The 57,671-nt window shown below is 60.5% G+C and carries 45 protein-coding genes (1 of these 45 running past the window's edge); 24 read left to right on the forward strand and 21 right to left on the reverse strand.

Annotated features, from left to right (window positions below):
* Nucleotides 1-603: 603 nt before the first annotated feature.
* On the reverse strand, nucleotides 604-1,410 hold the full coding sequence (locus HNQ50_RS11600) for a class I SAM-dependent methyltransferase (protein WP_184100837.1): 807 nt from the start codon (nucleotides 1,408-1,410) through the stop codon (nucleotides 604-606).
* A 16-nt stretch (nucleotides 1,411-1,426) separates the two neighbouring features.
* Nucleotides 1,427-2,230 carry an NADPH-dependent oxidoreductase gene (locus HNQ50_RS11605; RefSeq protein ID WP_221303140.1) on the reverse strand — a complete coding sequence of 268 codons (804 nt, stop codon included), beginning with the start codon at nucleotides 2,228-2,230 and terminating at the stop codon, nucleotides 1,427-1,429.
* A gap of 402 nt (nucleotides 2,231-2,632) precedes the next feature.
* On the opposite strand from HNQ50_RS11605, the gene HNQ50_RS11610 reads away from it, so the two are divergent.
* From HNQ50_RS11610 to HNQ50_RS11650, 9 genes are all read left to right on the forward strand, one after another.
* Nucleotides 2,633-4,126 (forward strand): putative porin, encoded by a 1,494-nt coding sequence (locus HNQ50_RS11610; RefSeq protein WP_184100841.1) that lies wholly within the window; start codon nucleotides 2,633-2,635, stop codon nucleotides 4,124-4,126.
* 43 nt (nucleotides 4,127-4,169) lie between these two features.
* A complete protein-coding gene (locus tag HNQ50_RS11615; RefSeq protein WP_184100843.1) occupies nucleotides 4,170-5,234 on the forward strand; it encodes an ABC transporter substrate-binding protein in 1,065 nt (354 codons plus the stop codon).
* Nucleotides 5,235-5,296: 62 nt separating this feature from the next.
* Entirely contained in the window at nucleotides 5,297-6,139 is an 843-nt protein-coding gene (locus HNQ50_RS11620) for an ABC transporter permease (protein WP_184100845.1), read from the forward strand.
* Nucleotides 6,140-6,149: 10 nt separating this feature from the next.
* On the forward strand, nucleotides 6,150-6,932 hold the full coding sequence (locus HNQ50_RS11625; RefSeq protein WP_184100847.1) for an ABC transporter permease: 783 nt from the start codon (nucleotides 6,150-6,152) through the stop codon (nucleotides 6,930-6,932).
* 36 nt (nucleotides 6,933-6,968) lie between these two features.
* On the forward strand, nucleotides 6,969-8,054 hold the full coding sequence (locus HNQ50_RS11630; RefSeq protein WP_184100849.1) for an ABC transporter substrate-binding protein: 1,086 nt from the start codon (nucleotides 6,969-6,971) through the stop codon (nucleotides 8,052-8,054).
* Nucleotides 8,055-8,071: 17 nt separating this feature from the next.
* Nucleotides 8,072-8,917 carry an ABC transporter permease gene (locus HNQ50_RS11635; RefSeq protein ID WP_184100851.1) on the forward strand — a complete coding sequence of 282 codons (846 nt, stop codon included), beginning with the start codon at nucleotides 8,072-8,074 and terminating at the stop codon, nucleotides 8,915-8,917.
* 11 nt (nucleotides 8,918-8,928) lie between these two features.
* Nucleotides 8,929-9,714 (forward strand): ABC transporter permease, encoded by a 786-nt coding sequence (locus HNQ50_RS11640; RefSeq protein ID WP_184100853.1) that lies wholly within the window; start codon nucleotides 8,929-8,931, stop codon nucleotides 9,712-9,714.
* Between the two features lie 34 nt (nucleotides 9,715-9,748).
* The gene (locus HNQ50_RS11645; protein ID WP_184100855.1) at nucleotides 9,749-10,573 is read left to right on the forward strand and encodes an ABC transporter ATP-binding protein; all 825 of its coding nucleotides are present in this window, start codon (nucleotides 9,749-9,751) and stop codon (nucleotides 10,571-10,573) included.
* A 1,479-nt stretch (nucleotides 10,574-12,052) separates the two neighbouring features.
* Nucleotides 12,053-13,165 carry a sigma-54 interaction domain-containing protein gene (locus HNQ50_RS11650; protein WP_184100857.1) on the forward strand — a complete coding sequence of 371 codons (1,113 nt, stop codon included), beginning with the start codon at nucleotides 12,053-12,055 and terminating at the stop codon, nucleotides 13,163-13,165.
* Between the two features lie 63 nt (nucleotides 13,166-13,228).
* Here HNQ50_RS11650 and HNQ50_RS11655 read toward each other — a convergent pair whose 3' ends face one another.
* The 3 genes from HNQ50_RS11655 to HNQ50_RS11665 form a co-directional block, all read right to left on the reverse strand.
* The gene (locus HNQ50_RS11655; RefSeq protein WP_184100860.1) at nucleotides 13,229-14,578 is read right to left on the reverse strand and encodes an LLM class flavin-dependent oxidoreductase; all 1,350 of its coding nucleotides are present in this window, start codon (nucleotides 14,576-14,578) and stop codon (nucleotides 13,229-13,231) included.
* Between the two features lie 18 nt (nucleotides 14,579-14,596).
* The gene (locus tag HNQ50_RS11660) at nucleotides 14,597-15,526 is read right to left on the reverse strand and encodes a TauD/TfdA dioxygenase family protein (RefSeq protein ID WP_184100862.1); all 930 of its coding nucleotides are present in this window, start codon (nucleotides 15,524-15,526) and stop codon (nucleotides 14,597-14,599) included.
* Between the two features lie 861 nt (nucleotides 15,527-16,387).
* A complete protein-coding gene (locus HNQ50_RS11665) occupies nucleotides 16,388-16,960 on the reverse strand; it encodes a flavodoxin family protein (RefSeq protein WP_184100864.1) in 573 nt (190 codons plus the stop codon).
* Between the two features lie 173 nt (nucleotides 16,961-17,133).
* Between HNQ50_RS11665 and HNQ50_RS11670 the strand changes: the two genes are divergently transcribed.
* On the forward strand, nucleotides 17,134-17,520 hold the full coding sequence (locus HNQ50_RS11670) for a tautomerase family protein (protein ID WP_184100866.1): 387 nt from the start codon (nucleotides 17,134-17,136) through the stop codon (nucleotides 17,518-17,520).
* Here the strand turns inward: HNQ50_RS11670 and HNQ50_RS11675 are convergent.
* Nucleotides 17,515-18,420: a LysR family transcriptional regulator gene (locus HNQ50_RS11675; protein ID WP_184100868.1), complete on the reverse strand. Its 906-nt coding sequence runs from the start codon at nucleotides 18,418-18,420 to the stop codon at nucleotides 17,515-17,517. The two genes, HNQ50_RS11670 and HNQ50_RS11675, sit on opposite strands and share 6 nt — an antisense overlap.
* 116 nt (nucleotides 18,421-18,536) lie before the next feature.
* On the opposite strand from HNQ50_RS11675, the gene HNQ50_RS11680 reads away from it, so the two are divergent.
* Complete coding sequence (locus HNQ50_RS11680; RefSeq protein WP_184100870.1) at nucleotides 18,537-19,958, forward strand: aldehyde dehydrogenase family protein; 1,422 nt, start codon at nucleotides 18,537-18,539, stop codon at nucleotides 19,956-19,958.
* A gap of 638 nt (nucleotides 19,959-20,596) precedes the next feature.
* Here HNQ50_RS11680 and HNQ50_RS11685 read toward each other — a convergent pair.
* On the reverse strand, nucleotides 20,597-21,574 hold the full coding sequence (locus tag HNQ50_RS11685; protein WP_184100872.1) for a LysR family transcriptional regulator: 978 nt from the start codon (nucleotides 21,572-21,574) through the stop codon (nucleotides 20,597-20,599).
* A gap of 852 nt (nucleotides 21,575-22,426) precedes the next feature.
* Here HNQ50_RS11685 and HNQ50_RS11690 point away from each other — a divergent pair.
* From HNQ50_RS11690 to HNQ50_RS11705, 4 genes are all read left to right on the forward strand, one after another.
* Nucleotides 22,427-23,440 (forward strand): zinc-dependent alcohol dehydrogenase family protein, encoded by a 1,014-nt coding sequence (locus HNQ50_RS11690; RefSeq protein WP_184100874.1) that lies wholly within the window; start codon nucleotides 22,427-22,429, stop codon nucleotides 23,438-23,440.
* A 90-nt stretch (nucleotides 23,441-23,530) separates the two neighbouring features.
* Nucleotides 23,531-24,727 (forward strand): efflux RND transporter periplasmic adaptor subunit, encoded by a 1,197-nt coding sequence (locus tag HNQ50_RS11695; protein ID WP_184100876.1) that lies wholly within the window; start codon nucleotides 23,531-23,533, stop codon nucleotides 24,725-24,727.
* Between the two features lie 529 nt (nucleotides 24,728-25,256).
* Nucleotides 25,257-28,454 carry an efflux RND transporter permease subunit gene (locus HNQ50_RS11700; RefSeq protein WP_184100878.1) on the forward strand — a complete coding sequence of 1,066 codons (3,198 nt, stop codon included), beginning with the start codon at nucleotides 25,257-25,259 and terminating at the stop codon, nucleotides 28,452-28,454.
* Between the two features lie 3 nt (nucleotides 28,455-28,457).
* Entirely contained in the window at nucleotides 28,458-29,888 is a 1,431-nt protein-coding gene (locus HNQ50_RS11705; protein ID WP_184100880.1) for an efflux transporter outer membrane subunit, read from the forward strand.
* A gap of 745 nt (nucleotides 29,889-30,633) precedes the next feature.
* Here the strand turns inward: HNQ50_RS11705 and HNQ50_RS11710 are convergent.
* Nucleotides 30,634-30,990 (reverse strand): antibiotic biosynthesis monooxygenase, encoded by a 357-nt coding sequence (locus HNQ50_RS11710; protein WP_184100882.1) that lies wholly within the window; start codon nucleotides 30,988-30,990, stop codon nucleotides 30,634-30,636.
* Nucleotides 30,991-31,075: 85 nt separating this feature from the next.
* Between HNQ50_RS11710 and soxR the strand changes: the two genes are divergently transcribed.
* Together soxR and HNQ50_RS11720 are read left to right on the forward strand one after the other, a co-directional pair.
* The gene (gene soxR, locus HNQ50_RS11715; protein ID WP_184100884.1) at nucleotides 31,076-31,537 is read left to right on the forward strand and encodes a redox-sensitive transcriptional activator SoxR; all 462 of its coding nucleotides are present in this window, start codon (nucleotides 31,076-31,078) and stop codon (nucleotides 31,535-31,537) included.
* Between the two features lie 126 nt (nucleotides 31,538-31,663).
* Nucleotides 31,664-33,277, forward strand: coding sequence for a methyl-accepting chemotaxis protein (locus HNQ50_RS11720; RefSeq protein ID WP_184100886.1), 1,614 nt, complete (start codon nucleotides 31,664-31,666; stop codon nucleotides 33,275-33,277).
* A 628-nt stretch (nucleotides 33,278-33,905) separates the two neighbouring features.
* Here HNQ50_RS11720 and HNQ50_RS11725 read toward each other — a convergent pair.
* The 6 genes from HNQ50_RS11725 to HNQ50_RS11750 all read right to left on the reverse strand — a co-directional run bounded on the left by HNQ50_RS11725 (nucleotide 33,906) and on the right by HNQ50_RS11750 (nucleotide 40,675).
* The gene (locus HNQ50_RS11725; protein ID WP_184100888.1) at nucleotides 33,906-34,163 is read right to left on the reverse strand and encodes a hypothetical protein; all 258 of its coding nucleotides are present in this window, start codon (nucleotides 34,161-34,163) and stop codon (nucleotides 33,906-33,908) included.
* A 144-nt stretch (nucleotides 34,164-34,307) separates the two neighbouring features.
* Entirely contained in the window at nucleotides 34,308-35,969 is a 1,662-nt protein-coding gene (locus HNQ50_RS11730) for an alkaline phosphatase family protein (RefSeq protein WP_184100897.1), read from the reverse strand.
* Between the two features lie 118 nt (nucleotides 35,970-36,087).
* Nucleotides 36,088-37,446 carry a sensor histidine kinase gene (locus HNQ50_RS11735; RefSeq protein ID WP_184100899.1) on the reverse strand — a complete coding sequence of 453 codons (1,359 nt, stop codon included), beginning with the start codon at nucleotides 37,444-37,446 and terminating at the stop codon, nucleotides 36,088-36,090.
* Nucleotides 37,422-38,087: a response regulator gene (locus HNQ50_RS11740; RefSeq protein WP_184100901.1), complete on the reverse strand. Its 666-nt coding sequence runs from the start codon at nucleotides 38,085-38,087 to the stop codon at nucleotides 37,422-37,424. Before HNQ50_RS11740 ends, HNQ50_RS11735 begins: the two co-directional genes overlap by 25 nt.
* A gap of 72 nt (nucleotides 38,088-38,159) precedes the next feature.
* A complete protein-coding gene (locus HNQ50_RS11745; RefSeq protein ID WP_221303141.1) occupies nucleotides 38,160-38,774 on the reverse strand; it encodes an undecaprenyl-diphosphatase in 615 nt (204 codons plus the stop codon).
* Nucleotides 38,775-38,959: 185 nt separating this feature from the next.
* Nucleotides 38,960-40,675 (reverse strand): hypothetical protein, encoded by a 1,716-nt coding sequence (locus HNQ50_RS11750; protein WP_184100903.1) that lies wholly within the window; start codon nucleotides 40,673-40,675, stop codon nucleotides 38,960-38,962.
* 107 nt (nucleotides 40,676-40,782) lie between these two features.
* On the opposite strand from HNQ50_RS11750, the gene HNQ50_RS11755 reads away from it, so the two are divergent.
* Entirely contained in the window at nucleotides 40,783-40,923 is a 141-nt protein-coding gene (locus HNQ50_RS11755; RefSeq protein ID WP_184100905.1) for a hypothetical protein, read from the forward strand.
* A gap of 69 nt (nucleotides 40,924-40,992) precedes the next feature.
* Here HNQ50_RS11755 and HNQ50_RS11760 read toward each other — a convergent pair whose 3' ends face one another.
* Nucleotides 40,993-41,367, reverse strand: coding sequence for a hypothetical protein (locus HNQ50_RS11760; RefSeq protein WP_184100907.1), 375 nt, complete (start codon nucleotides 41,365-41,367; stop codon nucleotides 40,993-40,995).
* 403 nt (nucleotides 41,368-41,770) lie between these two features.
* Here HNQ50_RS11760 and HNQ50_RS11765 point away from each other — a divergent pair, with 403 nt between their 5' ends.
* Both HNQ50_RS11765 and HNQ50_RS11770 read left to right on the forward strand, forming a co-directional pair.
* Nucleotides 41,771-43,390, forward strand: a complete 1,620-nt coding sequence (locus HNQ50_RS11765; protein WP_184100909.1) for a methyl-accepting chemotaxis protein — start codon at nucleotides 41,771-41,773, stop codon at nucleotides 43,388-43,390.
* A gap of 249 nt (nucleotides 43,391-43,639) precedes the next feature.
* Nucleotides 43,640-46,351, forward strand: a complete 2,712-nt coding sequence (locus tag HNQ50_RS11770; RefSeq protein ID WP_184100911.1) for a bifunctional diguanylate cyclase/phosphodiesterase — start codon at nucleotides 43,640-43,642, stop codon at nucleotides 46,349-46,351.
* Between the two features lie 1,545 nt (nucleotides 46,352-47,896).
* Here HNQ50_RS11770 and HNQ50_RS11775 read toward each other — a convergent pair.
* The 3 genes from HNQ50_RS11775 to HNQ50_RS11785 form a co-directional block, all read right to left on the reverse strand.
* The gene (locus HNQ50_RS11775; protein ID WP_184100912.1) at nucleotides 47,897-49,015 is read right to left on the reverse strand and encodes an ABC transporter substrate-binding protein; all 1,119 of its coding nucleotides are present in this window, start codon (nucleotides 49,013-49,015) and stop codon (nucleotides 47,897-47,899) included.
* Between the two features lie 81 nt (nucleotides 49,016-49,096).
* Entirely contained in the window at nucleotides 49,097-49,540 is a 444-nt protein-coding gene (locus tag HNQ50_RS11780) for a hypothetical protein (RefSeq protein ID WP_184100913.1), read from the reverse strand.
* Between the two features lie 671 nt (nucleotides 49,541-50,211).
* A complete protein-coding gene (locus HNQ50_RS11785) occupies nucleotides 50,212-51,189 on the reverse strand; it encodes a hypothetical protein (protein ID WP_184100914.1) in 978 nt (325 codons plus the stop codon).
* 210 nt (nucleotides 51,190-51,399) lie between these two features.
* On the opposite strand from HNQ50_RS11785, the gene HNQ50_RS11790 reads away from it, so the two are divergent.
* The gene (locus tag HNQ50_RS11790) at nucleotides 51,400-52,464 is read left to right on the forward strand and encodes a Gfo/Idh/MocA family oxidoreductase (RefSeq protein WP_184100915.1); all 1,065 of its coding nucleotides are present in this window, start codon (nucleotides 51,400-51,402) and stop codon (nucleotides 52,462-52,464) included.
* Between the two features lie 87 nt (nucleotides 52,465-52,551).
* Nucleotides 52,552-53,349 (forward strand): alpha/beta fold hydrolase, encoded by a 798-nt coding sequence (locus HNQ50_RS11795; protein ID WP_184100916.1) that lies wholly within the window; start codon nucleotides 52,552-52,554, stop codon nucleotides 53,347-53,349.
* Nucleotides 53,350-53,373: 24 nt separating this feature from the next.
* Here HNQ50_RS11795 and HNQ50_RS11800 read toward each other — a convergent pair whose 3' ends face one another.
* Nucleotides 53,374-53,802, reverse strand: coding sequence for a TOBE domain-containing protein (locus HNQ50_RS11800; RefSeq protein WP_184100917.1), 429 nt, complete (start codon nucleotides 53,800-53,802; stop codon nucleotides 53,374-53,376).
* Nucleotides 53,803-53,860: 58 nt separating this feature from the next.
* Nucleotides 53,861-54,499: a PEP-CTERM sorting domain-containing protein gene (locus HNQ50_RS11805; protein ID WP_184100918.1), complete on the reverse strand. Its 639-nt coding sequence runs from the start codon at nucleotides 54,497-54,499 to the stop codon at nucleotides 53,861-53,863.
* A 561-nt stretch (nucleotides 54,500-55,060) separates the two neighbouring features.
* Here HNQ50_RS11805 and HNQ50_RS11810 point away from each other — a divergent pair.
* Together HNQ50_RS11810 and HNQ50_RS11815 are read left to right on the forward strand one after the other, a co-directional pair.
* Nucleotides 55,061-55,579 carry a hypothetical protein gene (locus HNQ50_RS11810; protein ID WP_184100919.1) on the forward strand — a complete coding sequence of 173 codons (519 nt, stop codon included), beginning with the start codon at nucleotides 55,061-55,063 and terminating at the stop codon, nucleotides 55,577-55,579.
* A gap of 186 nt (nucleotides 55,580-55,765) precedes the next feature.
* Nucleotides 55,766-56,095: a hypothetical protein gene (locus HNQ50_RS11815; protein WP_184100921.1), complete on the forward strand. Its 330-nt coding sequence runs from the start codon at nucleotides 55,766-55,768 to the stop codon at nucleotides 56,093-56,095.
* Between the two features lie 79 nt (nucleotides 56,096-56,174).
* Here the strand turns inward: HNQ50_RS11815 and HNQ50_RS11820 are convergent, their stop codons facing one another.
* A protein-coding gene (locus HNQ50_RS11820) for a purple acid phosphatase family protein (RefSeq protein ID WP_184100923.1) crosses the window boundary here: on the reverse strand, nucleotides 56,175-57,671 show its 3' portion. It continues 204 nt past the right edge of the window; only the last 1,497 of its 1,701 coding nucleotides appear in the window; its start codon lies off the right edge, out of view; it ends in the stop codon at nucleotides 56,175-56,177.

The following is a 57,671-nucleotide window of genomic DNA, read 5'->3' on the forward strand; positions in this document are numbered from 1 at the left end:
CCATGCTGGCTGTTGCGGTTTGACCTCTAGGGAATGAGTCTGGAGGTAGCCCGGATGAAGCCGAAGGCGGGAATCCGGGGCGACCCTGCGTGCATGAACGTTATTCTTTTTATGCATTGCAACCCCGGATTCCCGGCCCTTGGCCTTCATCCGGGCTACGTGCCGGAACCTGCCGGCAAAGGCCACCTGCGGTGGCCGCGCTGGATTCCCGCCTTCGCGGGGGCCCGCCGAGGGGAATGACGAGGTGGAGATGCATGCCACCTGTGCCGTTGACGTTGCCTTTGACGTTGAGGTTGCTTTTGACTTGCCCTCCCCGTAAAAGCCCAGCGCCGAAGGAGTGGAGGGAGACCCAAGGCTCCCGATCAACTGAGGGAAGCCCGGAGGGCCGCCCGGCTGGGGTCGCCTTTCTTTGGTTCCTTTCTTTGGCGAAGCAAAGAAAGGGACGTGCTCCGGCCACCGCCGGTATCAAATGCTTTTCAAACCCGCGCCGCAAGGCGCTAACAACCTCGCAACAATATGAACCAGGCCCGCCACCCCGGATTCCCGGCCTACAGCCTCCATCCGGGCTACGAAGCTACGCTCCGAATCCACCCTGCATCCCCGTCAGATCCGCGCTTTACTCCCCACCGCAAACAACAAATTGCGATACAGCAACAACGTCCCGTCTGCCTGCCGATATTGCGCCAGCGCAGCGTGAATATCGGTCAGCAACTGGCTGCGCACTGCCGGCAAAAACTCGTTCAGAAAGTTGCCAAACGAGCTGGCGGCAGAAAAATCCAGCACGGCCTGGGTATTGGGAAAACGGTCGGCAAAGCGGCGAATACGGATTTCATCCACCAGAAAACCCGCGTGTTCCAATTGCGTTGCCAGTTCGGCCAGGCTCACTTTGTACGGCGTGCTGCCAATGGCGTGGCCGCGTCCCAGGCCGGTTTGCCCAAGAATCTGGCTGATGATGCGCTGAATGTCGTGCGGCCGTTCCCGCGCCGCGCTGCTGATGGCAATGCGCCCGCCAGGCTTGAGCACGCGGAACGCCTCGGCCAGCACGCGCGCCTTGTCGGGTAGCCAGTGATACACGCTGTTGAGCACCACCGCATCAAACTGACCATCTTGATAACGGCCCAGGTCTTCGCCCTGCCCCACTTCGGCAGTGTGGTTGGCAGAGGCGCGCTGCCGGGCAATGTCTACCCGCAGTGCCAGCGGCTCCAGGCCGGTCACGTGGCCTTGGGGGCCGACATAATGCCGGGCGGCCAGTTCGCTCAGGCGGCCGGTGCCGGCGCCAATATCCAGCAAGGTGTCACCGGGTTTGAGCGCCAGCGCTTGCAGCAGAAACTGGCCGTGTTCGTATTGCGGATCGCTGATCTCATCGTACTGTTGCGCCAGTTCCGGCGTATCCAGGGTCAGGCTGGTCATGCGGTTCTCCTTGTGTTCAGACGAGGCCAAAACCCAGGGTTTTGGCGGCCTCAGCGAGGCGGTCGCGGCCATTGAGGGCGGCAGCATCTTTTACGCGGGCCAGCACGTGTTGCGACCACGGCACGGGCGGCAGGCCCTGACTGGCATAGAACGCTTTGAGGATTTCGTCATAGCTGGCAATCCCGGCGGCCTCCGCTGCGCTTTCGTACTGTTCGTGATGCAGCACCACGCTTTGCGGCAGGCGTGGCTTGACCGCGGCCGGTCGGGCCGGGTCAGGCGTCCCCACCACCAGGCCAAACACCGGGAACACCTGGGCGGGCAGATTCAGTTCGGCCGACACGGCTTCAGGCTGGTTGCGGATAGCGCCAATGTAGACGGTGCCCAGTCCCAGCGACTCGGCGGCGGCCACCACGTTTTGCGCTGCCAGCGCGGCGTCGATCGCCGCCAGCAAAAAGGACTCCAGATACTGCAAGCCGCCCACGGCTTGTTGCTGGCGTTCTGCCGTGCGTTCGAGGCGGGATAAATCCGCCAGGAAGACCAGCAATAACGGTGCTTCCTTGATATGCGCCTGATTGGCGGCCAGCGCGGCCAGCCGTTGCTTGCGCGCCGGGTCACGCACGGCCACCACACTCCAGGCTTGCAGGTTTGAAGAGGTTGCGGCCGACTGGGCCGCCCCCACCAGCACGCTCAAGGTTTCCTCGGTCACCGCAGCGGGCAAAAAAGCCCGCACAGAGCGGTGGGACAACAGTGTTTGCAACGTGGCATTCAGGGGTTCGGTGGCGGTCTGTGCGCTGCCATAGCGCGCTTGAATCAGGCTCATGAATACTCCAGCGGGTAAGGGTCGGTCCTTCTCAGCAATGACCATTCCAGCCCGCCAGGGCGCCCATTGCGCCTTTCGCCCAGCGGATTTGCCGCCGTGCTGTGGGGAAGGCTGCACCGATCGCCACAAACTGTTTGATTCGCCACATCCCCGATGGCTGGGTCAGCACCGACTGTGCGTCTTATTCCATATTTTTCTAACAAATCCACTCTGGCACGAACTCTGCTTATAAGGCTTCCACCCGCCCGAGCGGTGCCTATCCGGAGAAGGCCATGCAGTTATTGATCGCCCACTGTAGTCCGCTGTTTGCCTGGTGTGATCGCCAGCCAGGCCAGCCGCACACAACACCAACATTACGCGGCCAGCACCGCCGCACTGACTTGATCAAGGGATACGCTGAGCATGCAATTATCAAAAAAACACCGGAAAAAACTGGTGGTGGGCGCCAGCTTGCTGGCCCTGGCCGGCACCAGCCACGCCGCCGCACCCAGCACTGAAGAGCTGGAAAAAAAGATCGAGGCGCTACAAGCCGCAGTAGACAGTCTCAAGCAGCAGTTGCAAGCGCAAAAAACCGCCACGGCACCGACGCCCGCGCCCGCTGTCGTCGCCACAGCACCGGCGGCCAGTGCCGAGGGGGATGTCGATCCGGCCAGCCAGACCGCCACCCGCCAGGATATTGATGGCCTGCGTGCTGACCTGGAAAACTACAAGTATCAGCAGCAACACGATCACGACACCGCGCAAGCGCTCACGCTGCGTAACACCAATATCAACGGCACCATCCAGACCCGCTATGCCGTGGACACCCCGGCCGTGAGCGGTGGTGCGGCATCCCCATCCAGCCCGCGCAATTCCGGTTTCAGTATTCCACTGGCGCTGGTGTCGTTCTCCGGCAGTCTGTACAAGGATTACAAAGAAGGCCGCAATCTGGATTACCGCTTGCAACTGGGTTATGCCCAAAGCAGCCCGCCTTCGGCCAATGCGTATTTCAATGTGCAGGATGCTTATCTGCGCTACAGCCCCGTTCCCAGCGGTGGCGATCTGGAAAACCCCATTTTCAACCTGACCCTGGGTCAGCAATTGCTGCCATTCGGGCTGGAAATCCAGACGGATGAATCCTTGCGTCCGGTCATTAACAACGCCCAGTTCCTCAACGGCACGGGTCTGGGTTTCCGCCAGATCGGGCTCGTCGCCCGTGGCGATTTCTCGCCCAACGTCGATTACTCGTCCAATTACCGCGCGCCGTTGTTTGAGTACGCCATCGGCGTGGTGAACGGCAGCGGCCCCAACGTGCAGGACAACAATAACAACAAGGGTTTCGTGGCCCGCGCCACCTACACCCTGCCGGTGGATTACACCAGCTGGCTGCGCGAGTTGAAGATTGGCGCCTCTTATTACCAGGGTGGTCTGAGCCTGTTGAACGGCACGACCGCCGTTAACCCATTGGGATACGACCACTTCTACGGCGTGGACGTGTACTACAACCACTTCCCGTTTGGCGCGACGTATGAATATGTGCAGGCCCGCAACAAAGACGCCATCAGCGGCGTGGGCACGCCGGGCGTGAAGGGCACCAGCCAGACGCTGACTGCGTTCTATACGTGGGGCGAGCAGTTCCTCAACAGCTCCAAGAGTCAGGCCAAGTATGACGATTACTGGCCCAAGTCTTACCAGGCCTTTGCCCGCTGGGATCAGTGGAACCCGAACGTCGATCTGTCTGCTGCCAAGAGCGCCAAATCAACCATCGCCACGGTGGGGCTGAATGTGTTCTTTGCCCAGACCACCAAGTTCCAGCTCAACTTGAACCGCTACCTGTACGAGAACGCGGCCGTCGCCAACCCGGCGACCAAGTCCGATATCTCCGAGCTGTTGGCGCAGTTCCAGTTCGGCTTCTAAGCGCCCGCCGGATAACAAAAAACCGCAAACCACAGGACACATCATGAAACAGCATTTCTTGCGTACCCTGGCCACTTTTGCCCTGGCCGCACTGACCCTGGCCACACCGGCGCATGCCGAAGACAAACCCACCGTGATCCGCATTGCCTACCCGGGCGCCGGCACTGGCGGGCGCCCGTTGGGAGATACCAACTTTATTGCTTCGGCCAACTATCTGTCGGCGCTGGAAAAAGAGTTCAAGGCCGATGGCATCAAGGTGCAGTGGACGTTCTTCCCCGGCGCCGGCCCGGCCGTGAATGAACAGGCCGCCAATGGTCTGGTGGACTTCGCCTTTCATGGCGACTTGCCGCTGATTGTGGGCCGTTCTACCGGTATTTCTCATCACATCATCCTGGGCGTGAGCCGCTTTGGCCCGACCTACGTGGTGGCCCCGGTGGATAGCCAGGCCAAAAACATCCAGGACCTGAAGGGCAAGACGCTCTCCACCTTCAAGGGTACGGCCAACCAGCTGGTGCTGGATCGTGTACTGGAAGCCAATGGCCTGACTGAAAAAGACTTCACCATCCTGACCCAGAACGCCGACAACCAGAAGGCGTCGCTGGCGACCAAAACCATTGATGGCACGATTATTTCGCCATGGGATCTGGAAGCACGCGGTATTGCCAAGCGTGTACTGACCATTCCGCGTGATCCCAAAATCTCTTCAGTCAGCACCTTCTGGGTGAGTACGGACTTTGAGAAAAAGTATCCGCAGATCGTGCAGCGCGTCGTGAACGCCCTGGTGAAAACCGCGCAGTGGAGTGCGGATGAAGCTAACCGCGACAAGTTGTTCCACCAATGGGCGCAGTCTGGCAATACCGGCTATGGCGACTTTGTGAAGAACTATCAGAACTATCAGCTCAAGGAAATCAACAACCCGCTGCTGGATGACTACTACCGCGCCACGCTGCAAAAATCGGTGAACGAAGCCAAGCGTTACAAGCTGATCCGCCACGACGTCAGCCTGGATGGCTGGATTGAGCCCAAATACCTGGAAACAGCGCTCAAAGAACAGCATCTTGAGCACTACTGGGACGAATACGACGCCAACGGCAATATCAAGAAATAGAAACAACCAGTACCTGGCCCGCCACCGGGTTCTGGTGGCGGGCGTTGACCGGAGTTGCGTTCATGTCTGCTGATAGTTCTACCGCCGTTATCCTGCCGGCGCCTGCCGCCGCAACGCCGCGTACTGCGCCGCTGGCCGGCGTGCTGGTCAAAACCGGTCACGTGCTGGTCGGCGCCATTGTGCCGTTGCTGCTGCTGGCCTTATGGCAGCACGCCGCCAGCGCGCACTGGCTGCCGGTGCAATTGTTGCCCTCGCCTGCGCTGGTGTATGCCTCGTTCATTGACCTGTGGCAAAGCGGCGATCTGACCAGCAACCTTGCCATCAGCCTCAAGCGCGTGGGCTGGAGTTTGTTGCTGGGCGGGGGCGCCGGACTGGTGCTGGGCGTACTGTTCGGTTTTTCCCGCCGCGCCCGTGCTTATCTGTACCCGACGTTCGAGGTGGTGGCGCAGTTTCCGGTGATTGGCTGGATTCCGCTGTTGATCATCTTTGTCGGCATTGGCGAGCCCCTCAAGGTGCTGGCGATCTCGCTAGCCGTGATCGTGCCGGTGACGGTGCAAACCACCAAAGGCATCGCCCAGGTGCCGCGCCCCTTGCTGGATGTCGCCCGCGTTTACCGTTTCAGCCTCGCACAAACCATCACCCGCGTGGTACTGCCCAGCGCCCTGCCTACCCTCTTCAATGGCTTGCGCCAGGCCGTCATGCAAGCGTGGCTGGCCCTGGTGTTTGTGGAGTTGCTGGCCGCCGGGGAAGGCGTGGGTTATCTGATGGTTTGGGGGCGGCAGTTGCTGCAACTGGATCTGGTGGTGGTCGCCATGATCCTGATCGGCCTGGTTGGGGTGGTGTTGGACCGGCTACTGGCCGTGCTTGAGCACCGGCTGCAACGCTGGCGTCGTAACGCATTTTAAGGAGAACGCCATGTCTGCTTCCCATTCCCGTCGGCAACACGACTGGCGCGGTGTTGTCGCCCCGCTGTTGTTTGTAGCGCTGTGGCAAGTGGCCGCCAGCGCTGGCTGGGTGAATACCAAATTGATCGTCAGTCCGCTGGCCGTGTTGCAAGCCGGTTGGCAAGAAATCACCGCCAACGGCTTTGCTCATGCCCTGGCTGCCAGCCTGGCCCGTGATTTGGCCGGCTTTGTGCTGGGCAGCCTGGCCGGCATTGCGTTTGGCGTTTTGCTGGGTTTGTCCCGCTGGGCCGATCGTTTGTTGGGCCCCACCTTTCATACGCTGCGGCAGATCAGCCTGTTTGCGTGGATTCCGCTGATCTCCATCTGGCTGGGTTACACCGACCAGGCGCGCGTGCTGTTCATCGCCGTGGCCGCGTTTTACCCGGTGGTGCTGTCCACGCATGAGGGCATTCGCAGCGTCAACAAGGCGCAGTTTGAAGTCGCCCAGGTCTATGGCTTTAGCCGCTGGCAACGGCTGGTGCGGCTGGTGTTGCCGGCGGCTTCACCGCAAATCCTCACGGGTCTGAATCTGGCGCTGATTTACGCCTGGCTGGCGACCATTGGCGCGGAATTCCTGCTGCCCAGCTTTGATGCCACTGGCGTTGGCGCCACCGTCATTCGCGGTCGGGCGGCGTTCCGCGTCGATGTGATCATCGTCGGCATGCTGGTGATTGGCCTGACGGGCTACGCGCTCAACCGCCTGGCGCAGCGGCTGGAAGACCGGTTGCTGATCTGGCGCGGCCCCGCCCATTAACTGACTCATCCCCTTACCTATTCTGAGGACTTGCCCATGTTCAGCCTGAAAACCCTGCGCGGCCCGCTGGCACGCCTCGCTCTGGCGCTGACTGCGTTCAGCGTGACCGTCGGCGCGTATGCCGAAACCCCTCCCACCGTGATCCGCGTGGGCGTCGCTACGCCCAAAACCGGCAACCCGCCGGCGTTTACCGTCGGCCCGGTCGGTGTGGCCTACACCCGGGGCTTGATTGAAGAAGAATTCAAAAAAGACAACGTGAAGATCGACTGGGTGTTTTTTCGCGGTGCGGGCCCGGCGGTGAACGAGGCACTTACCAACAAGCAGCTTGATTTTGCCTTCCAGGGAGATTTGCCTTCACTGGTAGGCAAGGCTGGCGGGCTCAATACCCGCCTGATTGCGCTGGCTGGCACCCGCCAGCACGTGTATCTGGCCGTACCACCGGATTCGCCGATCAAAAGCGTGAAAGACCTCAAAGGCAAACGCGTCGGGTTCTCGATCGGCACCAATATCCAGACGCCCATCAACCGCATTCTGGCCGCCAATGGCCTGACCGAGCGCGATATCCGCGTGGTGAATCTGTCCGTAGAAGGCATTGCCCCCGCGCTGACCAGCAAGTCGATTGATGCGGTGTTTTCCTGGGTGCAGATCTTGCCGCTCAAAGACAAGGGCCTGGCGCGCATTGTGTTCAGCGACCATGAAAACGCCGCTTATGCATGCAACTCCGGCGTGCTGGTGACGGACGAGTTTGCCAGAAAATATCCGCAAACCACCACGCGCCTCCTGAAAGCCCTGCTGCCGGCCAACCGCTGGCTGGCTGATCCGGCCAATACCAACGCCTATATCAGCCTTGTCGCGCAAATGGGCTTCCCGGAAAAAACCCTGCATGAAGATCAGGATGGCGAAGACGCACTGTTGCAATCGAGCCCCTTGCTGACGGACTACGCCCTCAGCCTGTATCAGGGCGTGGCCGATGATGCGTTCCGCCTGAAACTGGCCCGCACGCGGGTGGACGTCAAACAGTGGGCAGATCGCTCGTTCCTGACCGCCGCGCTGCAACAGGCGCAGTTGACGGGCTTCTGGCCGACGCTGGACAACAACGGTCGCAAGCTGGCGGCCAAATGAGACTGCAGGGAGAGCCCATGCTGACCCAACAACCCTTGCTGCCGCTGCCGACCGCGCCAGAACCCGTCGCAGCACGGCCCGCCCGGCGCTGGCAGTGGCGCTGGCCGGTTGGCGAACGCGTGCTGATTGCGCTGGTTTTTCCGCTGGGTTTGCTGCTGCTGTGGGCGTTGGCCGCCCGTAATGAGTGGGTGGCGCCGCAAATTCTGCCCAGCCCGGCCACCGTACTGGCCGCGCTGTCAGAACTGGCGCAAAGCGGCGATCTGACCCGCAATGCGCTGGTGAGCTTCTGGCGGGTGATTGATGGCTTTGCGCTGGGCGCAGTGCTGGGTTTGCTGCTGGGCATCGGCTTCGGGCTCTCCAGTTTGTTCCGGGATTACGTCTACCCGCTGTTCAAGGCCATTGCCCAGGTGCCAGTGCTGGGCTGGCTGCCGTTTCTGATCTTGCTGCTGGGCATGGAAGAAGCGCTGAAAGTGGTGCTGGTGGCCAAAGCGGTCATGGTGCCGGTCGCCATCAACACCGATCAGGGCATTCGCAGCGTGCCGGCGCAGTACCTGGAAGTGGCGCGCATTTATGGCTTTAGCCGCTGGCAATTGCTGACCCGCGTGATCCTGCCCGGCGCGCTGCCCGGCATCTGGAACGGCGTCCGCTACGGCCTCACCAATGCCTGGCTGGCTCTGGTGGCGGTGGAACTCTTGGCCTCCAGCGAAGGCCTGGGCTTTTTGATTGTCTATGGGCGCCAGTTGTACCAACTGGACGTGGTGCTGGCGGCCGTGGTCATCATTGGCGGCGTGGGCTTTGTGCTGGACAAACTGTTATCGCTCATCGAACAGCGCCTGCTGCGCTGGCGTCGTGACGCATTTTAAGGAGGATCACCATGACGACGCCGCCCCGTTATCTGCACCCCGCCGCCATCCCGCCGGCCCTGCGTGGCTGGGTCTTGCCCGTACTGATTGTGTTTTTGTGGTGGGCCGGCTACGCCAGCGGCCGTATCACCAGCCCTTTGTTTGTCTCCCCCGGCAAGGTGGTCGATTCCGCCCTGGAATTGATCCGCACCGGCACGCTGTGGCAGCAACTGGGCGCCAGCCTGGCGCGGGATCTGGCCGGTTTTGCCGCCGGCGCGCTGGCCGGGCTAACGCTGGGCGTCTTGCTGGGGTTATCCCGGCTGGCCGAGAACATCTTCAACCCGACGCTGAACGCCTTCAAACAGGTGTCGATCTTTGCGTGGGTGCCGCTGATCTCGCTGTGGTTTGGTCTGGGTGATCTGGCCAAGGTGGCCTTTATTGGCCTGGCTGCCTTCTGGCCGGCCTTCATCAACACCCTCTCTGGCGTGCGCGGCGTACCCAAAGAACTGGTGGAAGTCGCCCGCGTGCTGGGTTTTGGCCGCCTGCAACTGGTGCGCCGCGTGATCCTGCCTGCCGCCTTGCCCGCCATTTTCAGCGGTATTTACCTGGCACTGATCTACGCCTGGCTGGCCACCCTGGGTTCGGAATACCTGCTGACCGCTGGCGTGGGCATTGGCAATCTGCTCACCGACGGCCAGGAACAGTTCCGCATGGACAACGTGTTGCTGGGCGTGATCCTCGTCGGCCTGATTGGTTTTGGCTTTACCGCACTGGCTGGCGGCCTTGAGCGCTACCTCACGCGCTGGCAACGCCGCTGACCGGCTCTACCCAACATTCAAAAAGGAAACAACCATGGCACATGCAGCCACTCTGGATATCCGTAATCTGGGCAAGCTTTACCCGGTTTCTGGCGAACCCAAACCGGTACTGGAAAACATCTCGCTCTCCATCAAACCGGGTGAATTTGTCAGCATTGTCGGCGCCAGCGGTTGCGGTAAATCCACGCTGCTGCGGCTGATCATCGGTCTGGAGCAAGACTATCAGGGCGAAATTGTGCTGGATGGTCAGCGCATTATCGGCACCAGCCTGAACCGCGGCATTGTGTTCCAGGAGCACCGTTTGTTCCCGTGGCTGACCGTGGAACAGAACGTGGGCCTGGGTTTGCTCAACAGCGATCAAAGCCCCGCCCAACGCAAGAAAGCCATCCAGGAACACATTGATCTGGTGGGCCTGAAAGGGTTTGAAACCGCTTACCCGTACCAGCTTTCTGGTGGCATGGGCCAGCGCGTCGCCATCGCCCGCGCGCTGGTCAACCGGCCGGAAGTCTTGCTGCTGGACGAGCCCTTTGGCGCGCTGGACGCCCTGACCCGCAATTACCTGCAGCAAGAACTGCAACGTATCTGGGAACAAGAAGGCATCACCATGATTCTGGTGACGCATGACGTTGAAGAGGCGGTGTATCTGGGCGACCGCATTGTGGTGATGCAACCACGCCCTGGCCGCATCAAGCGCATTGTCGATGTCCCGCTGGCCCGCCCACGTGATCGGGGCAGTTACGAATTTGCGGCAATCAAGGAGGATGTGTTGCAGGAGTTTGGCGACGGGAAGCTGGCAGCGGATTTGAGCGTGCGGCGGCCAGACCCGGTGAGCGCGGGGGAGTGGCATTTTGCCTGGTGACAGGACGTTTTGAGGGTTGTGCGAGCCCCGCTGTTGACGGGGTTTTGGTCTGTGGGTTGCCTCGGGTGGTCTTTGCTGGCAGAGGCCACTTCGTAGCCCGGATGGAGCCGGAGGCGGGAATCCGGGGTGGCGGGCCTGGTTCAGGTTGGTGCTTTGCGGGGCGTAGGGTGGATTTGGAGCGGTAGCGACAATCCACCGTGGTTGCCCTTGAATGCGTTGTTAGCGCCTGACGGCGCGGGTCTTTTAAAAGCATTTGATACCCGGGGTGCCGGGCCCACGTCCCTTTCTTTGCTTCGCCACCTCGGCGGCCCCAAAGAAAGGAACCAAAGAAAGGCGACCCCAGCCGGGCGGCCCTCCGGGCTTCCCTCAGTCGGTCGGGAGCCTTAGGTCTCCCTCCCTCCTTCGGCGCTTGGCTTTGACGAGGGAGGAAAGTCAAAAGCAACTTCAACACCAACGGCAAAAGCAACGACAACGGCAACGGCAACGACAACGGCAACGGCAACGGCAACGGCAAAAACAACGGCAAAGGCAATGGCCACAGCCACAGCCACAGCCACAGCCACAGCCAAAATTCAACGCGCACCCCACTGACTCGTCATTCCGGCCTTGAGCCGGAATCCAGTTCTAAATACTTGCGCCGCAGGCGCTGATACCGGTTTGTAGTCGTGAGGTGAATCCGGAGCGTGCTCGTACCCCACAGTGACACTTGCTTACCAGATGGAAGTTGCAGCGGGGTAGCGACCATAAGCAGCCCGTTGGGCTGCGGACTGGATTCCCGCCTTCGCGGGAATGACGAAGTGGTGGGCTTGGTGAACCGTTCTTGCGAGCAGACGGTTTGCGGGGTTGGGGGCTTTGGCTTTGGCTTTGGCTTTGGCTTTGGCTTTGGCTCTTGATGTTGCCGTTGCTTTTGACTTGCCTCCCCTCCGGCAGCGCCAAGCATCGCAGTGAGGGCCGGGGTTTCGGCGTAAGGGTGTTTGAGCCCGCAGGGCGAGTTCCTGCCCCTTGGTGGGTACCCCCACAAAGACACAGGCGCACCAGATGGTCGTTGCAGCGGGGCTGGAGCCAGCCGGACTTTGCGAGAAGCGCAGGGAACCCCGAAGGGGCGCTGTCGCAGGGGTCGCCTTTCTTTGGTTACTTTCTTTGGGGCCGCCGAGGTGGCGAAGCAAAGAAAGTAACGTGCTCCGGCCACCGCCGGTATCAAAACCACCGCGCCGTCAGGTGCTAACAACATCACAATGGTGGATTGTCGCTCCGCTCCGAATCCACCCTACGACCTTTCTTCGGGGCCGCCGGTATCAACACACCGCGCCGCCAGGCGCTAACAACCCGGTTCTCGCCAGAGAACGGCCCCCTTGCACAATCAACCATTTTAGGTATAACAACAAATCTACAAATTATTTTTAGTTATTACAAATCCACTATAGAGTCAATCCAGTTCCATGACCCCACCTGGAAAAACCTCACCTGCCAGGAGCTGCCATGCTGTCGAATACCCCGATCTACACCCTGCCCTCAGACCCCGCCAAAGCCGAGCGTGCCAAAGCGGTGGTGTTTTCTGACCCGGCCAGCCGTGCCTTGTTTTCCCGGCTGGAGAAAGTGGCCCCCAGCGAAGCCCCGATCCTGATCATGGGCGAGACCGGCACGGGTAAGGAAATCCTGGCCCGCCGGCTGCATGAAAGCAGCGGACGCAGCGGTCCCTTTGTGGCGGTCAATTGCGGTGCCATCAACGAGACCCTGGCAGAGAGCGAGTTCTTTGGCCACGAAGCCGGCGCGTTTACCGGCGCACTGCGCCAGCGCGAGGGTTACTTTGAAGCGGCACGCGGTGGCACGTTGTTTCTGGATGAAATTGGCGAGTTACCGCTGATTTTGCAAACCCGCTTGCTGCGCGTGCTGCAGGAAAAAGAAGTGGTGCGGGTGGGTGCGCGCAAACCGGTGCCGATTGATGTGCGCGTGGTGGCCGCGACCAACGTGGATTTACAGGCCGCCGTGCAAGCGGGGCAGTTCAGGCGTGATCTGTACTACCGCATCAACCTGATCACTTTGCCGGTGGCCCCGCTACGGGAACGCACCGGGGATATCCTGCCGCTGGCCGAGCACTTTCTGGAACGCTATGCCCTGCGCCAGGGACAGCCCACACCAGAGCTGGGCCCGGATATTCGCCAGGCGCTGCTGCGCCACCCGTGGCCGGGCAATATCCGGGAGCTGGAAAACGTCATGCATGCCGCGCTGTTGCTGGCACATCAAGGCGATATCCGTCCGGAGCACCTGCTGCTGGACCCAGATCTGACTCCGATTTCTCACAGCGTCCCCACGCCAGCGGTGGAAGCCGGCATGGTGGAACCGGACGAACTGATCAACCATGCGCTGACCCGGCTGTTGGCCGAGGCCACGCCAGATCTCTTCTCCCGACTGGAGCGGCAAATTGTACGCACCGCGCTGACCACCCACCGCTTTAACCAGGTGCGCACTGCCCAGGCACTGGGGATTTCCCGCCACGCCTTGCGCACCCTGATGAAACGGCATGGCTGGCTGGATGGCGCTCAGTCTACCCACACCGGCTTGCCACTGGCACATCTGGCCCGCGCAGTCTGACCACGCTCGACCACATCAGAAAAAGGCACTGACCCAGACCGGATCAGTGCCTTTTATTTTGCTTTAAGCCGGCACCGCTTTGGCCGTATGCCGGTTAGCCGGGCGCGCCAGACCCAGGCTTTCCCGCAGGGTGTGGCCCTCGTACTCGGTCCGGAATAGCCCGCGTTTGCGCAGTTCTGGCAGGACCAGTTCGATAAAGTCATCCAGCCCGCCGGGCAACGTCGGCGGCATGACGTTAAAGCCATCGGCCGCACCGTTTTCAAACCACTCCTGCAACTGATCTGCCACTTCCAGCGCCGACCCCACCAGTGTCAGATGGCCGCGTGCACCGGCAATGCGCAAATAGAGTTCGCGGATAGAAAGGTTGTCGCGCCGCGCCAGTTCTACCAGCAAATGCTGGCGACTCTTGCCACCGTTGCTTTCCGGCAGGTCTGGCAACGGGCCATCCAGCGGGTAGGCGGACAAATCGGCCCCGCCCAGCATGCCAGAGAGCAGCGCCAGCCCCACGGTCGGGTGGATCAGGTCTTGCAGCGCCTGGTATTTCTCCAGCGCTTCTTCACGGGTGCGGCCGACCACCGGGAACACGCCCGGCAGGATCTTCAGTTGATCCGGAGTACGGCCATAACGTGCCAGCCGGCCTTTAACGTCACGGTAAAACGCCTGCGCGTCGGCCAGGGTTTGCTGGGCGGTAAAGATCACCTCGGCGGTGCGTGCAGCCAGCTCCTTGCCTGGCTCGGATGAACCGGCCTGGACGATCACCGGGTAGCCCTGCACCGGGCGCGCCACATTCAGTGGCCCGCGCACGGCAAAATGTTTGCCCTGATGATCCAGCCGGTGCACGGCGTCCGGCTTGAAGAAGCGGCCGGATTGTTTGTCGCGCACAAACGCGTCGTCGTCCCAGCTATCCCACAAGCCGGTCACCACATCGATGAATTCTTCGGCGCGGTTGTAGCGATCCGCGTGGGCCAGGTGCGCATCCCGGCTGAAGTTGAACGCCTCGGCGGCGTTGGCGGAGGTCACCAGATTCCAGCCCGCGCGCCCGCCGGACAAATGATCCAGCGAGGCAAACTTGCGGGCCAGGTGATACGGCTCGTTGTAGGTGGTGGTGACGGTGGCGATCAGACCAATGTGCTCCGTCACCGCAGACAGCGCCGAGAGCAGCGTGATCGGCTCAAAATGATCGGCCTGGGCGCTGCGGCTTTGCGCCTCTTGTTCAGCGCCCGCGCCCCAAACGGCGGCACTGTCGGCGAAGAATACCGCGTCAAATTTGGCGCGTTCGGCGGTCTGGGCAATCTGCTTGAAGTGTTCAAACTGAATGCCGCCATCCGCGCGTGCCTGCGGGTGCCGCCAGGCCGCCACGTGGTGGCCGGCCGTCATCAGGAATGCATTGAGTTTCAGTTGGCGTTGGCTCATGGGATTCTCCTTGATGCCTTAGAAAGGGCGGCTGCCAGCCAGGCTCACACGCTTGAGCACGCGGCGTTCTTCCGCCGGGAAGGCGGTGCGCGAATGCAGCGTGGCCTGGTTATCCCAGTACACAATGTCGCCCACTTGCCAGTCGTGTTCGTAGCGGTAGTCCGGGTTTTGCAGGTGGTCGCGCAGGCGGGCAATCAGCGCTTGCGCGTACTCCGGATCAACCCCCGGTACTTCGACCTCAGTATGCGTAGACAGGAACAACACCTTCTTGCCGCTGGAAGGATGCGTGCGCACCAGCGGATGCGGGAACGCCGCGCTGGTGGGGGTCTGATCCGGCAGGCGATACAGCCGGCGCGGCTGGCCATGCGGATGCGTGAACGGGTTGTAGGTGATCAGCTGCAACGGGTCGATCCCGGCGCGGGTCGCTTCGTCCAGGTCTTCATATGCCTGGGCAATGTTGTACCAACTGGTCAACCCGCCCGATGCCGGCACTTCCAGCGCGTAGAGCAAAGAGCCGGCGGAGGGCAACGGTGTCCATTGGTGGTCGATATGCGGGGTGAGTTCGCCACTGCCGGTATAGCCGCCCGCCTGGTTGGACACGGGCACCACGTCTGGCGGCGTGCCATCGGCCTCTGAGGCCAGCACAGGGACATCTTCCGGCGGGCGGAAGACAGAACCAAAGTAGGTGGTGAACGCCAGGAAGCGGTCATCGCTCAGTTGCTGGTTCCGGAAAATCAGAATGTGGTGGTCATCCAACGCCTTTTTCAGGCGCAGTACCAGATCTGACGACAGCGGGCGGTTGGCATCCAGCCCGGTGATGATGGCCCCCAGCGCACCGCCGGTGGGGGTAATGGTGACGTCATCCGGCGTCTGGATGGCCGGGCGGTCCAGCGCCAGCGCGTTGAGCGCGCGCGAGACGGGCGTGGTCAGGGCAAAAGCTGCGGTCATGGCAAATCCTTATCGTTTCTGGTTTTTGTCGAGCATCGATGGATGGTCTGGGGGTGTAACTGCAGAAACCGTGCCAGGCGTGCGGCCTTGATTTGAGGAGGTTTTGCGGGGAAATGGTGGTGTGTGTTGTGTTGCTGGCGGCAGGGGATGCGACAAAATGTGCGGTTTGGGACAGCGGTGAAGCCGCTCCGCTCTCGAGCGAGAACCGGCTTTGTGGCCCGGATGAAGGCCAAAGGCCGGGAATCCGGGGTGGCGATTCAGGATAAATTCAGGATAAGAACCCCGCCCTGACACACATAGCCACCCCGGATTCCCGCCTGCGGCTCCATCCGGGCTACGCGTGCTGACTCGTCATTCCGGCCTTGAGCCGGAATCCAGCCAGGATGCATGCACGCTCTTGAGGGTAAATCCGGAGTGGTGAAGATCATCCACGGCAGGCGGCCCACCGGGCTGCGGACTGGATTCCTGCCTCCGCAGGAATGACGAAGTGGTATGCAAATCCATCATTCTTGCGCACAGACGGTTGCGAGGTTGAAGTTGCTTTTAACGTCCCCACCCTTCGGCGGCGCCGAGCATCGCAGCAAAGTACGGGGGGGCCGCCACGGTGGATTGTCGCTAACGCTTCGAATCCGCCCTACTCGCCAAAAAAAAGCGGCCATCCCTAGCCCCCTCGCCAGGCTCGTAGCCCGGATGAAGGCCAAAGGCCGGGAATCCGGGGTGGCGATTCAGGATAAGGACCCCGCCCGGACACTCAGAGCCCCCCTAAAAACCAAAAACGGCCATCACCAGCCCCCGCCAGCAATGACCGCTCCCTCATCTGCCGCGCCAGACTCTCATCCCGTCTGGCAACGACAAATAGAATTACTTAGCCAGCTTCGCCGCAAACTCCACCACGCGTTTGCCCAGCAAACGTGCGGTTTCCAGATCGCCACTGCGCGGGGCTTCTTCTGGTGAGGCATCTGACGGCGAAATGGCCAGCGCACCGGCAAACCCGGCGGTCCAGTTCACGTCGTTCGGGCCGTGGGCCTTGGTGTTGGCGGGCATCAGGCCGGTACCTACCCACACCTGGCCGTGCTGTTGCGATAGCGTCCAGAAATACGCAATGGTGGAAAACTTGTCGCCATTGGTCGAGGCCGAATTGGTAAAGCCGGCAGCCACCTTGTTCTTCCACGCTTGCATGAACCACGGCTTGGATGAGGCATCGGCAAACTTCTTGAACTGCCAGGCCGGGCCGCCCATATAAGTCGGGCTGCCGTAGATGACCGCGTCCGCGGCACTGATCGCATCGAACGCGCCATCCGGCAGGTTGCCTTCCCCGTCAATGCGGTACAGCGTGGCCTCGGCCCCGGCGGCGACTGCGCCCTGGTGTACCGCCTCGGCCTGTTTGGCAGTGTGGCCGTAGCCGCTGAAATAGACAATCGCAATTTTGCTCATGAGTAACCATCCTTCTGATCAAGGTTGAAGCATCGGCAAGAAAAAACGGCGCGTTTCGGCAGGAACTATAGTCTGCCGTCAGAACAAGGTGAAGCCGCCGATCAGCGTACAAGGATCGCATCCCTGAATGTCCGCTCTATGATGCGGTCATGCCCTTGAGCAGGAGCCGCACCATGCCGCTAGTCCGCATCGACATCCGTAAACACAAAGACCCCACTTTTGCCAAACGCGCCGGTTTGCAAGTGTTTGCCGCCTTGCAGGCGACCATGAATGTGCCGGATCACGATCTTTTCCAGGTCCTGGCCGAGCACGATGCGGAGCATATGATCTATGACCCGCAGTACTTTGGCATCCCTCGTTCGGACGGGATCATCTTCGTTCAGATTACCTTGAACGAAGGCCGCACGGTGGAGCAGAAAAAAGCGCTTTACCAGACGCTGGCGGCCGGGCTGGAGCGGGAACTGCATGTGCGCCAGGAAGACGTGTTTATCAACCTGGTGGAAGTCAAAAAAGAGAACTGGTCGTTTGGCAACGGCCTTGCCCAGTACGCCACGTCATAGCCCGGCCAGCGGGATTTCACTGTTGCGGATGAGGTCGATCAGCGCGCGCAGACCGGCGGAGATATGTTTGCGGCTGGGGTAGTACAAACACAAGCCGGGGAAGGAGGGTGTCCAGTCTTGCAGCACGCGGATCAGCGTGCCGTCGGCCAGGTCTTGCGCCACCGAACCATCGCTCAGGTAGGTCAGCCCCTGGCCTGCGCGGGCGGCAGCCAGCATCAGGGAGGATTCATCCAGCGTGATCTTGCCCTGCACATCGATCACCATGGCTTCACCGTGGCGGAAAAACTCCCAGCGATAGATGCCGCCGCTGGGCAAACGAGAGCGTATGCATTCGTGCCGCAGCAAGTCTCCCGGCGTTTGCGGCGGCGGGTTGCGGGCAAAGTAGTCCGGGCTGCCGACCACCGCAAACGACAACGGCCCGCCCATAGGCACGGCAATCATGTCTTGCGGTACGGTTTCTGCCAGCCGGATACCGGCATCAAACCCCGCTACCACAATATCAATCAGCTTGCCTTCGGTGACGATATCCAGCCGCATGTCCGGGTAACGCCGCAGGAATTCCAGAAACAACGGCATCGCCCCGCGCGCCGCGCCGGTAGAGGTATTGATCCGTAAAGTGCCAGAGGGCGTATCCCGGTAATTACCGGCAGTATCAATGGCGCTGCGGATCAGGGTCAGCGCCGGCGCAATCTGGTCGGCAAACTGGCTGCCTGCCTCGGTCAGGGCCACGCTGCGGGTAGTGCGGTTGAACAGGCGCACCCCAAGACGGGCTTCTAACACAGCCACGGTGTGACTCAGGGCAGAGGTCGATACGCCAAGCTCTGTCGCCGCCGCGCGGAAGCTTTTCAGGCGGGCAACGGCAAGGACGGCTTCCAGTTCATTCAGGCCAGAGGTTTGCATTGTCCTGATTTCCTCAACAAGACATCAAAGATTGTACGGCTAGTTTATGCAATCGGGCGAGCCTATCTTCTCTGCATGGACGCCATACACGGCGCGCATTACTCAGGAGAAACAACATGCAACGCATCAATCAGATTTTCATCGACGGCGCTTTGGTTACCCCGCACGGCACCGAGCTGTTTGACCTGTACAACCCGGCCAAAGCCGAAGTGATTGGCCAGGTGCAACTGGCTGACGCCACCGATGCCGAACGCGCCATTGCTGCCGCCAAACGCGCCTTCCCGGCCTTTAGCCGCAGCAGCAAGGAAAGCCGCATTGCCCTGTTGCGCCGCATGGCTGCCCAGGTCCGCGCCCGCGTCGAAGACCTGACCGAGGCCCTCGTCACCGAATACGGCGCGCCGGTTTCCCGCGCCGGCTGGATGGCCCATCACGCTGTCAACGTCCTCGAAGATGCCGCCAACGTGCTGGAAAACTACAGCTTTACCTACCGTGCCGGCACGGCCGACGTGATCATGACACCGCTGGGCGTAGCCGGCCTGATCACGCCATGGAACAGCAACGCCGGTTTTATCTGCGGCAAGCTGGCCGCCGCCCTGGCCGCCGGGTGCACCGCCGTCGTCAAACCCAGCGAAATGAGCGCCATGCAGACGCAGATTGTCATGGAAGCGCTCAACGCCGCGGATATCCCGCCCGGAGTGGTGAACATTGTGACCGGCCGGGGCGAAGTAGTGGGCGCGGTCCTCAGCAGTCATCCGGACATCGCCAAAGTGTCGTTCACCGGGTCGAGCGCGGTGGGCAAAGGCATCCTGAAAGCCGGGGCGGAGACCTTCAAGCGCATCACGCTGGAGCTGGGCGGCAAATCTCCCGCGGTGGTGCTGGACGATGCCGATCTGAACGTCGCCGTTGATCAAGCGCTGCAAGCCGGTTTCACCAACAGCGGCCAGGCCTGCATTGCCGGCACGCGCATTCTGGTGCCGGAACATATGGCCGCCAACTTCGCCGCCCGCGTGAAAACCGCCGTGGCGGGCATCCAGTCTGGTGACCCACACGACCCGCAAACGCAGATCGGCCCGATGGTGAGCCAGAAGCAATGGGAACGCGTACAGCGCTATATCCGTCTGGGTCAGGAGGAAGGCGCAACCCTGCTGGCGGGTGGTGAAGGCCGTCCTGACGGCACCGGCAATGGCTGGTTTGTCCGGCCCACGGTGTTTGCCGACGTGCATAACGACATGACCATTGCCCGCGAAGAAATCTTTGGGCCGGTGCTCTCGATCATCACCTACCAGACCGAGGAAGACGCGATCCGCATTGCCAATGACACCCTGTATGGCTTGCAGGCATATGTGTTGTCGTCTGACCTGGCACGTGCGCAGCGCGTAGCCAGCCAACTGGAAGCCGGCCGGGTGGCAATCAACGGCGCACCGCATGAACCGGCGGCACCGTTTGGCGGGTTCAAGCAGTCCGGCATTGGCCGGGAATACGGCAAGAACGGGATGGAAGCGTTTCTGGAACCGAAGGCGGTGCTGGTACCGCGTTGAGCGAAGATCCGGGACCTGGTCCCGGGTCTTTGCTTTGTTTTACCAGGGCGGTTTGACAGCTGGCATCGCAAAGCTGTTTGCAAGGGCCGCCCTTGGCGGCCTGCTGGATTCCTGCTTCCGCAGGAATGACGAGATAGTGGGACGCAAACGCCCCGTGCATGCGTACAGACGATTTGCGGGGCCGGGGTTGGGGTTGCTTTGGCTTTTGATGTTGCCGTTGCTTTTGACGTGCCTCCCCTTCGGCAGCGCCGAGCATCGCAGCAAGGCGCGGGGTTTCGGCGGAGGGGTGTTTGAGGCCGAAGGCCGAGTTCCCGCAGCCAGCCGCGCCTTGTGAGAAGCACAGGGAACCCGCAGGGCGCTGTCGTAGGGGTCGTTTTTCTTTGGGGGCTTTCTTTGGGGCCGCCGAGGCTGGCGATCCAAAAGAAAGCCCCTTGCTGTCGGGCAACCCCCGACGTGTAAAACAGCCGCACCGCAGGCGCAACAGAGGTTCAAGGTTTTAAGCCTGCCAAGGTGGATTGTCGCTGCGCTCCGAATCCACCCTACGTGCCTGGTTCTCGCCAGAGAACGGGGCCGTTCCGGCCCCACTGGATTCCGGCTCAAGGCCGGAATGACGAGTCAGTGGGCACGCCAGCCCCACCCTACTCCTCCAGCAACGCCGGCATCGGATCCTGCCACTGCGCCGGCTGGCTGGCCGGCAACAACCGGCTCTCACACGACGCACACACCCGCAAGCAGATATCCATAATCGTCTGCCGCAACCACTGATGCCCCGGATCACGCTCGCAGCGGTTATGCCAGACCATATGCGCATGCGACAGTGGCATATCAAACGGCAAGGTCGTGGCATGAATCTCGGCCCGGCGCGGGTGGGTGAGCACCACGCTTTCCGGCACCACGGCGATCAGATTGCAGGCGGTTAACAAATCGATCACGCCGTAAAAGTTGTTCACGGTCATCGCTACCCGACGGCGCATGCCTTTTTGCAGCAGCAATTCATCCACAAAGCCGACTGGATCGCCAGACAGCGACACCAGCAGGTGATCCGCGCTCAGAAAGTTTTCCAGCGATAACGGCCGGTTAGCCAGCGGATGGTTGCGGCGCATGGCGCAGACAAAGCCGGCATCGAACATCCATTGCTGGCGCAACTCTCCGCCAGGCAAGGCTTTGACACCCACGGCCAGATCAATCTCGTTCTCGTCGAACTGGTCTTTGAGGCCATTGACCCGCACAGGCACCGCCAGGATGTCGATCCCCGGCGCACGTGCCTCCAGCAAGTTGCGCAACGGCGGCCACAGCGGATAGGTCATGTGGTCCGTCGCGGCAATCCGGAACCGCCGTGCCGTGGTGGCAGGGTCAAATGGTGCGGGGTTGATGGTTTCGCGGATGGTGGCCAGCGGCAGGCCGATATCGCGCCAGATGGCCGACGCCCGCGGCGTGGGGCGGATACCGCGCCCTTCCTTGATGAACAACGGGTCTTTCCACACCACGCGCATGCGGGCGACGGCGTTGCTGACGGCCGATTGCGTCATGGCCAGTTGCTGGGCAGCCTTGGTGACGGAGCCCTCGGTCATGATGGCGTCGAAGATGGAGAGGAGGTTCAGGTCTACATCACGCATGAGGGGGCCCTTGTTGATGGGGTTAGCGCCTTTCGGCGCGGAAATCTTTTACGCCCGGCAGCGCCGGGAGATAAATTCGCTCTGTGGTAGCGATTGACCGCAAAAATGATGCGATTGTCTTGCTACTGACTCGTCATTCCGGCCTTGAGCCGGAATCCAGCTGCACTACTCGCCAGAACCAGGGTGGTTCCAGCCCCACTGACTCGTCATTCCCGCGGAGGCGGGAATCCAGTCGGTCACCGCAGGTGGCCTTTACTGAACGAAGCCGAAAAACCTTGAACACCTGTTAGCGCCTGCGGCGCGAGTAAAAAACATTTTTGATACCGGGGGTGCCCGGAGCACGGTACTTTCTTTTGGGTCACCAGCCTCGGCGGCCCCAAGAAAAGTACCCAAAAGAAAGGCGACCCCCGGACTTTTTCGCTCCGCGATCCCCTCAATCAGTCGGGAGCCTAAGGTCTCCCTCCCTCAATCGGAAAAGTCCTCGACAGGGGGGCACGTCAAAACCAACAGCAACGGCAACAGCAACTTCAACCGCCACCCCAACTTCAAAAACACTGCCAAAACCACCCAAACCCGCATCATCCCAATTGATCACTACAGATGATGATTACCCCATGCCATATCAATAGGTTCATGCAAATTTCATACTGACAGCCACTGACACTACAAACCATCTGCTGTTTTTCTAATACAGGCTTGAATCCAGCCCAAACGCTTTGAAACCGCGCCAGTGCTTGATGCCGTTATTTATTCATCATTTGTCGTGATGACATTGTTATCAAACGTCAATTAGACGACTGGTCTAGTTTATCAATATTCTTGCCGCAATCAATCATTATCTGGATGGCTGACATGCGCGCCTTTGTCCTCGACCCCTCGCAATGCGGCAGTGCATCACTGCGTTTGCAGAAAGGCCGTGCCACGCCCGCGCTGGGGCCACGAGATGTGCTGGTGCGGGTACGGGCGGTGTCGCTGAACCATCGGGACCTGGCCATTGCAGACGGTTGCCAGGGGTATCGGGCGGAACATGCGGTTGTGCCGCTGTCGGATTCATCAGGCGAAGTGATCGAACTGGGCAAGGAAGTGCGCGGCCTCAGACTGGGGCAGCGCGTGGTCAACACCTTCTTTCCGGACTGGACCAGCCAATGCGCCACGCAAGAGAACACGCGCCGCACGTTTGGTGCAGACAGTGATGGTGTCGCCAGCGAGTTTGCCGTGTTCAACGAATCCGCCCTGCTGCCACTGCCAGACGGGCTGAGTTTTGAAGAAGCCGCCGCCCTGCCCTGTGCCGGTGTGACCGCCTGGCATGCGCTGATGGAACACGGCGCGGTGCGGCCGGGTGAATTCGTGGCCGTACTGGGCACAGGTGGTGTGGCGTCCATGGCGCTGCAACTGGCCGTCGCTGCCGGGGCACGCGTGGCGGTGATCAGTGGTGACGATGACAAGCTGTGCCGCGCCGTGCATATGGGCGCCAGTTACACCATCAACCATCACCGCATGCCCCAGTGGCAAGACGGGCTGATGGCGTGGACAGATGGCCGGGGCGTAGACCAGATGGTCGATGTATGTGGCGATACCCTGCCACGCTCTGTCGCTGCCACCCGGGTTGGCGGCAAAGTCAGCGTAGTGGGTGATCTGGCCAGCCAGGGCACGCTGCTGGACCCACGCCAGGTGCTGGAACGCCAGGTGCGGCTGCAAGGCGTCAATGTGGGTAGCCGCAGCATGTTCCAGGCGCTGCTGGCCGCGTTGTCGGTCAATCGCATCAAGCCGGTGATCAGTGATCTTTTTGGTTTTGACGAAACCCCCGCCGCCTACGACGCCCTGCGCCGTGGCCGGCATGTCGGCAAGCTGGTGGTCGCCCTCTAGCGCGCCACCTTCCCCCTTTCAGTTCGTAGTACCGGAATCAAACGGCGATACAGCCGTGGATAACAGCCAACTTTTTTTCGGAGAAACGTCATGCAACGCAAACGCATTTCATCAGTTGCCGCCTTGCTGGTGCTTGCCCCCATTGCCGCGGCGGTGTTGTCTGCCTGCCAGGACAGCCGCGCCAGTGAACAGGCCGCCGCGCCACCGCCCCCCACGGTGAGCGTGGCGGCGGTGGTGCACAAATCGCTCAATGACTGGGATGAATTCACCGGCCGGCTGGAAGCGCCGCAAACGGTGGAAATCCGCCCACGGGTGAGCGGCTATGTGCAAACCGTCAACTTCCGCGAAGGCGCCGTGGTCAAGAAGGGCGATCTGTTGTTCCAGATTGATCCACGCCCGTTCCAGGCCGAGGTGGATCGGCTGGCCGCAGAAAACCAGTCGGCCAAAGCGCACCTGGCCCAGGCGCATAGCGATGCAGAACGCGCCCAGCGCCTCAAATCGCAAGATGCCATCAGCCAGGAAGACTTTGACGCCCGCAATACAGCACTGCTGGCGGCGACCGCCCAGGTGGATGCCACTACGGCAGAACTGGCCTCGGCCAAGCTCAACCTGGAGTACACCCACGTCACCGCCCCCATCAACGGCCGTGTGAGCAATGCGCTGATCACCGCAGGCAACCTGGTGAGCAGCAGCGCGGCAGGGGCCAGTTTGCTGACCACCGTGGTCTCCACCGACAAGGTCTACGCCTACTTTGATGCCGACGAGCAAACGTTCCTGAAGTACCAGCAACAAGCGCGTCAGCACAAAGTGAACGCAGCGGACGACAAGTACCCGATCTTCCTTGGCCTTGCCGATGAAGCCGGTTACCCGCACCAGGGCGCGGTGGATTTCCTGGATAACCAGGTGAACCCACGCACCGGCACCATCCGCGCCCGTGCCGTGTTTGATAACCAGAACGGCGAGTTCACGCCCGGTTTGTTTGTGCGGCTCAAGCTCATTGGCGAAGGTCAGCGCGACGGCATCCTGATCAACGATCGGGCGGTCAGTTCAGACCTTGGCAAGAAGTTTGTGCTGGTGGTCGGCGCGGACAACAAGCTGGTTTACCGCACGGTGGAACTGGGTAGCGATGTCGACAACCTGCGCCTGGTGAAGAGCGGGTTGAAGGCGGGCGATGTGATTGTGGTGAACGGTCTGCAGAAGGTACGTCCAGGAATGGCGGTGACACCGGCGAAGGTGCCGATGGATACACCGTCTGACCTGGACCGGCAGTTTCCGGCCAAAGGGTAAGGGGGTTTTTGCGGGGATGTGGGTTGGGTTGTTGTTTGGGTGAAGTGAGGTTGTGGCTGGCTGCTGCTGTTTGAAAAACAACTGCAATGGCTTGAGCGCCTTTGGCGCGGATGTTTTTGATACCGGGGGTGCCCGGACCACCTTACTTTCTTTGCTTCGCCAAAGAAAGTAAGCAAAGAAAGGCGACCCCCGCACTTTGCGCCTCCGGCGTGCCCTCAGTCGGTCGGGAGCCTGAGGTCTCCCTCTCTCCATCGGCAAAGTGCTCGACAGGGGGAGGAAAGTCAAAAGCAACCCCAACAGCAACGGCAACAGCAACGGCAAACCCAACCACGGCCTGCGTAGGGTGGATTCGGAGCAAAGCGACAATCCACCATAGCGACGGTGGATTGCTGCGCGAATCCACCCTACGCCCCCCACTTCGTCATCCCCGCGAAGGCGGGAATCCAGTCGGCCACCGCAGGTGGCCTGCAGGAACCAAGACACGCCAGGGCCTTCAACCCTGGCAGGAACAAAACACTGGGACAGAGACATGAACTTCTCTCAATATTTCATACAACGGCCGATCTTCGCCGCGGTGCTGTCGATGATCATTTTCATCGCCGGCCTGTTGGCGTTGAAGGTGTTGCCGATCAGCGAGTACCCGGAGGTCGTACCGCCTACCGTGGTGGTACGCGCCAATTACCCGGGCGCCAATCCGCAGACCATTGCGGAAACCGTCGCCAGCCCGCTGGAACAGAAAATCAACGGGGTCGAGGGGATGTTGTATCAGTCCTCGCAAGCCACGTCGGACGGCGCCATGACGCTGACCGTCACCTTTGCCCTGGGCACAGATGTCGATAAAGCCCAGGTGCAGGTACAGAACCGCGTTGCGCAAGCCACGCCGCAGTTGCCGCAAGATGTACAACGTCTGGGCGTGACCACGGAAAAAAGCTCGCCTGACCTGACGATGGTGGTTCACCTCACCTCGCCCAACAACCGCTACGACATGCTCTATCTGTCCAACTTTGCCAATCTGCAGGTGAAAGATGCGCTGGCGCGGATTGATGGCGTGGGGGATGTCCAACTGTTTGGCGCGGGTAATTACTCCATGCGCTTGTGGCTGGACCCGGAAAAAATCGCCAGCCGCAATCTGACTGCGGGTGACGTGGTCAAGGCGGTGCGTGAGCAAAACATCCAGGTGGCCGCCGGTACGCTGGGCACGCCGCCGTCGTCTTCCACCGCCAATTACCAGCTCAACGTCAATACCCAGGGCCGGCTGATTACCGAGGAAGAGTTCGGCAACATCATCATCCGCAGCGGTGCAGATGGCGAGATCGTGCGCCTGAAAGACGTGGCCCGTGTGGAACTGGGTGCCGACAAGTACGCGCTGCGCTCCTTGCTGGATAACAAACCTGCCGTGGCGATCCCGATCTTCCAGCGCCCGGGTTCCAACGCGCTGGAGATCTCCCGTCAGGTACGCGCCACCATGGCGACGCTGAAGAAGGATTTCCCGGAAGGCGTGGATTACTCCATCGTCTATGACCCGACCGTGTTCGTGAAGGGCTCGATCGAGGCCGTGGTGCACACGCTGTTTGAAGCCATCTTGCTAGTGGTGCTGGTGGTGATCCTGTTCCTGCAAACCTGGCGGGCCTCGATCATTCCGCTGGTGGCAGTGCCGGTGTCATTGGTGGGGACGTTTGCGCTGATGCATCTGTTTGGCTTCAGCCTGAACGCGCTCTCGCTGTTTGGCCTCGTGCTGGCGATCGGGATCGTGGTGGATGACGCCATTGTGGTGGTGGAAAACGTAGAGCGGAACATTGAACTGGGGCTCTCCCCGATCGATGCCACGCGCCGCGCCATGGGCGAAGTGACCGGCCCGATCGTCGCCACCGCGCTGGTGCTGTGCGCCGTGTTCATCCCGACTGCGTTTATCTCCGGTTTGACCGGCCAGTTCTACCGCCAGTTTGCGCTGACCATTGCCATCAGTACCGTGATTTCGGCCTTTAACTCGCTCACCTTGTCGCCGGCGCTGGCCGCCGTGTTGCTCAAGGGGCATGACGAGCCCAAAGACCGTTTCACCCGCTGGATGGATTCGGCGCTGGGCTGGTTCTTCCGTCCGTTCAACCGCTTCTTTGTGCGCTCGTCCAACCGCTATGTGGGCAGCGTGCAGAGCATGTTGCGCCGCTCGACCATTGCCATGGTGGTCTATGCCGGCTTGCTGGGTTTCACCGTGCTGGGTTTTCACAGTGTGCCCACCGGCTTTGTGCCGCAGCAGGATAAACAGTACCTGGTGTCGTTTGCGCAGTTGCCTGGCGCCGCCACGCTGGACCGCACTGAAAGCGTGATTCGCGCCATGAGCGCCATCGCCCTGAAAGAACCTGGCGTGGAAAGCGCCGTGGCGTTCCCGGGCTTGTCGATCAACGGGTTTACCAATAGCCCGTCGGCCGGGATTCTGTTTGTGACGCTCAAGCCGTTTGAAGAGCGCCGCTCGCCAGAGCTGTCTGCCGGTGCCATTGCCGGCAAGCTCAACGCCAAGTACGCCGGTCTGCAAGATGCCTTTGTCGCCATTTTCCCGCCGCCGCCGGTACAAGGGCTGGGGACGATTGGTGGTTTCCGCATGCAGATTGAAGATCGCAGCGGCCAGGGGTTTGACGAGATGTACAAGCAGGTGCAGAACCTGATCGCCAAGGGCAGCAAAACGCCAGAACTGGCCGGCTTGTTCTCTGGCTACCAGGTGAACGTGCCGCAGATCGACGCGCATATTGACCGCGACAAGGCCAAGACCCACGGCGTGGCGCTGACTGATGCCTTTGACACCATGCAGATTTATCTGGGTTCTTTGTATGTGAACGACTTCAACCGCTTTGGCCGCACCTACCAGGTGAACGCCCAGGCCGACCAGTCATTCCGCCTGCGCCCGGATGATATTGCCCGCCTGAAAACCCGCAATGCCGATGGCGACATGGTGCCGCTGGGCGCGTTCATGACCGTGAAGGAAACCAGCGGCCCGGATCGCGTACAGCACTACAACGGCTACGTCACCGCTGAAATCAACGGCGGCGCGGCACCAGGCTTTAGCTCTGGTCAGGCACAAGCAGCCATGGAAAAACTGGCCAAAGAAGAACTGCCCAATGGCATGACGTACGAGTGGACCGAACTGACCTATCAGCAAATCCTGGCCGGCAATACCGCCATCCTGGTGTTCCCGCTGTGCGTGTTGCTGGTGTTCCTGGTGCTGGCTGCGCTGTATGAAAGCTGGACCATGCCGCTGGCAGTGATTTTGATCGTGCCGATGGGTCTGTTGAGCGCCATTACCGGGCTGTGGCTCACCCATGGCGACAACAATATCTTTACGCAGATTGGCTTGATTGTGCTGGTGGGGCTGGCGTGCAAGAACGCAATTCTGATTGTCGAATTTGCACGCGAGAAAGAAGAACTGGAAGGCATGGACCCGATCCACGCCGTGCTGGAGGCTTGCCGCCTGCGCCTGCGCCCGATTCTGATGACGTCGATGGCCTTCATCATGGGCGTGGTGCCGCTGGTGACCTCGACCGGTGCCGGCGCCGAAATGCGCCGCGCCATGGGCACCGCCGTGTTCTCCGGCATGCTGGGTGTGACCTTCTTTGGTCTGTTGCTGACCCCGGTGTTCTACGTGCTGCTGCGCAAACTGGTGCTGTCTGGCAAGAAGCACAAAGCCACCACCCAACAACCGCCGTTGCTGCCACCGGCCCAACTGGAGGCTGAATAAATCATGACCATCATGACGCATGCACCACTCAAAGCGCTGACCGCTGCGCTGCTGGCCCTGGGGCTGGCGGCCTGCGCGGTGGGCCCGGACTACCACGCGCCCAAGCCGGCGGAGTTTGCGCTGGCCAACGCCAAACTGGACGACTTCAGCACCACGAAGATCGAACAGAACTGGTGGGCACAACTGGATGACCCGGCGCTCAGCCAACTGATCGACCAGGGCCTCTCTAACAACAACGACCTGCGCGTGGCGCTGGCCCGCGTCAACGCCGCCCGCGCGCAGTTTGATGTCGCCAAAATTGACCAATGGCCGACCGTGACCCTGGGCGCCCAGGCCACTCGCCAGAATCAGCAAGTACCGGGGTTTACCACCGACCGCGTGCTGACCAACAGTTTTCAGGCCGGGTTTGATGCCGGCTGGGAGCTGGACTTGTGGGGCCGCGTCGCCAATCTGGCCAAAGGCGCCGGCGCCCGCGCCGACGCCGCCGGTTACGATCTGGAAAGCGCACGCATCAGTGTTGTGGCAGAAATTGGCCGCAACTACTACCTGATGCGGGGCGCCCAACAGCGCTACGCCGTGGCCCTGCGCAACCTGAAAAACCTGGAATCCACGCTGGACATCACCCAGGCCCGCGTCACCAACGGCCAGGGCACAGAGCTGGATGTCGCCCGCGCCAAAGCCAACCTGGCTAACGTAGAGGCCACGCTGCCGCCACTGGAAACCGTTATCAAGCTCACGCAGTACCGGCTGGATGTCTTGACTGGCGTCATGCCCGGCACGCAGGAAGCGCAACTGCAACCGGCGAACCTGGCCCCGATCTCCAGACCCATCCCGATTGGGGATGCGACAGAACTGGTGAAACGCCGGCCGGATATCGCCTCGGCCGAGCGTGACCTGGCGGCGGCCAACGCCGACGTCGGCGCGGCCATGGCAGAACGCTTCCCGCGCATCAGCGTGGGTGGTTTCCTCGGCTTTATCGCCAGCCGTGGCGGTGAACTGGGTCAGGCCAGCTCGCAAGCCTGGAGCATTACGCCGTCGGTAGACTGGCCCGCGTTCCGCATGGGCGCGGTGAACGCACGGATTCGTGCCAACGAAGCCAATGTGGACGCCAGCCTGGCACGTTACAACCAGACCGTACTGCAAGCGGTGGAAGAAACCGAAGGCGCGCTGGTCACCTACAACCGCACGCAGCAACGGTTGTCGCATCTGGTGGAATCGGCCCAACAAAGCAAACGCGCGGCCGACATTGCCCGCGTGCGCTACAAGGAAGGCGCAGCCGACTTTCTGACCCTGCTGGATGCCGAACGCACCCAACTCTCGGCCGAAGATGCCATGGCGCAGGCCGAGTCCGATTCCTATGTGGAACTGGTGGCGGTGTACAAGGCATTGGGCGGTGGTTGGCAAACACCGGTGGTGGCGACGGCCAGCAAGTGACGTATTGGTTTGTTTTGTAAAACAAAACGGCTTGCCTTTGGGCAAGCCGTTTTTTATTGACAAGGTGGCGGGCTTTTATAAGGGGAAAACGGCCAATTCAACCCGCACTCCACCAACTCGTCACTCCGGTCGGCCCCCTTGCGCCGGAATCCAGCTGCAATTCAGACAGTCGCGGTCATCCACGGTAAGCAGCCCGCTGGGCTGCGGACTGGATTCACCTCGGCGGCCCCCTGCTTTCGCAGGAATGACGAGGTGGTGGGCAAGATGAAGCACTCTTGCGAACAAATGGTTTGCGGGGTTGCTTTGGCTTTGGCTTTGGCTTTGGCTTTTGATGTTGCCGTTGCTTTTGATGTGTCTCCCCTCCGGCAGCGCCGAGCATCGCAGCAAGGCGCGGGGTTTCGGCGGAGGGGTGTCTGAGCCCGCAGGGCGAGTTCCCGCAGCCAGCCGCGCCTTGCGAGAAGCACAGGGAACCCGAAGGGCGCTGCCGCAGGGTCGCCTTTCTTTTGGCTACTTTTCTTTGGCGAAGCAAAGAAAAGTAGCGTGCTCCGGCCACCGCCGGTATCAAAACACCCGCGCCGCAAGGCGCTAACACCCAAACACGCCAATGGTAGATTGTCGCTACCGCTCCAAACCCACCCTACGCCCCGCAAAGCACCAACCTGAACCAGGCCCGCCCCCCCCCCCCCCCGGACTCCCGCCTCCGGCTTCATCCGGGCTACACCGCTATCCCAACCAGCAAAGCCCCCTAAGCCACCCCAAACACCCCAAAATCCGCCACAACCCCCAGTTGCTGGATAAAGGCCGGTGGCGCAAATCCCTCGGCGGCATAAATCTGCTGCACAAAGTCCCTGGCAACCACCATCGCAGTCTGGCTTTGCCATTGCACCAGCGTCAGCACCCGCGTGGTGTCGGCATCGTGCGCACGGGTCAGCACCAGGTTTTGCTCGCAGCCTGGCATTTCGTGCAGCAAAGCATCAATCCGGCGAACCTGTTTCATGAACGCGGGCAAAACCGCGTTGGGAACCACAAACTGGTCCACGCGAAATACGGCGCCTTGGGTGGCGGCGGGAATATCGGGCTTTGCGACAGTGCTTGAAGTCATGATGGTCTCCAGTAGTCAGACGGGTTATCCACCCGCACAAACCCAGCCTAAAATCTCAAGTTAACTTGAGGTCAAGAGATTTTTCATGACACTGGAAGACATGGGTATAGCCAGCACACTCACAGTGGGCGAGGTGGCCCGCCGCGCCGGGGTGGCGGTATCAACGCTGCATTTTTATGAGACCAAAGGCTTGATCAGCAGCCACCGCAGCAGCGGTGGTCAGCGCCGCTACGGGCGGGATGTGTTGCGACGCGTGGCATTTATCCGGGTATCCCAGCGGGTGGGGATCAGCCTGGCCGATATCGCCACCGCCCTTGCTGCCCTGCCCGCCCACGCGGCACCGGGCCGGGAAGACTGGGCGCGGTTATCGCAACAATGGCGGGCAGACCTGGATGCCCGCATCACCCAGTTGCAGAAACTGCGAGATGAACTGGATGACTGCATTGGTTGCGGGTGCCTTTCCATAGACCGTTGCCGCTTGCGCAATCCGCTGGATGAACTCGGTCGTCAGGGGCCGGGACCGCAGCGGTTGTGGCTCCAGCGCTAACGCAGTCGACCGCTCTCTCCATGTGGGCAGAAGCGCCGTCACGGGGCCTTTGCCTGCGCAGCAAAAATCCAAACCTGCCCTATGTTTAATGCATTACCCGTTTGCTGAATAACAAGGGACTTCACCATGACCCTGCGTTCCCGCCTCATCACCATGGCCGCGCTGATGCTCGGCGTGTGCCTGATTTTTATTGGCAACAATATTTATGGCTTGCATCGCTTATCGCATTTGCAAGACGAAGGGGTGCAGAGTTTTCAGGAGGCGGCGCAGGTGCAGCGGGCGGTGGGGATGAGCGCGGCGTTGTATCAGGTGATTGCGGATGCGGTGATCAACCACAATCTTGCCGCATCGGACAAAGAGTGGGCTGATACCAAGGCAGAGGCGCAGAAACAACTAGCCGAGGTACAAACCCTGGCGCAAAGCGCGCAAGCCAAAGCCGCCGCGAGCACTGCCCAGACGGCGCTGAACCAGTATCTGGATTTGTACGAAAAGAGTTACCGGCCATTGTTATCCAGCGAGCCGATGGATTTTGAAGCGATCCGCAAGGTGGATGGGCAGATTGACGGCATTCGGGACACGCTGGAACACAATCTCAATATTGTTTCGACCGAACTGAACCAGACAGCGGTGGAGTCTGATCACGAATTCGACAGCACGCAAAAGCAGATGATGGCGACATCGATCATCATTAGCCTGGTGGCGGTGCTGGTGGTCAGCATTCTGCTGTTCTATACGGGCCGCGCCATTTTCAGTTTGCTGGGCGGCGAACCTGCGGTGGCGGCCAGCGTAGCCAAAGAAATTGCGGCGGGTAATCTGGCAGTCCAGGTGCCCCTGGGGGGAAGTGATCGTGCCAGCCTGCTCGCCAACATGGCGGAGATGCGCCAGCAGTTGCATGCCTGGGTAACCCACCTGGCACAGGCCAGCCGCACACTGGTGACGGCCGGGCAATCGCTGACCAATGTGGCCAGTGCGGTGTCCAGCGCGGCAGAAGAACAAAGTAACGCCAGCTCGGCCATGGCGGCCACCGTGCAGCAACTGACCGTCTCAATCAATCATGTCTCCACCAGCGCGGAGCAAACCGCACAATCGGCACGGGCAGCGGGCGAGCAGGCGCGTATTGGCGCAGAACAGGTAGAAAGCGTGGTGACCGAGATTGACGCCGTCAGCCAGAGCGCGCAAACCGCCGCGCAATATGTGCGGGAACTGGGGGATAACTCCGAGCGCATTGCGGGCATTGTGCACGTGATCAAGGAAATTGCCGGGCAGACCAATCTGTTGGCGCTCAACGCCGCGATTGAAGCGGCCCGCGCCGGGGATGCCGGACGTGGCTTTGCGGTAGTGGCCGATGAAGTGCGCAAACTGGCCGAAAAAACCGCCAGCGCGACGGTTGAGATTACCGAAATGATCAATATGAACCAGCAATCGACGGACTCTGCGGTGCGCGAAATTGCCAACAACACCGACCGGGTCACGTCTGCCACCGGTCGCGCCAATGAGGCCGGTGCCGGTATGGGTGTGGTCCGCAACAGCAGCCGGGAGTTGATGGAGCATATCGGCGTGATTTCTGGCGCGCTGCGGGAGCAGGCTGAGGCCAGCAATCAGTTGGCGGTGAATATTGAGCGGATTGCCAATGGCGCCAGCGACGGCAGCCGGCGCGCGGCCGAAGTGCCGGCGGCGGTGGCCGAGATTAACCGGATATCGGGTGAGCTGGACAAGATGATTGCGGATTTCAGGTTGTGAGGGCGGCGGGGATGCGGGCAGGCGCTACGGTGTAGCCCGGCTGAAGCCGGAACGGCGCCGTTCTCTGGCGAGAACCAGTGTTGTAGCCCGGATGGAGCGGTAGCGGGAATCCGGGGTGGTGATATTGGCAAACATGATTTCCTGCCGCGTTCACTGACTCGTCATTCCGGCGAACGCCGGAATCCAGTTGGCCACCAGCGGTGGCCTTTGCCGGCAAGAACCACACGTAGGGTGGATTCGGAGCGAAGCGACAATCCACCATTGCAATGGTTGTTAGCGCCTTGCGGCGCGGGTGTGAAAAGCGTTTTGAGACCCGGGGTGCCGGGCCCACGTCACTTTCTTTGCTTCGCCAAAGAAAGTAACCAAAGAAAGGCGACCCCAGCCTGGCGGCCCTCCGGGCTGCCCTCGGTTGGTCGGGAGCCTAAGGTCTCCCTCCACGCCCTCGGCGCTGGGCTTTGATGGGGGGAGAAAATCAAAATCAACATCAACACCAACACCACCCTGCGGAATTCCGGCCGCCCGTTGTTTCTTCCCACCCCAAAAAAAAGCGGGCGCATTCTTCAATGCGCCCGTTAGTCAGTCCACTCCGAATTGCCCATTCTGGTCAGCCGGTCTGCACCGGCCCACCTCAAACTTTGATATCGACGTTCTGCCCGTTACCCGTATTCACCAGAGATGCCTGGCTAGTGGCGGTGGTCGTGCTGTTTTTAGCGGTCTGTGCTTCGCGGGCCTGTAGCCGTTGCGCCTGGTGGTCGCCTTTGCGGGCTTCCTGCGCGGTTTGGGTCGGGGTTTCCCGTGCTTCTTGTGCGGCGGCGCTCAGCGTGCTGGTGGCGCCAGACTGCGTGCTGCTGTAACCGGTCGTCGCCGGGCTCAGATTAACGTTCATGTTGCCTCCGTTTGACCCGTTCAGAGGGTGGGCCATGCTGAGAGCATGCGGGGGCAGACTTAGCCCAGCATTAGCCGTGCTTTTACGCAACAAAGGCGCACCGCTGACCGCCGCTGCGCCTTTGTCTGCCCGTCGATCCGCGTATTAGTAACCCAGGCCCGGCAGCACAACCGTGCCTTCCGCCTGCACCGCGTTGAGCAGCGTCGGAGCCAGGCCGAGCGCCTTGAGCATGGTGGGGGCGACTTGCGTGGTGCCGACGGCGCTGGTGTTGGTGGCGGCAGTCAGGGTCGGGAACGACACCAGCAAGGCGACGTGGCTGTCATCCGGCGCGTTGCCACCGTGTTCAGCGTCTTTCTTGGTGCTGCTGGTGTAGATCACGCCTGGATTCGGCTGGACGATGATATCCGGTGTGCGGCCTTGTGCCGGATCGCCAAATTTCGCGGCCAACTGGCTACCAGACAGGATGTACGCCTGGGCATTGTTGGCGCAGATGCCAGTGCCGGTACAACCGTTGTTGGCGTTGAGTGTGGCCAGTACGGCAGACAGTTGGGATTGATCACGCAACCAGATCAGACCGACGTCGTCATCCTGCACCATGCCGGTTCCAGCGAGGCCAGTGCCGTCGTTCAGGCTGCCGCTGGTGGTGGCGTTCTGACCAAAGTTGCCGGCAGAGTCCAGATAGTTGTTGGCTTCCAGCAGCGCCATCAGCGTGTCGCCATTTTTCACCAGCAAGCTGTGATCAGAGGGTGACTGGCCATGTTTGGCGGTAATGACAATCAGCGTGCTGCTGTAAAGGTTCTGCGCCTTGAGTTCGGCCACCATCTTGCCGACGGCGGTATCGACATAGCTGATCGCTGCAGCCACTTGCGCGCCCGGCGTGAATCGGGCGTCGGTATATCCACCGCCGCTGGCATTGGTGGCTTTCTGCGCCACGCTCAAGGTCTGGAAGTTGGTGCCAAACAGCGTTGGTACACTGGCCGTCACGCCGGTCGAATCTTTGCCATCAATCTGGTTAAGGATGGCTTGCACGTGCAGGTTGTCGAACTGTTCGGTGTGGGTATAGACGTCGGTGTAATCCTTGCCGGTGGCCGCATCAATCGAGTTAATTTCTGTGCGGGCCAGGTCATCCACCCCCTTGCCAGACGGGCCGTTGACCCAGTCATAACCCCAGGCGTGCTTGTCCGCCCAGGCGGTGCGTGCGCCCGGCAGGTTGGCTTTGACCACTTCAAATACGGTGTTGGTCTTGATGTAGTTATGCGGGTAGACCGGCGTGCAGACGCCATTGATTTTCTGGTGCGGGATGGCATCCGGGTTGAACGCGCCGCCACCATCAATGTGGATCAGCGCGCCGCCGTTCCAGCCATCGATACCGGTGGTTTCGTCAAACACCACGTTCCAGCCCTGGGGGCCGGTACAGGTGGTATCGGTCGGGGCGTACAAGGTGCGGTCGTACGACACGTCATAAAACAGGCCGGCGGTTTTGGGCGAGCCCCCTGTCAACAAGGCGGCAAGGCCCGGGAAAGAATCAGACAGACCTGGTGTGGTGGCGCCGGTGTAGTTCACCCCGGTTTTAGCCAGTGCGGCCAGGTTGGGGCAGGTATTGTTGGCCAGGCAATTGCTCATGTCTTGCTGGTGCAGGCCATCCACGCTGATCAACAGCACGTGTTTGGCACTGACCGCAGCTGCACTGGGCGCCGGTGTGGGGGTCGGCGTCGGCGCAGAAACTGCAGTGTTGTCGCTGGAGCCGCCACAACCGGCAAGCGCGGCCGCCAACACGGTGGCGGAAAAAAGGAAAAGCGGTTTCATGCCATGTCTCGCGTGGGGTGGAAAACGGCCCAGCTTAGAACGCTGACATGAAACTGTATTTTCGTTTGTGTTAGATGTAACTTAGGGTTACAAACGCAAGTGCTAACACAGGGTTTATCTAAGCCTGGAACACCACACAAATCCGCAAACCGCTGTGCGCGACCGGGTCGGTTTCTTCCAGCCGGATGCTGGCCCCGGCGCGGGTCACAATGGCGTGGACAATGGATAAACCCAGCCCGGAGCCGGTTTCATCTGACCCCAGCACACGGTAGAACGGATCAAACACGCGGTCCCGTTCATGTTCCGGGATGCCCGGCCCGGTGTCTTCAATCTGCACGCTCACCTGGCTGCCCTGCTGCTGCACGGACAAATCAACGCGCCCGCCGGTGGGCGTGTAGCGGATGGCGTTATCCACCAGATTCTTGATCAGGATATGCAGTTCAGCCGGATGCAGGCGCACCAGGGCTTCGGTTTGTCCGACCACGCCGATATCCATGTTTTTGGCCTCCGCCAGCGGCAGCAGGTCTTCCAGTACGCGGCGGAATACTTCTTGCACTGAGGCCGATTCTGCTTCGGCATGGGCAGCGTCTTGTACCCGCGCCAGCGTCAGCAGTTGATCCAGCAATTGCCGGGTGCGCTGGATGCCGCCGCGCAAGGCGGTCAGGCGCTCTTGCGCCATATCCGACATGGGCGCGGAGCCCAGGCGCTCAGCCTGCAAGGACAACGCGGTCAGGGGCGAGCGCAATTCATGCGCGGCATCTGCCACAAAGCGCCGTTGCGCATCCATGGATTGCGCCACCCGCCCCAGCAAGCGGTTGATGGCGACCAGAAACGGGCGGATTTCCGTCGGTAGCGGTTCGGGGGTGATCGGGTGGAGTTCGTGGTCCTCGCGCTGATCAATCTCCCGCGAGAGTTCCGCAATCAGTTTGAACATGTGCCGCACCAGCACCGACACCACCACCAGCAATACCGGCACCAGCACCAGAAACGGCAGCAAGGTGCGCAAGGCACTGGCCCGGGCGATTTCATTGCGGATGTCGGTTTCCTGAGAGACGGCAATCCGCGCGCCATTGCTCAGGGTTTTGACCAGCACGCGGTAGTCTTCATTCTCAGCGGTGACGGTTTGCAGGCCGTCGGCCAGCGTATCGGGCAGCCCAGGAATGGCCATGTCGGCATCTGCCGGGGTGGCGTCGTGCCGTTTGAGTTGTTGCACCACCACGCGCGCGTCTTCTTCCTCTTCACTGAGTACGCGGCGCGTGCCGGGGGGCGGCAAAGGCAGATGGTGCTCATCAAACAAAGAGCCTACCTGACGCAGGGTTTGATCCTGCAATTCATTGGCTTCGCCCTGCGCATTGAAAAAAGCAAAGGTGCCGGCCACGATGGCGATCAGCACAATCACCACGGACAACCACAAAGAAAGCCGGATTTGCAGTGAATTCTGGATCGGGTCTTTTACTCGCCCTTGGAAACCATCCATCCCACGCCCCGTACGTTTTTGATGATGGTGTTGCCCAGTTTTTTACGCAGCGAATGAATCAGAAACTCAATCACATTGCTTTCCACCTCTTCACCCCAGCCGTAGATCCGGTCTTCCAGCTCAGTGCGGGAGAGAATGGCGCCTGGCCGCGTCAGCAGGGCCTGCAACAGTGAGAACTCGCGGTTGGACAGCCGTACCGGCTCGGTCTCACGCACTTGCGCTTCGCGCGTGGCGGGGTCCAGCGTGATGATGCCATTGCTCATCAACGGCGAAATCACGCCATTTTTGCGGCGGATCACCGCGCGGATGCGCGCCAGCAATTCCGCCATCTCAAAGGGCTTGAGCAAGTAATCGTCCGCGCCGGCATCCAGCCCATCCACCCGATCTGACAGCGCATCCCGCGCAGTAATGATCAACACCGGCACGGCATTGCCCTGACGACGCAGGCTTTGCAACACGCCCAGCCCATCTTTGCCGGGTAAGCCCAGGTCCAGCAAGACGGCATCGTAGTATTGGCAGGCCACCGTATTGATGGCGATCTGGCCGTTGCGCACCCAGTCCACGGCATAGGTTTGATCCTTGAGCGCAGACTGGATGGCATCACCGATCATGGGGTCGTCTTCGACAAGCAACACCCGCATGGGCCTTCTACTCCTGACAGATTCATGCATGTATGAAAGATGAAACCGCGCGTAGACGCAAATGCGGGCCCACTATCTGCGCAGCCAGTGCCGGGCAATCGGCACCGAAAACACAAGGCGATACACCCGCACAGCAAGATTGAACAAAAGGCCCACGACTTGCGCTCTTTGCTGCCGGCAAACCGCGGCACTCAGAAGGGCAACCAGCGCTGCGCCCACCATATCCAGCAGGAAATGCACCCCCAGATAAATGCGCGCCCAGGCCACCGGCAAGCCGGCCAGGCACAATGCAATGCCCAGGCGGCGCGCGGACGGGTTCAGCACAAAACTGGCCGCCACGCTCCACAATAGCGTCAGATGATCACTGGGCATGGAGTTATCTGGCGCGTGTTCAATCCACGTCTGCCCCAGACCCATGACAAACGGACGCGCATGCGGCAGCGCCAGGCTCACACATTGCGCAATGGCCAGCCCCAAAAGGCCCGCCAGCGCGGCTTCCAGCGCCTGGCGGCGGATGGTCTCGTGGCCGCTCAACCAGCCCACCAGCAATAACGCCGGGATCAGCCAGATCAAGCCATTGGCGGCAAAGACCGCCAGCGGCATCACCACCGGGCCAGGCTGGCTGGCCGCGTTGATCAGTAAAAAGAGGGCACGATTGGCGTCCTCCAGATGGTCCAGCCACATCATGGGCGACCTCGGCAAACGGTCATGGGGTTCTCCTGCAAAACGTCTGACAAAAACGTGCCGACATTACGCATGAAAACTTAGCGCGCCCTGAGCGACTGCCGGTAATTGTGCCAGGCAAGGACGCCGCCGCACCCGCAAAAAAAACCCGCCGGCAATGCGGCGGGTCTGGGCTACAGCGGTCACGCTTACTGGTTGTTGATGTTGTTCGGTGCCTTGGGCAGCGATTTGCTGGTGGTCAGCAGCACGTTACCAATCTGGCGATAGTTCATCAGGTTGGTCCCCGGCGTTTGTACGGCGTAACCGGCAAAGGTCATGGACAAATGGGTGGCATCCACCTGGATGGCCGACGGTGCATACAGACGCTGGGCAAACCAGGCCTGAGTCGGGATGACCGGGTTGTTGGCCGGCACGGTGACGGTGCTCTTGCTGCCACCCTGATTGGTGGTGGTGATGGCGTTGATCGACGCGATCGGGCTGTTGATGTCGTTAAACACCGTCCAGTTCTTCAGGTCGGTGGATTCGGCATAGCCAATGTAGTGGAACGCATCCGAGTCACCGTCCAGGCAATTACCGCCCGAGAACAACAGACCCCAGCGGCTGCCATCACCGTTGATATCAATCAGCGTACCGCGCGGGCTGATCCAGCGGGTCTTGTTGTAATCCACGGTGGTTGGATCATTCAGGCCGTTGACCACACCTTGATCGGTGAAGTTGATGCCGTCGGTGGTCGTAGCCAGACGCACGTTGGAAATATCGTGGTTGGTCTTGCCGCTGAACGGCGCTGCCGTACATTGGTTGGCCGTGGGCATGGCCGTGCTGCCGGTTTTGTCACCGTTCAGGATTTTCTGCACGTAGATCACCGTGGTCGGCTTGGTCGGGTCCGTATTGGGGACCACCGCCAGAATGCCATCCGGGTTCAACAGGCCGACCGTTTGTTTGACCACAACCGGGTTGGTGCTGCCCGAGGTATTGGTCAACGCCGTGGCAATGGTGTTGATGTCCTGACCCCCTGCGTTGGTGGTGTTGGTATTCCACAGCGGGAACTTGGCACTGGCCAGCGGCAAGGCAATCACGTTCAGCGGTGCTACATCGACCTGGGCTGGATCACGGTTCAGCGTGTACAGCATCTGACCCGTCGCCGCTGCCGTACCCGGCAATTGCAGGATAGAGGCATGACCCCAGCCATCATCCGCATCGGTCGAGGCAAAGGTACTGTGAACATCGGTCGGGCAAGTACCGGGGTTCAGTTCCAGCACGCTTTGCATGAAGTACCAGGTCTTGCCGTTGTCATCCGACTCGGCCGCGACCACGGATTCGTTCATGTCTTTGGGACGCCAGTCAAACAGACCAATGATCGGCGTGGTGCTGGCGGTATTGATGTGACCGGCGGTGGTCAGGTTGCTGGTATAGACCAGCGGGAAATAAAACGGCGCCATGTTGACCATCGGGTCTGTCGGCGGTGTCACAAACGAGCTCACCGTGGCGTAGGAAATACGCGTAGCCGGGCTGGCGGCAAAGTTGCAATAACCATATGCCGGGTCCGGCACGGTGCCGGTAGAGAGGAACGGGTTGGTCACGTTCTGGGTGTTGTTGGCATCACCCGCGAGCTTGTCCAGGGTAAACGGCGTACCGCCGGCGCCCTTGCCAATGGACGTACCCGAGTTGATTTTTGCCGCCACCGGCACATTGCCAGAATCCAGCGACCATTTCACCGATGCCGTAGCAGCAGACGGCGTCGGCGTCGGTGTGGAAGACGGCGCGGGTGTCGGTGTCGCGGTGGTGGTCGGTGCAGACACCGACGTCGTGGCAGAGGTGCTATCCCCTGAACTACCGCCACAAGCGGTCAGCGCGGTACTGCCAAGCACCAGCGTGCCCAGCATCATCATTTGACGCAATTGCATGAGTACTCCCCGAATTTTTTAAGTAGGCGAGTCCGGCCGACAATTTATGTTTTTGTATCCGCAACCGGGCGCTTTTTTGGAAAAGCGGCCAGAAAGGTGGGCGCATCATGCAAGTGGAATATGACAGTAAAAAGACGGAAAAAACCGCTTTCAGCCGTAAATCCAGGCTGCAAAATCGGGTTAATCCAGCACTGGTGCGGGTTGGCTCGTCCTCCAACGGCGCACAAAAAATTTTTACGATTGTGTAGCGATATGCAGCAAATGACGTAAAAAAGCCCGCTATCTGCGGGCTTTATAAACTAAAGTTTATCTTTAGCTCAGTTGAACGCGGTGCGCTCGTTGATTTGTGCGGCAAAGTTTTGCTCTGCATTGGCAGCCACTTGCCACTTGGCCACGGAAGCCGGGGCAGCCGGTTCTACAGCACGGCCACTGAACGGTGCGCGACCCGGTTGTTGCTTGGGTTGGGCAGCAAAGTTCTGATCAGCAGCGGCAGCACGTTGCCAGGAAGCCAGCACTTGCGGGCGGGTTTCGGTCACACGGCCGCTGAACGGGGCACGACCCGGTTGCTTGTTGATCTGAGCGGTGTAGTTCTGGGTAGCGCCAGCGGCGGCTTGCCAGTCAGCGGCTTGAGCCGAGAAAGCAGCAGTAGCGGCAACAGCAGCAAAAACGATGGAAGCAGTAAACTTGGTCATGATGTTTCTCCGTAGATTGATGTTGAGCTGTCGTTGTTTTGTTTCCGACATTGGTGCCAATAATACGTAACTCAATTACGTAGAAAAACTACCAAACCGTTGTTTCACTGATTCCTTGTTGTTGATAATCCATCACAGCCAAACGCTTGTTTTTGTTGAGGCATTTCTTGCCTGCATGCGCGTTTGAGGCCGGTTTCCGGGCCCTTTTGCATATTTCAGACAGGTTGCAGTCCGCGTCTCTTCGCCGCCCTGGCAAATTGCTGGCAATCGCCTAGAACCAATGCATAGCCAGCAATAAAAACCAAAGAACACCAAAAAGTACTGCTGCGACGCGCCACCTGCGCGCAGCCCTTGTCTGTCATGCGTACACCCACCGCCGGATCAACGTTTTCAGGATCAAGCCATGAAGATCAGTACGCGTATTGCCGCCCTGCTCACGCTTGCTGTACTGGGCCTTGTCATCATCTCTGCCTGCTCGTTTATCGCGTTTAGCCGACTCAAGAACAATGTGTATGACATTGCCGAAAACACCGTGCCCAGCGAGACCCTCATTTTCAAAATCCAGGCAGCCGTCGGGCGCGCCAGGCTGATGGCGGTGCAACGCTTGTATTTTGATGGCGACCAAAGCCAGCGCGATCAGTTGCTGACCCAGCAACTGGCCAACATTGATGCGCTGTTCAAGAAATACAAAGACGACGGCATGATTTCCGATGCCAAAGATCAGGCCGGCATGGATGAAAATCTGGCCATGTACCGGCAATGGTCTGATCTGGCCCGCAAATACGCCATTGGCGTGGACGCCGCGCATATTGAAGAATCCCGCAAGGTGTTCCAGACCCAGGCCGCGCCGCTGGCAGAGAAGATGTCGGGCGCGCTGGATAACTGGACCGCCTACAACGACAGCCTGGGCGTGGCGGCCAAAGATGCGGCCTACAGCACCATCAACAGTTCACGGCTGATTCTGAGCAGCATCAGCCTGATTGCCATTGTCGCCATGCTGGGCATTGGTATCTGGCTGTATCGCGGCATTACCTCGCAAATTACCGGCTTGCAGGATCTGGTCACCGGCATTGCGCAATCGCTGGATTTCACCCGGCGTTCTCACTCCAGTTCGCAAGATGAAATTGGCCGCACCGCGTCGGCCATCAATCATTTGCTGGGCACTGTGGAAGACAGCATGCAGAAAATCCTCTCCGCCACGGGTGAGGTGTCTTCCATGGCCAGCACCATGTCTGGCGCGGCCAATGCCGTCGCCACCAGTTCCGTCCTGCAAAGCGATGCCGCCAGCAATATGGCGGCGGCGGTGCAAGAGGTCACGGTCAGTATCAATCACGTGTCTGAGCAAGCGCGCCAGGCGGCGGATGCATCCTCCCGCTCGGGCGAGTTGGCCAGCGAGGGCGAACGCGTCATCGGCCAGACCACCAGCGACATGCGCAATATCCAGCGCACCATTGAAGCGGCGGCCGGCAAGGTGGGCGAGGTGCAAAACAGCAGTCAGCAGGTGGATTCTGTCTTGCAGGTGATCAAGGAAGTGGCCGATCAGACCAACCTGCTGGCCCTGAACGCCGCCATTGAAGCCGCACGCGCCGGAGATGCCGGCCGGGGCTTTGCCGTGGTGGCCGATGAAGTGCGCAAGCTGGCCGAACGTACCGCGTCCTCTGCCATTGAAATCCGCACTATCGTGCAACAGATGCAGGCCACCAGCCACGATGCCAATTCGCAAATGGTCAACGCGGTGGAAATTGCCCGGGGTGCCGTGGATCGCGCGGCGCAGGCAGAGAATTCAATCTCGACCATTCGCCAGTCTTCCAGCGCGGCGGTAGAACTGGTCGGCCAGATTACCAATGCCATTGCGGAACAAAGCGCAGCCAGCAATGTGATCGCCAACCAGGTGGAAAGCGTGGCGCAAATGACCGAACACAATAGTGAATCAGCCCAGAGTACGGCCCGTTCTGCCGATGCGTTGCAGCAGATTGTGACGCGGCTGACCTCGGAGATCGGCCGCTACCGGCTGGCGGCTTAAGCCGTTTTGTCACACAAGGCTGCTATCACTGACTTGAGACCCGTTTCCCGGCGTGACAGAAAGACCTGGCGTGCGAAGGTCCGCAGGCAGCATTGTGCCTGCGGACCTTTGGGTCGGGCGAGGCGCTGCGCCATCCCGGCCACCCGGACTGCACAGCGCGTACCCCAAAGCGCTGTGCTATAACTTGGTCAGGCTCAGGCCTTGAGCCCCTCTTCAAAAGCGCCCGCCATGACCGCAACCAGGAGCCCATTGGTCAGCAGACTTGTCGCAGGTCTGGTGCTGCTCAATGCGTTTGTCTATGTCCTGGTGGTGGCCGCACTGTGGCAAAGCCACCAGCAATACGAACGGCAAGCTATCCTTGCCACCCAGAATCTCTCCCAATCCCTTGCCATCAATGTCTCTGGCACGCTCAAGAAAATTGATGTCGGCCTGTTTGCCATTGCCACAGAAACCGAACGCCAACTGGCCCACGGCCAGATTGACGCCCCCACGCTCAACCGGTTTATTGATGCCCAGCACCAGTTAATCCCGGAGGTTGAAGGGCTGCGCGTCACCGACGCGCGCGGCCAGGTGCTCTATGGCGACAAAGTGCCGCCCGGCCCGGCGCGCAACGTGTCTGACCGGGAACTGTTTCAGCGCCTGGCCGCGCACAACACGCGGGAAGCGCAGATTTCCGATTCGGTCGTCAGCCGCGTGACCGGGGCATGGTCAATGGCGATTGCCCGGCGCATTACCGGGCCCGACGGCGCTTTTGCCGGCATCGTCTACGCGCTGCTGCCGCTGGACTGGTTCAACGGGCTCTATCACCCGTTTGATCTGGGGCCACACGGCATGATTGCCATGCGGGACAAAGACCTGCGCGCGTGGTTCCGGCTGCCGGCCACCCCTTATATGAACACGCTGGACGGCCGTGCCATTGTGTCGCAGACCACCGCCGATTTCGTCCACCGTTACCCGCAGGGGGCCACCTACGAAACCGTGGTCAAGCTTGATGACACCCGCCGACGCATGTCTTTCCGGCCGGTAGATGGTCAGCCGCTGTTTATTTTTGTCGGTCAGGCCACCCAGGATTATCTGGCTAGCTGGCGCCAGGAAGTGGCCGCCGGCGCCATTCTGTCGCTGATCTTCACCATCATCAGCATTGCCATTGCACGCCACCTGTATCAGGTACGCATTGCCGAGCTGGAATCCATCACCGCCCTGCGCAACAGCCGGGAAGAAGTCCTGCGGTCAGAGACGCGTTTTCGCACCCTGTATGACGCCACCATTGATGCGGTCTGGCTGCGCGACGACCAATTCCACATGATTGATTGCAACCCGGCAGCGGTGCGGCTGATGGGTGCGCGCTCGCGCAATGAACTGATGCAGACCGCGCCGGACGACCTGTGGCCACCCGTGCAGCCCGACGGCACGCCCTCCTGGGTCAAGCGGGACCGGTGCCTGGCCGACCTGCGGCGCGACGGCAATATCCGCGTGGAATGGGTGTACCGGCGTCTGGATACCGGCGAGCCATTCCCGGTGGAAGTCTTGATGACCAGTCTGGTGCTGGACGGCCACCCGCTCTTGCAAATGGTGGTCCACGACATTACCGAGCGCAAAGCCGCAGAAGAGCAAATCCGGCATCTGGCGTATTTTGATTCGCTCACCGGCCTGCCCAATCGCCGCCTGCTGATGGACAAACTGGACCAGGCGCTGCTGGCCAGCACCCAATCCGGCCAGTACGGCGCGTTGATGATTCTGGACCTGGACAACTTCAAACTGCTTAACGACACCCGCGGGCACGAAATTGGCGACCGCTTCCTGGTGGCCGTGGCAGCCCGACTCAGCCAGACCATCGACCCCGTCGGCATGGTGTGCCGGTTGGGCGGCGATGAATATGTGGTGATCCTGGAAAACCTGGGGCACGACGCGGCCATTGCCCGCCATCATGCAGAAACCCGCACCGAGATCATCCGCGCCGCGCTGGATCAAACCTGGCCTCTGCAGGAAGACGATCTGCCCTATCACAGCACCTCCAGCATTGGTGTCGCCCTGTTTGCCGGGCAAGACACGCAAGTACGCACCTTGCTCAAACAGGCCGATGTCGCGCTGTACCAGGCCAAAGCGGCCGGCCGCAACGCATTCTGTCTGTTCAGCCCGGCCTTGCAGGAAGTGATCGATACCCGTTCTTCACTGGAAGCCGCCTTGCGCCATGGCCTGAACCGGGCAGAGTTCCAACTGTATTACCAACCGCAATTCAGTCTGGATCACGGTTTGATTGGCGCGGAAGCGCTGCTGCGCTGGTCACCGGGGCAACATCCAAGCGTCTCGCCGGCGGTGTTTATCCCGGTGGCCGAAGAATCCGGCTTGATCCTGCGGCTGGGTCAGTGGGTCATGCACAGCGCCTGTGAGCAATTGGTGCGCTGGGCCCAACAACCACTCACCCGCGATCTGAAAATTGCCATCAATGTCAGCGCCCGCCAGTTCCACCGGCCGGACTTCGCCGCCCGCGTACGCAGCGCGCTGGAAGCGACCGGCGCCAATCCATCCCGGCTGCAACTGGAACTGACTGAAAGCGTGGTGCTGGAAAAAGTCGGTGAAGTGGTCGAGCGCATGCAGCAAATCCGCCAGCTGGGCGTGACGTTCTCACTGGACGACTTTGGCACCGGCTTCTCATCGCTGTCTTACCTCAAGCAACTGCCGCTGGACCAGATCAAGATTGACCAATCGTTTGTGCATGACCTGATGAGCAGTGGCAACGACGCAGCCATTGTGCGCGCCATTGTCGCCATTGGCCGCTCACTGGGCCTGCAAGTGATTGCGGAAGGTGTAGAAACCCAGGACCAACTGGTCTATCTGACCAGCATGGATTGCCGGGTGTTCCAGGGCTATCTGCTGGGCCGGCCCGTACCCATGCGGGACTGGCAAAGCGCCTGGCACAACTGGCAACAACCAGAAACCCCGCAGGGGAAAGTGGGTTGAACCCGGTGGCGGCACGAAAAACAAAAAACGGCCCTTTGCGGCCGTTTTTTGTTTGTTGATGTTCATCAAGACTACCGACATCTGACACGACCAGACCCACCCTTGATCATGGAATCCAGTGTCAGGTGGTGCTAACCTCTTTGGGCAACGCTGGATACATAATCCCGCGCAAATCAAGCAGTTAGCAATGACACCCAGATAAAAAACCAGTTGGCACCGGCGCTTTAACAGGAGGACGCACCATGACTTGATAAACACATGAAACCCGGCGCGAGCCAAAGGTGCGCTAACACCGATGACCCGCTAACCAAAATCACTAGATTGGATAGTAATTATGGCTAAGACGGATTGTATGCCAGAACCCCGCTCGTCCCCAGAACCGCCCAATGTGTTATTTGACGCAATTGAGTGTGTTGTCGATTTTGATTCCCTTTACCCCTACTCACCGGCCCTGCTTCTGGGACCGGATGTCCTGCTACGCGCTGCTTTTCTGCCTTGTGAAAGGGTGAAGGCATATGTGGGCAAAGGCGTGATCTTGATCGGGCATCACCAGCAGCTGGCGCAATGGCTTGAAGGCAAAGCCGGCCCGCTGAACTGAGGGGAGGAGAGACCCCGGCCACCGGGGCACAGCGCGGGCGGCCCGCCGCCCGCGATCTGGGGAAAACCACATCGTAGCCCGGATGAAGGACCGAAGGTCCGGGAATCCGGGGTTGCAATGCGGGCCATATCGCTGCCCTCACTCGCCTGCCCCCTCACCGCACAACACCATTCTTGCCAACATCGCCACCCCGGATTCCCGCTTCGCTCCATCCGGGCTACGGTGCTGCGCTCCGAATTCACCGTAAAGAGTGCGCATGTGTCGTCGCTGGATTCCGGCTCAAGGCCGGAATGACGAGTCAGTGGGGTGCGTGTTGAATTGGCAGTGGCAGTGGCAGTGGCAGTGGCAGTTGGTGTTGGTGTTGGTGTGGGTATTGCCGTTGCCGTTGCTGTTGCTGTTGGGGTTGTTTTTGACTTTCTCCCCCGTCAAAGCCAAGCGCCGAAGGAGGACGGGAGACCCCAGGCTCCCGACCGACTGAGGGAAGCCCGGAGGGCCGCCCGGCTGGGGTCGCCTTTCTTTGGTTCCTTTCTTTGGCGAAGCAAAGAAAGGGACGTGCTCCGGCCACCGCCGGTATCAAACGCCTTTCAAACCCGCGCCGCAAGGCGCTAACAGTAGTTTCGGGTTTTACGGCAATGAAGGTGGATTGTCGCTTCGCTCCGAATCCACCCTACGACCTTTCTTTGGGCCCGGCGCCCCGGGTATCAAACGCCTTTCAAATCCGCGCCGCAAGGCGCTAACACACCACAACAATATGAACCACGCCCGCCACCCCGGATTCCCGCCTGCGGCTCCATCCGGGCTACCCGTGGCGCCGCCCAGCCCCTCACGCCCCACAAAAAAAAGCCCGCACATGGCGGGCCTGAATAACTGCTGCGTTGGGAGTCAGAACAAATGCACTTCAACAACAAACAACACATACAACAAGCATTACAGCAAAAACCAGTGCCCTAGCGCGTCAGCGTGCCAGTGGCGGAAATCATGGTCAGCTCCACAAAGCCCGAGCCCAGCCGTTTACGATCAGAAAAGTCCACCACATACCCGCCCAGATCAAAGCGTTTCATGTCATTGAGCGCCTGATACACCGTCGCCCGGGTCGGGCTCTTGCCGGCGCGGCGCAGGGCCTCGGTCAGGATACGGGCAGAGATATACCCTTCCAGCAAGGCATAGCTGGGGTACTCGCCGGATTTGAGAAATGCATCTGCGTCTTGCTGAAAATCCCGCACGATCTTCAACTGGGCATTGGTGGGCGCCGGGAACACCTGCGACAAACCCAGCCCATGCGCCACATTCAGCCCGGCCTGACGGGTGACTTCATCAAACTGGATGGCGGACAACCCATACAATTGGGACGTGCCCCCCGCAGCCTTGAATTGTTTGGTAAAGGTGGCGGCCGGTTTGGAGATCGCCACCATCAGGATGGCTTCCGGGTTCATTTTTGCCAGCGCGGCGGCAGCAGGCGCGGTGTCGCCCGTGTTGCGGTCATACCAGGCTTCACCGGCCAGTTGCATATTGTGGCGGGCCAGTTCGGTTTTGATGGCGTTGTAGCCGGCCTCGCCAAAACTGTCTTTTTGCGCCAGGACGGCAATGCGCTTGATCCCCAGCGACTGGTGCAGCAGCACCACAATTTTTTCTACTTCCTGGCTGTAGCCGGCACGCGTCTGGAAGAAATACGGGCTACCCGGATTGCGCACGCTTTCCGCCCCGGTATAAGCGCCCACCAGCGGCACGCCAGCGGTTTCCAGTGCTTTGGATTGCAGCAGTTGTTGCAGTGGCGCCGTGCCGTAATACCCCACCAGCGCCACCACGTTTTCCTTGTCGATCAACTCGCGGGTATTGCTCATGGTGCGCACGGGATCATAAGCGTCGTCCCGCGTGATCAGATTGATGGGTTCGCCATTGATGCCGCCCTGCGCGTTCACGCGGCCAAAGTAAATGGAGGCGCCCACCGCCAATGCTTTGCCGGTCACGCTGGCAAGGCCAGTGGTCGGAACAGATTCACCAATATTGATATCAGCGCGCGCCTGAATGGCGAGCGTAGCCAGCACGACACAGATCAATCGCTTCATGGGTTTCTCCGGCGTAACGGCGAGCAAAGACAATCCGACCCGCATGCGCGGACGGTTTGATCACCGGCAATCAGCTTGCAATCAGATGGAGACGCTCCAGCCACTGCTGGCTGCGGGCATCACACGGGGCCGTGCGGTTTTACGCATGGGCACGGCGCCCAACCAGAAATCACGCAGTGTCATACCAAGGAGAGGGATCAACAGAATCAGTGGCCAGGAGGCCGACACGCCAAACGAAGCCTCGGCGCCAAAGCCGTGCCGCTGGAGCAGCAGGCTGAAAACCGGAAACAGCGCACCACAGATAATACTCAGCGCTGCCAACAGAAAAGGAAAAGTATCAACCGCAGCCAACCAGCCCATGACCAGAATCATGATGCCGATTGTGCAAGTCCCCAGGGCGGCCAGCACCAGTGGCATGTCGACGCGACACACCACCATCAGCCAGAACGCAAAAGACAAAAAAAACACGCCGCCCAGCATGGCCAGCACGCCCTGGTACAACCCGTCTTGCAATTTGGTTTCCATCGCCGCCCTCTGTCTGGATCAGCATTTCCCTGTAGCGGGATTTTTGATCACCTGGTCCGTGAGTTGATTTATGGTTATCGGCCAAGTGGTCTTATGTTTTCTTCTACTAACTTAGCGCAACGGCTTGCTGGCGCCTCCCCCGTCCTGCCAGCAAGCCGCCGTCGTCTCGCCTTTTTGTTTGTGCAATTACGCGACATTCGCCCCCTTGCTGTCAATTCGGGTTGGTTTGGTTTTGTGTCGTTCTGTCTTTGGCCGCACCGCGACAAACGCGTCAGAGCAAGACATCCACCGACCGTTTCATGCCTCGTTGCTGTGCACAAAAAATCGGCTCAACATCGCAGAAAACCTAGTATTTTCGGTGGCTTGCACCAATGCACGGCTAATACCATGCACTGGCAATGTGCACGAAATCCAGCCACGCCGGCTGGCCGGAATGCTGACGAACGGTATGACAGAAGTGTTGCAGGAAAAGCGCAAAAAGATGACGGCGAGGTCACGCCAAGAGAAATAAGAATATTTACAACATTGGAAAGAATTATTGGGCCAACGCGGATTGACCGCCCCCATCCACGCCAGCCCCCAGATGGGTATCCATACTGCAAAGTGGTATTACCGATTCAGGCCAGGTGATTGGAAAGTGGTCTCTTTCCTGATCTGGTGCACAGCCGGTCTCAGTACAACTGCGCGACCCTGGACAAGCTTGCTGCGCCCCACCAGGCACAGACGTATTTGCTCTGCGTGCTGTGGCCAATCACGTGGTAGTGCGCAAAGTGATGCAGCGCGGGTTCTGCCAGCGAGTCCAGCCCGTGCAACTCGCACCAGCGCGGGTAGGTTTGGCCGTAACGCCGCCAGGCATCGTAAAACCAGCGGGGCAAACCACCTGAATCGCGGGGGTGCAGCCGGAACAGCAACGCCTCGGCCGCGTAGCGGGCACTCATGGTTTCTGCCATGGCCAGTACGCGCACGCATTGCGCTTCAATCACGGCGGTCAGGTCGGGCCCGCAGCCGGCACCGGTGAGCACGCTGGCAAAACTGACCAGTTGCGCGCGCTGTGCACTGGCTGCACGGGGGAGCGTCAGCGGTGTCACCTGCGGCATGCCGCCAAAGGTATCGTCCGAGCAAGCAAAGCTGCCGGCGTATTTGGGATTGCGCCAGTCAAATGCGGCAGCCGGCATCAGTGCGCAGCGGGCGATGTCTGCGGGGTCTAATTGCAGGGCGTCGATCAGTCCGTGTTGCCGCAAGGCTTGCAGCAATGGCGCGGCCTCCGCCAGCAAGGGGGGCATGGCCGCCAGCCGGGCGGGCTCGGCGCTGGTCAGACCTTCTTCCAGATAGTGAATCTGCTGTACCCGCCCGCTTCGCCCCAGAATGCGTGCAGCCAGAAAGACCGAATGCGGCAGATACAGCACCAGCCCCCGGCCGGGCTCGCAAATCGCCAGCATCTGCTGCAAAAAGGCGCAGCTATCGGCAATGGATACCCCGCCATCATCGGCCACGGTCAGATGCAGGCCGGGCCCGGTCATACCGCGTGCGCCGATCAAACGGATATCGGTATCGGTCAGGCCAAGGTGGGCGATGACAGCTTGCGCCATCGACCATGTGATGGGGCTGTGGATATAAAAGACGTGCGTATTCTTGCCGGGTAACACCACCAGGAGCTCCTTGGTTTAGCGCATGCGCATCGCTGCGTCAGGGCCGTGCAAACCTGGGTGCGGTGGTTTTTGTCTTGCGGCATGCCGGCAAATCTGGCGATATGATCGGTAAATCTGCGCACCTTGTGCATGCCGGCGACGGCAGAATTTTGTACCCTCAGGTATCGAATACAGAGTGCGTTACATTCATTGCCGCAACGGGAATCTCTCATGCAGATCGGTTTTGCCGGATTGGGCGCGGTGGTTCACACCGCATATTTGCCAGCGCTGCAACGCCTGGGCCGGGCGGATACCTTGTGCTACGGATTCGATCCCGATCCCGCCCGCGCGCCCACGGGAATACAACGCTGTACAAGCCTGGAAGGATTACTGGCCCAATCGCTGGATATCCTGTTCATCACAACCTCCAGCACCAGCCATCTGCCGGTATTGCAACAGGCGCTGGCCAGCCCGGTGCCCCGCATCTGCGTCGAAAAACCAGTCGTGGCCAGCCTGGCGCAAATGAGCCAGCTCAATCAGTTACTGGGCGATCCCGCGCACGCGCGGCGTGTTCTGGCGCTGGACCACTGGATGGTTCGCAACAGCTGGCTGGCACCCAACGCCGTCAATCCGGCCTGGCAAGCGCAAGACGGGCAAGACGCGCGCTTGCCGCTCGCCTTGGCGGACATCAGCCGTATTGAAGGCTTTTTGCAGGAACCCAGCGGCTTGAATGCGGCCGGCGAACCCATTGCGCTCAACTTTGCCACCGGTGAACCGGACACCCGCCAGTTACAACACCCGGATGGGGTGATTCTGGATACCGGCACGCACGTGCTGGCCCTGCTGCGCGAGATCATCCACCATCTGGGCGGCGAAGATACCCTGCAACTGCATCTGACCCATTGCAAAGACCGGTTGGGCCGGCCCATTGTGCGTACCGATCTGGTCACCGCCGAGGGCGAAGCACATCTGCAAGGGCGGCTAGGCGGGATTACCACGGATATCTGGCTGAACAAATACGCGGGCGCGGCAGGCGGGCAAAAAGGATTTGCGCTGCACCTGCGGGATGGCCGGGTGATTCGCCTGAACCGGCAAGGCAATGCGGATGTTTTGAGCGTCAGCCACGGCGCACAAACGCAGCAATGGTCCCTGCCCGGCCCCATCTACGATCATTGCCTTGGCGCGGTACTCAATCCTGCCGGCCCGTTCACGCAGGCCGCGGCGCTTACCCGCCGCCGCATGGCGGAGGTCACCCTGTTGTTACAGATTCAGCAACTATTGCGCGGGCCGCATTAAGCCTGGTCCATTGCCGTTTTTGCCAAGTGCAAAGGCCCGCGCGCGATTCTATGGTGAACACCAGGCCACTCCTCAGGACGCAAAACCATGGCGACTCCGGTCATCCAGCGCCACCATGTACAGATTGTGGGCACAGGCCCGGTTACCCTGGTGCTGGCGCATGGCTTTGCCTGCGACCAGACCATCTGGCGGCGGGTCGTCCCGGAGCTTGCCAGCCATTACCGCCTGGTCTTGTTTGATCATGCGGGACACGGCGTGGCAGAAACCTTTGACCCGCAGCGTCACGCCAGCCTGGACGGCTATGCCGAAGACGTCGCGGACATCCTCAGCGCGCTGGATTTATGGGATGTGGTGTACGTAGGGCATTCGGCCAGCGCCATGATTGGTGTACTGGCCAGCGCGCTGGTGCCGCGCCGCATTGGGCGCATGGTGATGCTGGCGCCCTCGCCTTGCTATATCAATCACCCGCAAGACAACTACGTTGGCGGGTTTGACCTGGCCAGCATCCACGACATGCTCGCAACGATGGATCGCAATTATCAAGGCTGGGCGGCGCAACTGGCGCAGATTGCCTCCAGCGAAGGCGTCACCGGCCCCATCCATATCGAGATGCGCCGCCGCCTGTTTGCCATGGACCCGGCGATGGCCAGCCTGTTTGCCCATGCCATTTTTCTGTCAGACCTGCGCGACACCATCAAAGGCTTTGCCTTGCCCAGCCTGATCATTCAGTGCAGCGATGATCCGATCGCCCCGGTCAGCGCCGGTGAATATATGGCCCGGGTGATGCGCGCGGCGCGTATGCATACCGTGGAGCTACATGGCCATATGCCGCAACTGGCCAACGCGCCACTGGTCTGCAGTCTGATCCGCAATTTTGTGCAGTAAAGTACCGCCCAGGCCCCGCGCAGACTAAGCCGTCACGCCCACGACCACTTGTGAGGCCTTGAAGAACGCCACGGTAGATTGACCGGCCGCCAGCCCCAGCGCGTTGACGCTTTCCAGGGTCACAATGGCCACAAGGGTGTTGCCGCCTTTGAGCGAGATTTCCACCTCGGCATTGACTGCGCCGGGCTTGACCGCCTTGACGACACCTTCCAGCCGGTTACGGGTAGACAGCCGAATGCCCGAATCCGGGCGGGCGAGGATGACCCAGGACGCCTTGACCAGCGCCAGCGCAGTGCCGCCGGTTTTCAGGCCCAGTGCGCGCGTACTTTGACGGGTAATGACGGCGACGACGATTTCGCCGCCAGGCAGGGTGATTTCAATCTCGTCATTCACCGCGCCTTCGGTGATGGTGGTGACGGTGCCAACAAACTGGTTACGCGCGCTGGTATGCATGAAGGGGTGTCCTGTGGACAGTCAAATGAACACCCCATCATAGCCAGATTCGGCCTGTTCAGGCGGCTTTGCGCCCTTTACGCAACGTACGCCAGCGCGTGGCGGTCACCGCAGTCAGGCCCAGACCCAACAGCGCCCAGGTTTCCGGCTCTGGCACAGGCGTCACAGGGAAGCTGCTATACCAGGCGCTGCCATCGCAATACTTGGTGTTCTGCACATGCAGCGCAAAGGAATTGGCAAAGACGGTCGGCACGATCAGTGCATTGTGCGGGCCTTCAAAGGTCACCGCCCAACTTACCGTATCGCCCTTCATGAACTTGTCCGAGCCGCCGCCAAAATTAAAGCGGAAGTCATAAGCACCGGTGGGGCCGCCACCGCTGGCGCGGGTGACTTGCGGAATCCAGCCGCCGGTACCTGTGACGTTGCTGACCAGTTCATGGCTCAGCGGGCCGCCCAGATCCACCGCCATGGAGCCGACAAAAGCGCCATTGCCAAAAAAGGTCGAGATATCCTGATCCAGCGTCAGCGAGAACAACCATGTCGACGTATTGCTTTGCGTAATTTTAAGGCTGGCGAAATCGGCAAAAGAGGGCCCGGAACCGGCCAGCAAATTGCCAAAATCATAATGTCTGGCTTGCGCGGCCGTGCTCGCGACCAGCGCGACCGCAACGCCTAATGCTTTGACCCCCAAGTTCATGACGTCCCCCTGACTTGATCTGACTTCTGTTATGAAACCCGACAGCCATAAGCTAACTCTGGCTGTAGATAAAAACAATACTTACTGTCTTTTATGGTAAGAAAAAGAATCACAAATACGACGAACGGCAATGGCACACCGTAAGAAGGTGCCTACAGTTCAGCGCCCTCTCCGGGGCATCCCGGTTTTGCAGCGCGACATAAAGCCTGGGCCACAACGGCCTGGACGCAGCCCGGATAAAGGCCAGACAAATATCATCAAACACTTGTATTCAATGGACTCAGGAGGAAAACAGCCAACGCGGACAGGGTGCGGACACTGGCATGAATGAATACGTGCATCCGTAAGTATTTCACGCCAACCCCATGTTTGGGGGTCTTGCCGGGTGCCTCATCCCCTGTCAGCTCAACAGCGGCGCGGCTTGCGTATGTAATGTTAAAGAAAGTTATCAACTTTCCATTTCTGACACGTGGGCATACCCGCTGCATCTGAAGCTGACGTCGTCAACGGGCTGTTCTAAGATGGATTTCAAACCCGCGCGGTACCAAGGTAGCCCGGCCCATGTTTACGCTCTCCCGCATAGAAAGCGATCTTCTCTCCCAGTTGCTGCGCTACCACGTCTCTTTTGTGATTGTGGGCAGCAAGGCCATGCAGCTTTTGGGTCTGCCGCGCGAGGCGCTGGACCTTAACCTGTTGATTGATCGGCGGGACGACAATCTGAAACGGCTGGTCGATGCATTCTCTGTGCCGCCGGAGAAAACGGCCGCCTTCCTCCTGCAGATGTCGCGCTTTGGCGGCGTGCTCAATGTGCCGCAACAACGCCCTTTTCTGTACCGGCTGTTCACCATCCGCGAAGGGCAGGATTACGACGAGATCCACCGCCGCGCCATTCCCTTGCAGATCGGTGACGAACACTTCTGTTTTGCCAGCGTGGTGGATCAGTCGGCCATGAAGATCATCCTGATCCGTGAGGGCCAGTACGAGCTGGATCGGGGCAATCATGCCGAAGAGGTCACACGCCTCTTGCAGAACCAGTTGCGCCGGGATGTGGATGATCTGGAAATCCTGCGCGGCCTGTAAAATGCGGGATTAGTCCTACACAGGGCATCGATTTCGCCGCTGCCGCTCAGCGCAGCGCCCACATGACACCACCCGGGGTACTGACGATAAAACGGGTGCCAAAGCGGCAGCACGCCCCCTGGCGCTTGCGGATACTGACCCTGACGACGCCACAACGGCGTTGCCATTGACCATGGAGTATCCGCCATGAACATCTATCAGATTCCCGATCCGGCCAGCCACCGACCGCTGTTCTTGTTGTGTAGCGCCTTTGCCATTCGTGGCCATATGCGCCACCTGGGGCTGGGTTGGGCCGACAAGGTGCAAAGCCCGCTGCAAGGCGCGGTGCTGTATTGCGGCCACTACACCACAGCCGCTAACAAACAGGGCGATGTCTGTTTTTTCTGCCTCCCTGAACAGCTGGAGCCACTCTCCCGCGCCTGGGGTCTGATCGGCACGGCCCGCGTGGCTGTGCAGGACGATGTGGCGCCGCAAGGTCTGTCTACCGGCCTGAAGATGCTGGGCGCCCTGCACTGATCCTGCGCCTGGACAAAAAACGGCCAGCCGTTGCGGGCTGGCCGTGGTTGGGGCGCCGGAATCCACCCCGCGTCATGCCTTAATCGTGATGATGACCATGTCCGTCGCGCTGACGGTCTTTGGCCAGCACGATCGTCTCGAACAAGGTGTACTCGGCATTGGCGGTCTGATCGGCGCCGGCAGCGTGGTAATAGCTCATGGTGATGGTGGTCTTGCCGCCCGGCTGGCCCGGATCATGGTCGAACACGGCAATGCCGTAACCCGTACCGGTATCACGCTGGGCCGACCAGATGGCGTCTTCCAGGGCATCTGCCGGGGGGCGCACAAAAGTGCCGGCGGTGGTGCCGGGCACCGGCCGGTTGGGCCTGGTGATGACCTTGGCCTGCGGGTTACCGGTGCCGCTATTCACGCCCCAGGTATCCGCCGGGGAACTGGTGCCGCCGCCGCCCAGAATCAGGTGGATGGTGCCGTGGGTAGTGTCCCAGGTGGCGTTACCCGTTTGCGCACTGAGCACCGGCTTGGGTTGCAGCGTATCCACCGGTTGGCCAGAGGCCGCATCAACCCCGGTATTGTGATTGCAACCGCGTACCGGGTGACTGCGCTCGTAATCGTGATCATGCCCGCACAGCACCAGATCGACCCCGTAGCGGTCGAACAGCGGCAGCCATTCGGCGCGCAAGCCTTTGTCCGAGCCATTGCCGCCTTTGGATGAACTCAGCGCATCCTGGTGCATCTGCACCACCACCCAGTCGATATCCGGATCGTGCTCTGCCTTGCGCAGGGTGTGCTCCAGCCAGCGGGTCTGTTCGCCATTGCTGTAGCCATTGATGTAGAACGACGTGCCCGGCTCGATCGGCGCATTACCGGTGCTGGCTGCCGGCACCAGCGGCGCGGGGCCGGCCACAAAGGCGGCCCCATCCTGCAACACCACATCATCAGCATCCAGCGAGACAAACAACACCGAGCTGACCCGAAAGCTATACCAGCGCCCCGGGAACGCCGTGCCGTTGTCCGGCAAGGTGTAGCGGGTCAGGTAAGACGTGTAGCCTTGCTGGCCGTTGTAGAACTCCACTTCGTGGTTGCCCGGGCACGGCATCCACGGCCGCAGGGCGGCAGAGGTCTGGTTGTTGTTGCCAAAGTCGCGCCACACATCCGGTTGGTGTGTCGGGTTGAGGTTGGCGTAGCACAGGTCGCCATTGAGCAAATGGAACAACGGGGCGAAGCGTTCCACGGCCTGCACGGCAAACTTGCTCTGCGGCGTCGACAGCACCCAGTTGGTGTTGGCCGTAGCCAGATCGCCATAACTGGTAAAGCGGAACGGTGCACGACCACGCGGTGCCGTGGCAAAACTGGCGGCAAACGGCTGCGCGGCGTTGCTGTCGTTATCTGCGGTGACCTGATACTGGTAGGTGGTGCCCGGGTGCAGATCATGCAGGCGCACGTGATACGTGAAGACCACCTCGCCATTCAGGCCATCCGTGTAGGTGCGCTGCACCGCGTGATGCGTGGCGCGCGGGGCGTTGCTGCCGGCCACATGGACGCGCGCATTGATGGCCGGCGCCAGCGAGGCCCAGGA

The sequence above is a fragment of the Silvimonas terrae genome, from assembly GCF_014202765.1.
Classification (GTDB): Bacteria; Pseudomonadota; Gammaproteobacteria; order Burkholderiales; family Chitinibacteraceae; genus Silvimonas; species Silvimonas terrae.

Excerpts from the sequence above, each read along its gene's own strand:
- HNQ50_RS11600 (WP_184100837.1), bottom strand. The coding sequence starts at position 1,410 with ATGACCAGCCTGACCCTGGATACGCCGGAACTGGCGCAACAGTACGAT.
- HNQ50_RS11605 (WP_221303140.1), bottom strand. The coding sequence starts at position 2,230 with ATGAGCCTGATTCAAGCGCGCTATGGCAGCGCACAGACCGCCACCGAA.
- HNQ50_RS11610 (WP_184100841.1), top strand. The coding sequence starts at position 2,633 with ATGCAATTATCAAAAAAACACCGGAAAAAACTGGTGGTGGGCGCCAGC.
- HNQ50_RS11615 (WP_184100843.1), top strand. The coding sequence starts at position 4,170 with ATGAAACAGCATTTCTTGCGTACCCTGGCCACTTTTGCCCTGGCCGCA.
- HNQ50_RS11620 (WP_184100845.1), top strand. The coding sequence starts at position 5,297 with ATGTCTGCTGATAGTTCTACCGCCGTTATCCTGCCGGCGCCTGCCGCC.
- HNQ50_RS11625 (WP_184100847.1), top strand. The coding sequence starts at position 6,150 with ATGTCTGCTTCCCATTCCCGTCGGCAACACGACTGGCGCGGTGTTGTC.
- HNQ50_RS11630 (WP_184100849.1), top strand. The coding sequence starts at position 6,969 with ATGTTCAGCCTGAAAACCCTGCGCGGCCCGCTGGCACGCCTCGCTCTG.
- HNQ50_RS11635 (WP_184100851.1), top strand. The coding sequence starts at position 8,072 with ATGCTGACCCAACAACCCTTGCTGCCGCTGCCGACCGCGCCAGAACCC.
- HNQ50_RS11640 (WP_184100853.1), top strand. The coding sequence starts at position 8,929 with ATGACGACGCCGCCCCGTTATCTGCACCCCGCCGCCATCCCGCCGGCC.
- HNQ50_RS11645 (WP_184100855.1), top strand. The coding sequence starts at position 9,749 with ATGGCACATGCAGCCACTCTGGATATCCGTAATCTGGGCAAGCTTTAC.
- HNQ50_RS11650 (WP_184100857.1), top strand. The coding sequence starts at position 12,053 with ATGCTGTCGAATACCCCGATCTACACCCTGCCCTCAGACCCCGCCAAA.
- HNQ50_RS11655 (WP_184100860.1), bottom strand. The coding sequence starts at position 14,578 with ATGAGCCAACGCCAACTGAAACTCAATGCATTCCTGATGACGGCCGGC.
- HNQ50_RS11660 (WP_184100862.1), bottom strand. The coding sequence starts at position 15,526 with ATGACCGCAGCTTTTGCCCTGACCACGCCCGTCTCGCGCGCGCTCAAC.
- HNQ50_RS11665 (WP_184100864.1), bottom strand. The coding sequence starts at position 16,960 with ATGAGCAAAATTGCGATTGTCTATTTCAGCGGCTACGGCCACACTGCC.
- HNQ50_RS11670 (WP_184100866.1), top strand. The coding sequence starts at position 17,134 with ATGCCGCTAGTCCGCATCGACATCCGTAAACACAAAGACCCCACTTTT.
- HNQ50_RS11675 (WP_184100868.1), bottom strand. The coding sequence starts at position 18,420 with ATGCAAACCTCTGGCCTGAATGAACTGGAAGCCGTCCTTGCCGTTGCC.
- HNQ50_RS11680 (WP_184100870.1), top strand. The coding sequence starts at position 18,537 with ATGCAACGCATCAATCAGATTTTCATCGACGGCGCTTTGGTTACCCCG.
- HNQ50_RS11685 (WP_184100872.1), bottom strand. The coding sequence starts at position 21,574 with ATGCGTGATGTAGACCTGAACCTCCTCTCCATCTTCGACGCCATCATG.
- HNQ50_RS11690 (WP_184100874.1), top strand. The coding sequence starts at position 22,427 with ATGCGCGCCTTTGTCCTCGACCCCTCGCAATGCGGCAGTGCATCACTG.
- HNQ50_RS11695 (WP_184100876.1), top strand. The coding sequence starts at position 23,531 with ATGCAACGCAAACGCATTTCATCAGTTGCCGCCTTGCTGGTGCTTGCC.
- HNQ50_RS11700 (WP_184100878.1), top strand. The coding sequence starts at position 25,257 with ATGAACTTCTCTCAATATTTCATACAACGGCCGATCTTCGCCGCGGTG.
- HNQ50_RS11705 (WP_184100880.1), top strand. The coding sequence starts at position 28,458 with ATGACCATCATGACGCATGCACCACTCAAAGCGCTGACCGCTGCGCTG.
- HNQ50_RS11710 (WP_184100882.1), bottom strand. The coding sequence starts at position 30,990 with ATGACTTCAAGCACTGTCGCAAAGCCCGATATTCCCGCCGCCACCCAA.
- soxR (WP_184100884.1), top strand. The coding sequence starts at position 31,076 with ATGACACTGGAAGACATGGGTATAGCCAGCACACTCACAGTGGGCGAG.
- HNQ50_RS11720 (WP_184100886.1), top strand. The coding sequence starts at position 31,664 with ATGACCCTGCGTTCCCGCCTCATCACCATGGCCGCGCTGATGCTCGGC.
- HNQ50_RS11725 (WP_184100888.1), bottom strand. The coding sequence starts at position 34,163 with ATGAACGTTAATCTGAGCCCGGCGACGACCGGTTACAGCAGCACGCAG.
- HNQ50_RS11730 (WP_184100897.1), bottom strand. The coding sequence starts at position 35,969 with ATGAAACCGCTTTTCCTTTTTTCCGCCACCGTGTTGGCGGCCGCGCTT.
- HNQ50_RS11735 (WP_184100899.1), bottom strand. The coding sequence starts at position 37,446 with ATGGATGGTTTCCAAGGGCGAGTAAAAGACCCGATCCAGAATTCACTG.
- HNQ50_RS11740 (WP_184100901.1), bottom strand. The coding sequence starts at position 38,087 with ATGCGGGTGTTGCTTGTCGAAGACGACCCCATGATCGGTGATGCCATC.
- HNQ50_RS11745 (WP_221303141.1), bottom strand. The coding sequence starts at position 38,774 with ATGATGTGGCTGGACCATCTGGAGGACGCCAATCGTGCCCTCTTTTTA.
- HNQ50_RS11750 (WP_184100903.1), bottom strand. The coding sequence starts at position 40,675 with ATGCAATTGCGTCAAATGATGATGCTGGGCACGCTGGTGCTTGGCAGT.
- HNQ50_RS11755 (WP_184100905.1), top strand. The coding sequence starts at position 40,783 with ATGCAAGTGGAATATGACAGTAAAAAGACGGAAAAAACCGCTTTCAGC.
- HNQ50_RS11760 (WP_184100907.1), bottom strand. The coding sequence starts at position 41,367 with ATGACCAAGTTTACTGCTTCCATCGTTTTTGCTGCTGTTGCCGCTACT.
- HNQ50_RS11765 (WP_184100909.1), top strand. The coding sequence starts at position 41,771 with ATGAAGATCAGTACGCGTATTGCCGCCCTGCTCACGCTTGCTGTACTG.
- HNQ50_RS11775 (WP_184100912.1), bottom strand. The coding sequence starts at position 49,015 with ATGAAGCGATTGATCTGTGTCGTGCTGGCTACGCTCGCCATTCAGGCG.
- HNQ50_RS11780 (WP_184100913.1), bottom strand. The coding sequence starts at position 49,540 with ATGGAAACCAAATTGCAAGACGGGTTGTACCAGGGCGTGCTGGCCATG.
- HNQ50_RS11790 (WP_184100915.1), top strand. The coding sequence starts at position 51,400 with ATGCAGATCGGTTTTGCCGGATTGGGCGCGGTGGTTCACACCGCATAT.
- HNQ50_RS11795 (WP_184100916.1), top strand. The coding sequence starts at position 52,552 with ATGGCGACTCCGGTCATCCAGCGCCACCATGTACAGATTGTGGGCACA.
- HNQ50_RS11800 (WP_184100917.1), bottom strand. The coding sequence starts at position 53,802 with ATGCATACCAGCGCGCGTAACCAGTTTGTTGGCACCGTCACCACCATC.
- HNQ50_RS11805 (WP_184100918.1), bottom strand. The coding sequence starts at position 54,499 with ATGAACTTGGGGGTCAAAGCATTAGGCGTTGCGGTCGCGCTGGTCGCG.
- HNQ50_RS11810 (WP_184100919.1), top strand. The coding sequence starts at position 55,061 with ATGTTTACGCTCTCCCGCATAGAAAGCGATCTTCTCTCCCAGTTGCTG.
- HNQ50_RS11815 (WP_184100921.1), top strand. The coding sequence starts at position 55,766 with ATGAACATCTATCAGATTCCCGATCCGGCCAGCCACCGACCGCTGTTC.